Origin of the sequence: Halomonas sp. YLGW01 (assembly GCF_014840935.1) — a bacterium.
Classification (GTDB): Bacteria; Pseudomonadota; Gammaproteobacteria; order Pseudomonadales; family Halomonadaceae; genus Onishia.
The window spans coordinates 1,920,427-1,976,423 of sequence record NZ_CP062005.1; the positions used below are offsets into that span (position 1 = coordinate 1,920,427).

Consider the following 55,997-nt stretch of genomic DNA (forward strand, 5'->3'; position numbering starts at 1 on the left):
AATGCGGTGCCTGCAGCTTCGTCTGCCCGAGCCACATCCCGCTGGTGGATTACTACCGCGCCGCCAAGGGCGAGATCCGCGCCAGGGCCTTCGAGGCCCACAAGGCCGAACATGCGAGGCACCGCTTCGAGTTCCGCCAGGCCCGCCTGGAACGCGAGGCTGCCGAGAAGGAGGCGCGGCGCCAGGCACGGGCCCAGGCCAACAAACGCCCCAGACCCGCTGCCGCCGCCCCCACCAGGCGCCAGGAGCAGCCGGTGTCCTCCCAGGCCTCGCCGGCGACACCCGATGCCGACCTCAAGTCGCTGCGTATCGCCCAGGCCGCGGCCAAGGCCGCCGTGCGCAAGGCCGAGAAGGTGCTGGCCCGAGTCAGCCAGGCCGGCGGGGGCCAGGGGCAAGGTAATGGGCAGAGTGACGGCGAGCTTGCGGATCTCGAGGTCCAGCTCGCCACCGCCCGGGAGAACCTCGCCGCCGTCGAGGCGCGGCTGGCGGCCGCCAGGGGCGCCGCCCACGAAGCCCCGTCACCGGACACCGACCAGGAGCGCTCCTCATGAGCCTGATGCACCAGAGCCAGGTGAGCCGCCAGCCCGCCGAGACCGGCCGGGTCATGGGCTGGCTGCTGCTCGCCACCCTGCCCGGCATCGCCGCCCTGAGCTGGCACTTCGGCCTCGGGGTGCTCTCCAATGTGCTGCTCGCCGCCGGCCTCGGGGTCGGACTCGAGGCACTCGTGCTGCGCCTGCGCCGCCGCTCGCTCCGGCCGGTGCTGGCCGATAACAGCGCCCTGGTCACCGGCGTGCTGCTTGGCGCTTCGCTGCCGCCGGGCACCAGCCTATGGCTGATTATGGTCGGCATGGTGGCGGCCATCGTCGTCGCCAAACAGCTCTATGGCGGGCTCGGCCAGAATCCCTTCAACCCGGCCATGGTCGGCTATGCGCTGCTGCTGATCAGCTTCCCTGCGGCCATGACCCAGTGGAGCGCGCCCCATGGCCTGCTCGGCCCCGAGGGGCTCTCGCCTGGCGACCTGCTGACCCGCGTCATCGGCATTGACACCGGGCTCGACGGCAGCCTCACCCCTGATGCCTGGAGCGGCGCCACTCCACTGGATGCCTTCAAGCACAAGCCCGAGGCCCTGCTCGCCAGCGAGTTCTGGGCGACGACCCCGCTGCCCGAGGGCACCCAGGCGGCCTGGCGCGATGTCGCCCTGGCCTGGCTCGCCGGGGGCGCCCTGCTGCTCTACAAGCGCCTGATCGGCTGGCAGATCCCGCTGTCGATGCTCGCCGCCATGGGGGCGCTGGCCACCTTGCTGTATGCCGTGGATCCCAGCCATCATGGCTCGCCGGCCTTTCACTGGCTGAGCGGAGCGGCGGTATTCGGCGCCTTCTTCATTGCCACCGACCCGGTCAGCGCCGCGACCAGTCGTAAGGGCAAGCTTTACTACGGCGCCGGCATCGGCATGCTGGTGATGGTCATTCGTGAGGCCGGCGCCTACCCGGATGCGGTGGCCTTCGCCGTGCTGCTGATGAACTTCGCGGTGCCCTTCATCGATTACTACACCCAACCCCGCACTCAGGGGCACGCCCGCCCCAACCGCGGCATCAAGGTGGTACGCCTCGACGACGAGGAGGCTCCATGAGCGCCCCCTCTCCTCAGCATCGACCGCTCGGCACTCCCCTTCAGCGTGCCGTCCTGCGCGGCGCGGTGGGTCTCGGGCTCTTCGCCATGCTCACCGCCGGCATCGTCGCCGGCACCCGAGCGCTGACCGCCGAGCGCATCGAGGCCAATCGTCTGGCGAGCCAGCACCGCCAGCTGCTACAGGTGCTGCCCGACGCCCTCGCCGAACTCGAGGTCGAGCGCCTGATAGACACCGCCTTCACCCTGCCGGCGAGCCCCGCCCTCGGCCAGGCCGCGCCCTTCACTGCCTGGCGGGCCACGCGAGAGGGCGCCGCCGCCGTGGTGCTGCCGGTGATCGCTCCGGACGGTTACAGCGGAGGCATCGAGCTACTGGTCGGCATCACCGCAGCGGGCGAGATCAGCGGCGTACGGGTGACCCGTCACCAGGAGACCCCGGGGCTTGGCGACGCCATCGAGGCGCGCAAGAGCGACTGGATCCGGGACTTCGACGGCCGCAGCCTCGCCGACCCCGGCGTCGATGGCTGGGCGGTGACCAAGGATGGCGGTGACTTCGACGCCTTCACTGGGGCCACCATCACGCCGCGTGCCGTGGTCGGGGCCGTTCATCGGGCCCTCGACTATGCTCACGCGTATCCCGAACGCCTGTTCGGCGCTTCCCAGGGCACGCGCTCTCAGGATCCGGCAGGAGACACGCCATGAGCCAGTTCAATGAGCTCGCCCGCAACGGCTTGTGGGCCAACAACCCGGCCCTGGTACAGCTGCTGGGCCTGTGCCCCCTGCTCGCCGTCAGCGGCAGTGTGGTCAATGCCCTGGGCCTCGGGCTTGCCACCCTGCTGGTGCTGGTCGGCTCCAACGTCGCGGTGTCGCTGATCCGCCATCATGTGCCGGATACGGTGCGCCTGCCGGCCTTCGTGATGATCATCGCCGCCTTCGTCACCTGTGCCGACCTGCTGATGCAGGCCTACACCTATGAGCTGCATCAGATCCTTGGCATCTTCATCCCGCTGATCGTTACCAACTGCGCGATCCTCGGTCGCGCCGACGGTTTCGCAGCCAAGAACCCGGTGCTGCCCGCGGCCACCGATGGCCTGATGATGGGGCTCGGCTTCGCCGCCGTGCTGGTGGTGCTGGGGGCGGTGCGGGAACTCTTCGGTCAGGGCACCCTCTTCACCAACATGGACCTGCTGCTCGGGCCGATCGCCGCCGGCTGGGGCATCACTGTCTTTCCCGACTATGACTTCCTGTTCCTGGTGCTGCCGCCCGGCGCCTTCTTCGCCACCGGACTGCTGATCGCCCTGAAGAACCTGATCGATGATCGACAGGCCCGTCGCCGCGCGACACACAAGAAAGAGAGGCCAACCGAGAGCCGACGCGTCAGGGTCACAGGCACCATCCGCTGAGGGATCAAGACGCCGTCGGCCACGCGCCCATGGCGGCTCTCGAAACCACGGCAATGGCAACGGCCACCGAACCGCCAAGGCACGACAACGGACGAACCATGAACGCCCAGAAACGTTACGAGATCTTCACGCGCCTGCGCGAGCACATCCCTGAGCCCACCACCGAGCTCAACTGGGAGACCCCCTTCGAACTGCTCACCGCGGTGCTGCTGTCGGCCCAGGCTACCGACGTGGGGGTCAACAAGGCCACCGCCCGACTCTTTCCTGCCGCCAACACCCCCGAGGCGATCCTCGCGCTGGGCCTCGACGGCCTCAAGGAACACATCAAGACCATCGGCCTCTACAACACGAAGGCCGAGAACCTGATGAAGACCTGCCGGTTCTTGATCGAGCGCCATGGCAGCGAGGTGCCAACCACCCGCAAGGCCCTGGAAGCGCTGCCCGGGGTGGGCCGCAAGACCGCCAACGTGATCCTCAACACCGCCTTCGGCCAGCCGACCATCGCCGTCGATACCCACATCTTCAGGGTCTCGAACCGTACCGGCCTCGCCCCCGGCAAAGACGTGCTGGAGGTCGAGAAGAAGCTGATGCGCCATGTGCCCCGGGACTTCCGCCAGGATGCCCATCACTGGCTGATCCTGCACGGCCGCTACACCTGCGTGGCGCGCAAGCCGCGCTGCGGCAGCTGCGTGATTGAGGATTTATGCGAATTTGCCGATAAAGTGGATATCGGCTGAGCCGCTCCGGCCACTTGGCGGCGCGTCACCCCGAGCCTTTAGAACAATGAACAGAAATGACCACGAGGGACGCCCATGACCTGGCTCAAGTACCTGCTGTTACCCCCCTTCATCAATGTGCTGCTGGGCGTGCTGGGAGTCCTGCTATGGCGCCGAATGCCCTGGCTGGGGGCATCGATGCTGGTCCTCGGCGTGGGGGGCCTGCTGTGGCTCGCTACCCCCACCGCCAGCCACTGGTTGCGCGCCGGCCTGGAACCGTACCCAACGGTGCCGATGGCCGAGCTGGAGTCCACTCAGGCGATTGTGGTGCTGGGCGGTGGACGTGACTATCAGAGCCCCGAGTTCGGCTGGGGAGATGCCCCCAACAATGCCACCTGGCGCCGCCTTGGCTATGCCGCCCGACTGCACCGCCAAAGCGGCCTGCCCCTGCTGGTCAGTGGCGGCCGGGTGCATGATGAAGAGCGCGCCGAGGCCGCGCTGATGGCTCTGGCGCTAAAAGAAAGCTTCGGCCTGGAGGCCGCCTGGCAGGAGGCTGAGAGCCGCAACACGGCAGAGAACGCTCGCTTCAGCGCCGCGCTGCTTGAGCAGGAGGGCATCAGTCGGGTGGCCCTGGTATCCCAGGCCTGGCACCTGCCCCGGGCGGTACCGGAATTCGAGCGCGCCGGGCTCGCCGTCGTGCCCGCCCCCACCGAATTCTCAAGCCCGCCACCGGCCGGCTGGCGGGCCTGGCTGCCCCGGGCCTACCACCTGCGCCACAGCAGTCAGGCCCTGCACGAGTGGCTGGGGCGCAGCGTCTATGCGTTACGGGCGCAGCTGTTCAGGGACTGAGTTCAGGGGCGGAATTCAGGGTCTGAGGGGAGCGGCACCCGCGGAAGGACGCCGCCGCTGCAGTGGGCGGCTCTAATCGCCCCGACCAAACAGGGCACCGAGATCGATGGCGCTGGCCGGGGCGTTCAGGTCCAGCAGCGCCTCGAGGGAGCTCAGGTGCGTCTGGATGCGGGCACGGGCGGCATCGGGCTGCCCCGCGACGAGCTGCGCTAACAAGTCGTCGTGGTCGCCCGCCAGGTAGCAGGACTCGAGGGCCACCGGCTTGTAGAGGGCGATCACGATGGAGGTGCGTAGAATCAGATCACCGAGCATGGTGCCAAGAATGCGGTTGGGGGAATGCTCGGCCAGGCAGTGATGGAAGGCCAGCGACTCCTCGATGCGCCGCTCCTCGTCGCCCAGGGAAAAGGCGGCCTTCTCCGCCTTCGCCAGCGCCGAGAGCCGCTTCTGCACGGTAGGGGACAAGGACCCGGTGAGCAGTGCCACCACCTCGCCCTCGACCAGGCGGCGCGCCGCGAAGATCTCGCGCGTCTCGTCGACATCGGGAGAGGCCACCCGCGCCACCTGATTGGGCCGCTGCACCGCCACATGATTGGCGACCAGCCGAGTCAGTGCCTTGCGCACCACCGAGCGGCTGACCCCGAAGGCCTCGCCGAGCGCCACCTCGGGCAGCCGAGTGCCCGGAGGCAGGCGCTGCATCAGCACCGCACGCCGGACCTGCTCGACGATCTGCTCATCGCTGACGCGACTGCCCGTCGGGGTACTGCTGCCATGCTGCTCGTGCTGCCAACTGCCGCTCATGCTTGCCGTCCGCCTAGGTCACGCCCCGGGAAAGCGCGCCACCCTTGAAAGAGAGAAACAACGCGGCCCTCGCGACCGCATCACAGGGCCGCCATTGTATACCGGCCCTGTATGCCGGGTCAGCTCCGCAGCATGTAAGGCCACCTCAGCGACGGATACCGCAGCCCTTGAGGATCAGCTGACACAGGAAGTCGGTAATGTCCTGATGATCCTGCTCGTTGAGCGCCTCACGGCCGGTGATCCCCAGCACCTGGGGTTCGAAGTCGGCGTAGTGCTGGGTCGCCGACCAGATCAGGAAGATCAGCCAGACCGGGTCCACCGGATCCATCAGCCCCCGCTCGGCCCACTGCTCGAAGACCCGCGCCCGCGCCTGCACCCAGTCTCGCAGGTCGCCGCGCAGGTAATCCTGCAAGAAGGGCGCGCCACCGAGCACCTCGGCGGCGAACAGCCGTGAGCCACGGGGATGCGCCCGGGTCAGCGCCATCTTGCTGCGGATGAAGGCCTCCAACACCTCGGCGGGGTCATCATCGACGCGGATGTCGTCGAGCATCGCGTTCCAGCGCGCCATCATCCGCTCCAGCAGCGCCACATAGAGCCTGCGCTTGCTGCCCACGTAGTAGAGCACGTTGGACTTGGGCAGCCCCGCCGCCTCGGCGATCGCCTGCACGCTGGCACCCCGATAGCCGTGCCGGGCGAACACCTCCTCGGCGGCCTCGAGGATCGCCTGCTCGTTGCGCTGACGTGTCGCCGTGGCCTCGCCACTCCCCTCACCCGAGGGCCCAACCGAAGGCTCATGGGCATGCACACGAGTGTCGGGGCCGGCCTCGGCTCGTGAATGAGAAGTCGCACCTGTCGGCGGGTCGCCAACATCGGAAATCACCGTCATCGCAGGTCTCGGGCTAGGGTCAGGAAACGCCGTGCAGCGCGCGCGCCAGGCAGGCCTCGGGGATAGCTTGCCGCAGCCGTTCAAGGGCTGCAACGCCGCCCCATCCTCTTGCACTGCCGCATACTTTGCGCCACTCTTTTATCAACCTGACCAATCGGTCAAGAGCAGCAATGTGCCAACAATAACAAGCCGGGACCGCAATGATCGACTTCTACTTCAACGGCGAGCCCCAGTCCCTCGCTGGCCTCCCCCCGGATGCCAGCGTGCTGGAACTGCTGCGCGCACACCTCCATGCCACCGGTACCAAGGAGGGCTGTGCCTCCGGCGACTGCGGCGCCTGCACCGTGGCGATCGGCGAGATCGATGGGCAAGGCGGTCTTCGCTACCATAACGCCAATGCCTGCATCCTGCCGGCCCATCAGCTCAAGGGCTGTCACCTGGTCACCGTCGAGGGCCTTGCCCGGGGAGAGGCCTTGCACCCCGCCCAGGCCGCCATGGTCGACTGTCATGCCAGCCAGTGCGGCTTCTGCACGCCGGGCATCGTGATGTCGCTGTTTACACTTTATGAGACCACCCTCGATGAGGCCGAGCGTCAGCAAGCCTCGCTTGCCCCCTTCTCTCAAGCACGCCTTGAGGCCGCCCTGGGCGGCAACCTGTGCCGCTGCACCGGTTATCGGCCGATCCGCGACGCCGCCCAGACCATGCTGGCCTACCCGGCCCGGCCTCCCGAGACCACCCCCGCCTGGGCAATCGACGAGAGCCTGCCCGCCCGAGTGGCGGCCAGTGCCCAAGGTGGGACCGAGGCACCTGGCACACCCCTGCCCGCCCAAGCCGCTGAGGGGAGTTATCATCGCCCCGCGAGCCTCGCGGCCTTTCACGTGCTGCGCCGACTCCACCCCGAGGCGCGTCTGGTCGCCGGCGCCACCGACCTGTGGCTCGAACGCACCCAGCAGCTCAAGATACTTTCCGAACTGATCGACCTGCGCGATGTGGCGGAACTCCAGGTGCTCGAGGAACACGACGACGGACTGCGCATCGGCGCCGCCGTCCCCTATGCCCGCCTCAAGCCGTCTCTCGAGACTCACTTCCCGGCGTTCGCCCGGCTACTGCATCGCTTCGCCTCCTCGCAGATTCGTCATCGGGCGACCCTGGGCGGCAACGTCGCCAACGCCTCGCCGATCGGTGACGGCCCGCCGGTGCTACTGGCTCTGGACGCCACCCTGATCCTTGACGGCCCTGAGAGGGCCCGCGAACTGCCGGCTCAGGACTTCTTCCTCGATTACCGCCAGACGGCACTGAAGCCCCAAGAGGTGCTGCGCGAGATCGTGCTGCCCTGGTTGCCCGAGGGGCGCCAGCTCAAGGTCTGGAAGCTCTCCAAGCGCCGCGAGGACGATATCTCGGCGGTGCTCGGCGCCTTCGGCTGGCAGCTCGAGGGCGGCCGACTCCGCGACGTCCGGCTGGCCTTCGGCGGCATGGCGGCGATTCCCGCCCGCGCCCGGGGGGCCGAGGCCGCCCTCGAAGGTCAACCCCCTTCCGAGTCGATCTTCGCGGCCGCCAGGCGAGCGCTCGAGGATGACTTCCAGCCGCTGAGCGACATCCGCGGCTCAAGCGACTATCGCCGGCTCGCCGCCGCCAACCTGCTCGAGCGACTGCGGCTCACGGTCATGGCCGCTCTTTCGCCCACCGCGGAGGCCCCAGCCGCGGACATCCCAGACACCCCGGCTGCACAACAGGTGACTCTCGATGCGTACGCTGACTAGGCTATCTTCCGCTTCTTCTTCCCCGTCCGACACCGCGTGCGACGTGACGGCTGTCGATACCAAGAGCGTCAGTGCCAAGAGGGTCGACGCCAAGGCGGCCCAGCAACACGAGAGCGCCATCAAGCACGTCACCGGCCGGGCGGCCTATATAGACGACCTGCCGGCCCCGGCCAATGCACTGCATGTGGCCATCGGGATTTCCCCGGTGGCTCATGGACGCCTGAGACGACTGGATCTGGATCCGGTGCGGGCCATGCCAGGCGTGGTGGACGTGATCACGATCCATGAGGTACCCGGCCACACCGATATCGGCCCGGTCTTCCCGGGCGACCCGATCTTCGTCGATCACGAGATCAGCTACGCCGGCCAGTGCCTGTTCGCAGTGGCCGCCGAGAGCCACGACGCTGCGCGCCGCGCGGCCAGGGCCGCGATCATCGAAATCGACGAGCAACCGGCGAGCCTCGACCCGGTGGCCGCCGCCGCGCGGGATGATGTGGTGCGCCCCACCCACGTACAGCAATCCGGCGACTGGCAGCGGTCCCTCGCGAGTGCGCCTCATGTCATCGAGGGCGAACAGTTCGTCGGCGGCCAGGAACACTTCTACCTGGAAGGCCAGGCCTGCCTGGTCACCCCCAGCGAGGACGAGGGCGTGGTGGTGCATACCTCGAACCAGCACCCCAGCGAGACGCAGAAGCTGGTTGCCGAGGTGCTGGGCATCCCCTTCCATGCGGTGACCGTGGAGGTGCGCCGGATGGGCGGTGGCTTCGGCGGCAAGGAGACCCAGGCCTCCCCCTGGGCCTGCATCGCTGCCCTCTTCGCCCGGCGCACCCAGCGCCCGACCCGCCTGCGGCTTTCTCGAAGCGATGACATGCGCCTCACCGGCAAGCGCCACTCCTTCCACAGCCGCTATCGGTTGGCGGTGGACGACAACGGCGTGATCCAGGGCGGTGACATGACCCTGATCGGCGACTGCGGCTTCTCGCCGGATCTGTCCGAGGCGATCGTCGATCGGGCCATGTTCCACGCCGACAATGCCTACTCGCTGGGCGCGGCGCGGGTTACCGGCCACCGGGCGCGCACCCATACCGCCTCGAACACCGCCTTTCGCGGTTTCGGTGGCCCCCAGGGCATGATGCTCATCGAGCAGGCGATGGACGACATCGCCCACCGCCTGGGCGAAGACCCGCTGAGCATTCGCAAGCGCAACCTCTATCGCCCGGGACGCGCCACGACCCACTACGGCCAGGACATCGAACAGCTCGACCTGCTACACGAGCTGATCAGCCGGCTCGAAGCCAGCAGCGACTACTGGACACGCCGTGCCGAGATCGACGCCTTCAATGCCCAAAGCCCGGTCATCCGCCGCGGCCTGGCGCTGACGCCGGTGAAGTTCGGCATCTCCTTCACCGCCAAGCACCTCAACCAGGCCGGCGCCCTGTTGCACGTCTATACCGACGGCAGCGTGATGATCAATCATGGCGGCACCGAGATGGGCCAGGGCCTGCACACCAAGGTCTGCCAGGTAGTGGCTCGTGAGCTGGGACTCGAGCTTTCGTCCGTGCGCATCAGCGCTACCCGCACCGACAAGGTACCCAACACCTCGCCCACCGCGGCCTCCAGCGGCGCCGACCTCAACGGCCAGGCGGCCCGCGACGCGGCACTTAAGCTGCGTGAGCGACTCTTCGCCTTCGCCCTGGAGACCCTGTGGCCTGAAGCGGGGCTGAACAGCGACGACCTGCGCCTCGAAGGGGGCATGCTGGTGGCCGGCGACGGCGACAACTGCCGCATCTCCTGGGGCGAGCTGGTGCAAGCAGCCTATCTGGGCCGCGTCTCGCTCTCGGCCAAGGGCTTCTACTCGACACCGCTGATCCACTATGACCGCGCGGCCGCCAAGGGCCGGCCCTTCTACTACTTCGCCTATGGCGCGGCGGTGAGCGAGGTCGCCGTGGATACCCTCTCCGGCGAGTACCAGGTGACTCGCGTGGATATCCTGCATGACGTCGGCGACTCCCTGAACCCGGCCCTCGACATCGGTCAGATCGAGGGCGGCTTCATTCAGGGCATGGGGTGGCTGACCAGCGAGGAGCTCAAGTGGAATGACGCCGGCCGGCTGCTCAGCGACGGCCCCGCCACCTACAAGATCCCCGCCTTCGGCGACCTACCGGCGACCTTCAACGTCGCCCTGCTCGAGGGACACCCCAACTCTCAGGCGAGCATCTATCGCTCCAAGGCCGTGGGCGAGCCGCCCTTCATGCTGGCGATCTCGGTATGGTCGGCGCTGCGAGATGCCCTTGCGAGCCTGGCACCCACCGGCCATTGCCCGCGGCTGGATACCCCCGCCACCCCGGAGCGGGTGCTAATGGCCATTGATACCCTGCGCCAAAAGACCGGTGAACACACCTCTGGCACGCCTCGGGAGGACGAACCGCATGCTTCGGCCTGACGCGCCCCCCCAGGCCGGACCTGATCTGGCCGAGCATGACCTGGCCGGGCATGACCTGGCCTGGCACGCCGCCCTGCATCGACTGCAGGAAGCCGCCCGGCCCCATGTGCTGGCGAGCCTCGTCGGAGCGGCGGGCTCGACACCCCGGGAGCCCGGCACCAAGATGGTGATCACGGCAGAGGCCACCTTCGATACCCTGGGCGGCGGCAGCTTCGAGTATCAGGTGATCGCGGCCGCCCGGGAGGCGCTGGCACGAGGCGAGCGTGCGCCACGGCTGGAGGCCTTTCCCCTGGGGGGCCGCTCCGGCCAGTGCTGCGGCGGTTACCTGCACGTGCTGATCGAACCCTTCGCCGGAGCCGAGCGCCGCATCGCCCTGTTCGGCGCCGGCCATGTCGGCCAGGCGCTCGTGGGGCTGATGGCACCCCTGCCCTGGCGCCTCGACTGGTTGGACAGCCGCGCCGACGCCTTTCCGGCTTGGGCCACCGACGAGGCGGCGCCGCCCAGGCTGCGACTGCACCGGATGGATAATGAACCGGAGACGGCGACCGCCGCCGTGGCCGCCCTGCCTCCGGGAAGCGATGCGCTGGTGATGACCCACGACCACAGTGAAGATCTTTGGCTCATCGATGCCCTGCTCCGGCGTGATGATCTGGCCTCGATCGGCCTGATCGGCTCCTCAAGCAAGTGGGCGAGCTTTAAGCGCCGACTCGCCGAGGCCGGCCATGAGGCAGATACCCTCGCCCGGGTGCGTTGTCCGATCGGGATCACCGGCGCCACCGGCAAGCGCCCCTATGAGATCGCGCTGGCCGTGGTCGCCGAACTATTGACGCTGGCGCCCGATCAGCCCCCCAGGTCCGATCGGCGCGGCATCGCCCCCGAGACGCTACGCGAGGCCTTCGGCCCGGACCGTTAGCTCTCTTTGCCCCCTAGATTCATAGAATAACTGCAGCACAACACGTCCCTGATGACCGCTGGAGATGATTCCCCATGACCGACCCCCGCCCCGCCCTGCTGCGCGGCCCCCTGGTGCGCCTGCTCGACGACCCCGGTGAAGACGACCGCCCGGCGCCGGGCAGCCTGTCGTATCTCGAGGACGGCGCCCTGTGGCTCGAGGACGGCAAGGTCCATGCGGTAGGAGACTATGCAGAGCTCGCGCCTCGCCTGCCCGCCGGCATCGAGGTGGTGGACTACTCGGGCAAGCTGCTGATGCCGGGGTTTATCGACAGCCACGTGCACTTCGTGCAGCTCGACATCCTGGCCTCCTACGGCCGCCAGCTGCTCGACTGGCTCAACGACTACACCTTCCCAGAGGAGTGCCGCTTCGCCGAGCGCGCCCACGGCGAGGCCGTCGCCGAGGCCTTCCTCGACGAGCAGCTGCGGGTCGGCACCACCACTGCCCAGGTGTTCTGCAGCTCGCACCCCCAATCGGTGGATGCCTTCTTCAGCGCCGCCCGACGCCGAGGGCTGCGCATGCTGGCCGGCAAGGTGCTGATGGATCGCAACGCGCCCGACGCGCTCACTGACAGCGTGGCCAGCGGTGTGGCCGACAGCGAGCGGCTGATCGCCGATTGGCACGGCAATGACCGGCTCGGTTATTCGCTGACGCCGCGTTTCGCCCCGACATCCACGCGGGCGCAGCTCGAGGCCACCGGCGCCATCCTGCGCGCCGCGCCGGATCTTCACCTGCAGACACACCTGGCCGAGAACATCGGCGAGATCGCCTGGGTCGCCGAGCTCTTCCCCGAGGCCCGGGACTACCTCGACGTCTACGAGCGCTTTGGCCTGGCCGGTCCCCGCAGTACCTTCGCCCACGGTATTCACCTGGATCAGCCCATGCGCGAACGCCTGGCCGGGGCCGGCGCCAATATCGCCTTCTGCCCGACCTCGAACCTGTTTCTCGGCAGCGGCCTCTTCGATCGGCTGGCCTGCCGGGAAGCGGGACTCGCCACCAGCCTCGCCAGCGACGTGGGCGCCGGCACGGATCTTTCCGGCTTCGCCACCCTCAAGGCCGCCTATCAGGTCGGACAGCTGCTCGGCCAGCCACTGACTGCCTGGCAGGGCTTCTACCGCCTGACCCTTGGCAATGCCCGGGCCCTGCGACTCGATCAACACATCGGCGCCCTGCGCCCGGGCCAGGAGGCCGATATCGTGGTGCTCGACCCGGCGGCCACGCCACTCCTGGCCCGGCGCACGGCGCGCATCGGCAAGCCAGATAGCCTCGATCAGGCAAGGCTCGGCGAGCTGCTGTTCGCACTGATGATGCTCGGCGATGATCGCAGCGTCTTCGCCACCTGGGCCGGCGGAGAATGCGTGCACCGGCGCGAGAGCGACGGCACACGGTGATTCGCTTATAGCTCCTGCATCCACTGCCTGATCCGGTGACGTTGGCGGCGACTGGCGAGTCGCTGGGTGTCCAGACCATCTGGGATGAGTCGACAGTCGTCGCCCTCCGGATCCAGCCGGAAACGCCGTCGTGCCCCGATGGGATTGTCCTCGGAGCCATAGATAGCGACGACTCTGATCTCGAGGGCCCTATACGCCCTTCGTGACAAAGCCTCCTTGCCGTCGTCGTTGAGCCCGTGGTGATCGGTGAGGTGCTCAAGGATTTGCCTGAAGCTCCCCACGTGCAAGTAGGCCCCCGAGTCGAGAGGCCCCTGATGGCTACGGTATTGCTGCTCCTCGTCCCCGGATCGCTGATAGTCGACGATATCGAGCTGCTTCTCGCCCTCCTCGGTCTCGAGAACGGCAATGATATGCTGAACGAAGATCGCCTCAGCGCTCATGTTGCTGATAAGGCACAGGGAGGTCAGGTTCTTGCCGCTACCGCGGTTGATGATGATGCGAGGCCGACGCTGGCGGATATACCCGTTGTAGAGCAGTTGCGCATAGAAGAGCCATACCAGCAGTGTCAGGATGCCGGTGAGGGCGCTGATCGCCCCGGAATTCTGGTTGAGCCACTGCATGTGATACCGACCTCCCTGCCAGGCTTTCGCTTCGCTGTGTCCGTGAGCGCAAGGATAGCAACTCAGGCCGGCCCCATCTCCGGCTGCGTCCACGGCCAGTCGTCCTTCGCCAGTTTCGGTTGGAAGGCGACTGGCACAGGGCCTGATGCCGGCGGCGAGTGCGTGTTCGGCGCGAGAGCGACGGAATGCGCCGAGCGAAGAACGCTCGGCGCAGGGCCTATCCAGCCATCAGGAAGGGAGAAGGGACCGAGACAGGCGACTCAGTCGTCGGTTGGCGAGGCCAGGCGGCGCGGGGCTGCGGCGATACCGGCGGCGAGGGTGCGTGCGCCGCGATAGCTGAGGTAGAGAAAGCCCAGTGGCAAGAGCATGGTCTGCACGAGGAACAGCATGGTCAGCTCGACGAGGTTCTGGGTCATGGCATCGAAGCGATCCATGGCCGCCTGAACCCGGTCATTCACACCGCTCCCCAGACGCTCCTTGAGCCCCTGCCACCAGCCCTGTTCGGCGGAGCCCTGCCCGCCTACCTCACTCTCCAGGCCCCCGGGTGTTGCCTCATCGGCGATCCGCTCGAGCACCGCCTGATCTTGCTCAAGCGCTGAATAGAGTGCCTCCCGACTGTCGGCCAGGTACAGCGCTTCGACGCTGGCGCTGGCCAGGGTCACCGCAATGACTGCGAACCGCAGGAAGGCGGCGATGATCACCAGTCGGCCGGCGATGGCTCGCCAGCGCGACTTGCCGGCCTGCAGCACCGCCAGCAGCCCCAGGCAGGCCATCGACAGCACCACCTTGACCGGCACGCTGCCGGCCACACCCAGCAGTAGCTTCTGAAAGGCCAGCGACACGGTGGAGGCAAACATCACCCAGGAGAAGCGCTCGATCATGTCGTTGGCGGGGTCGAGCACCTCGCCGAACTGGACCTGCACCAGCAGGGCATCACCGGTCACCGACTGCAGCACCGAGATCACCGCATTCAATGCCTTGGCGAGGGCGAAGCTCTGAAAGGCGCTGGCCAGGGTGGCATCGAGGGTGCTCGCGGCCAGCGCCTCGGGCAGAGGCATCCAGGCCAGCAGCGCCAACAGGATGAGCCCGAGGCTCGCCAGGGTGCGCCTTGATGACAGCGTGGCCAGGCGTGACGTGGACGACATGGGACGCGCGCCTCAGCCGGACACCGCGGCCAGGCGCTTGAGCAAGGTCTCGCGACGCGCCTCGCTCATGAAGGCGGCCTCGAGGGCATTGCGTGCCAGGGCGACGAAGGTCTCCTCCGACCAGCCGAAGGCGCGCTGGCAGGCCAGGAAGTTTTCAAGCATGCCACCGCCGAAGTAGGCCGGGTCATCGGAGTTGAGGGTCAGGGTGAGACCGGCCTCGAGCAGCGCCGGCAAGGGGTGATCATCGAGCCGCTCGACCACCTTGAGGCGCACGTTGGAGAGCGGACAGACGGTCAGCGGCAGGCGACGCTCGATCAGCTCCGCGACCAGCGCCGGGTCCTCGAGGCAGCGCACGCCGTGGTCGATGCGGCAGACATCCAGCACGTCCATGGCCTCGCGGATATAGCTCGCCGGCCCCTCTTCGCCGGCATGGGCGACCCGCGGCAGCCCCAGCGCCTTGGCGCGATCGAAGACGGCGGCGAACTTCCCCGGCGGATGGCCAAGTTCGGCGCTGTCGAGCCCCACCGCATCGATCAGCTCCCAGTAGGGAGCGGCCTGCTCGAGCACCTGCATGGCCTCCTCGGCGGAGCGATCCCGCAGGAAACTCATGATCAGCGCCGTGGAGAGATCGAGCTCACGCTCGGCCAGGCGCATGGCCCGGGTCAGGCCCTCCATCTGGACATCCAGTCCGATGCCACGGCTCAGATGCGCCTGGGGGTCAAAGGACAGCTCGACGTGCACCACCCCTTCGCCGTGGGCGCGGCGGAAGTAGTCCATGGCCAGATCGAAGAAGTCCTCGGCGGTCCGCAGCACCGCCATGCCCTGATAATAGAGATTCAGGAACGACTGCAGGTCGTCGAAGTCGTAGGCGGCCCGCACCGCCTCTACCGAGGCATAGGGCAGGACCACGTCATTACGTTGGGCCAAGGCAAACATCAGCTCGGGCTCCAGGGAGCCTTCGATATGCAGGTGCAGCTCGGCCTTCGGCAGGCGGGTCAGGAAGTCGTGCATGGGGCTCTCCAATCAGTCTTGCGCCTATCGTGGGGCAAGTCGGTCATCCGCGCAAAGCCTTTGCCCGGATGACCGACAGTGGCCTCAGACGAGCCGACCCTCACGCAGCGTCAAGGTCCGGGTGACCCCCGGCGGATCGCTGCCATCGTGGCGCAGCTGATGCACCAGATAGAGCACCGTGCGCCCGGCAAGCCAGGTATCCAGGCGCTCGGCGATGCGCGACGCCATCGAACGATCAAGCCCGGCGAAGGGCTCATCGAGGATCACCAGCGGCGCCTCCAGCAGCAGCACGCGCGCGAGTACCAGGCGCCGCGCCTGGCCGCCGGACAGCTGCCGGCCGCCCTCGCCGACCCGCGTCGCAAGTCCCTGGGGCAGTTCGCGCGCCCAGGCGGCCAGCTCCACGAGCTGAAGCACTCTCCACAGCGCGGCCTCCTCGGCATCGGGCGCGGCCAGGCGCAGGTTGGCGGCGAGGCTGTCGTCGAAGAGCTCGCTGTGCTGGGTGAGATAGGTCGTGCGGGTGCGCAGGTCATCGAGGGCCAGGTCGCCGAGCAAGACGTCATCGCGCCGCACCTCGCCCCGATCGGGATCTAGCAGGCGCACCAGCAGCGCCGCCACGCTCGACTTGCCCGCACCGGAGGTCCCGAGCAGCGCCAGGCGCTCACCGGCCTCGAGGCGGAGATCGAGCCCGGCGAGCGCCGGGGTCAGCGCCCCCGGGTACTTAAGGGTGACGTTGTGAAGACGCAGCGTCGGCGCCCCCCCGGGGAGCGCCAGAGGCGCCTCGGGCTCGGTGAGCACGCTGCGCGATCGCCCCAGGGTATTGAGGCGTCGCGCCGCGGCGCGGGTCGCCCCCAGCGCCGTCAGCGCGGTCGGCAGCGCCCCCAGCGCCTCCCCCATGGCCAGCACGGCCAGCGGCATCATCACCATCAGGGGTCCGGACAGGGCCTCTGCCCGATACGCCTCGGCACCCAGCCACAGCACCAGCACGGCCGCCAGACCAACCCCGAGTCCGACCAGAGCGTTGCCCAAGGCGGCTATCCGCCCCAGGTGCCACTGATCGGCATAGAGCACCGACTGATCCTCCTCGATACGCGTACGGTGGCTGGCCAGGGTGTCGTAGCTCTTGAGCTCGGCGAGGCCCTGCAGGGTCTCGAGAATACGCCCCCGAAGTCGGTCGAGGGTCGCCACCCGCCGGGTGCTGGCGGCCATGCCCAGCCTGGCCTGACCGACGACCAGCCAGGCCCACAGCGCGAGCAGCATGGCACCGACCGAAAGGCCCGCCGACAACAGGAAGATGCCCAGCAGCCCGCTGACCAGGGCGATCGCCAGCAGCGCCACCAGCGGCGGGGCCAATAAGCGCAGATAGAGGCTGTCCAGGGTGTCGATATCGGCGGTCAGCCGGTTAAGCCATTCGCTGGCCCGTCGCTGGCCAAGGGCTCGGGCGTCGAGGCGGGCCAGTACCGCGAACATGCCGCTGCGCAGTTCGGCGAGCAGACGCAGCACGCTGTCATGGTTGTAGACCCGCTCCAGATAGCGGGCGACGGTGCGCAGGACCGCGAAGGAGCGGATGCCGCCGCCGGGGGCATAGACCTCGAGGCTCGCCGCCACGCCGGCGGCCAGCAGCGCCCCGGTCAGGGCGGTGGCGGTGATGAACCAGCCGGAGAGTGCCAGCAAACCAATCGCCGCCCCCACCGTCAGCGCCAGCAGCAGGGCGCCCAGCGCCATGCGCGCCCGCCGCCTCGCCAGCAGCTTGAGCCAGGGGCGCAGCTCGCTTATCAGATCGCTCATCAAAGACCTCATGCGCTTTCCTCCTCGACCCGCTGCCCGGCCTCGAGGCGCACCACCCGATCCGCAAGCACCATCAGGGCGGGGTGATGGGTGGCGATCACCAGGGTTCGCCCCTCCTCGGTGAGTCGGGCAAGCGATGCCGCCACCTCGGCCTCGCTGGCCTCATCCAGGCTCGCGGTCGGCTCGTCGAGCAGCACCAGCGACGCATCGCTGAGAAAGACTCTCGCCAGTGCCAGCCGCTGCGCCTGGCCGCCGGAGAGCCCGGCTCCGCGCTCCCCGATGGGGGTCTCGAGCCCCGCCGGCAGGCGCGAGAGCAACTCGGCCAACCCGGCCCGTTGAAGCGCTTGTCGCATGGCGTCATCACTCGCCTGCGTATCGGCGAGTCGCAGGTTGTCGGCGATCGTGCCCTGAATCACCAGTGGGCGCTGATCCATCCAGGCCGGCCGCGCCTCAGACATGACCTCCGCTCGCCCCGCACTCGGCGCCACGAAACCAGCAATCAGCTGCAACAGGGTCGACTTGCCGGCTCCCGAGGGACCGGTCAGGGCGATGACCTCGCCGCGGCGCACCTCGAGGGACACAGGACCCAGCACCCGACCACGCCCCGCATGCTCGACGCAGGCATCTATCAGACGCACCGGGACGTCAGCATGCGTCCTTCCTTCGGGGCGCATCTCGGCCGACGCTGGCGGCGTCTCGTTGAGAAGCACCACCAGCGCCTCGGCGGCGCCGAGGGCCGCGGCACGGTCATGATAATGCTGAGAGAGGCTGCGCAGCGGCTGGAAGAACTCCGGCGCCAGCAAGAGGATCGTCAGGCCACTGTAAAGCGTCAGCGACGCCGAAGGGCCATAGTCGATGTAGCCCAGCAGGCCGAAGCCCACATAGATCGCGATCACCGCGATGGCCACCGAGGCGAAGAACTCGAGCACCGCCGAGGACAGGAAGGCGAGGCGCAGGGTCTTCATGCTGCGGGCGCGATAGTCATCGGCGGCCCCGAACACCTCATCGGCGGCACTGGCCGTGCGCCCGAAGAGCTGCAGCGTGGTGATGCCCCGCACCCGATCGAGGAAGTGGCCCGAGAGCCTTGTCACGGCGGCGAACTGCGCCTGATTGAGGCGCTGGGCACCCATGCCCACCAGGGCCATGAACAGCGGAATCAGCGGCGCGGCCAGCAGCAGGAATACCGCCGCCAACCAATCGAGGCTCAACACGATGGCAAGGATGACCAGCGGCAGCGCCGTGGCCAGGCGCAATTGCGGCAGGAAGCGGGCGAAATAGCCGTCCAGCGCCTCGACCTGCTCGACCAGCTGGCTGCCAAGGCCCGCCGAGTGGCGCGACGCCAGCCGCACCGGGCCCAGCGCCGCCAACTGATCGAGCAGGGCTGCCCGTGCGCGAGCCCGAATGGCCAGGCTGGCCGCCTGGGCGGTGGTGTCCTGGACCCACTGCGCCAGGGCGCGAAGCCCCAGCACGGCAATCAGCGCGACAAAGAGCGCGCCGACCGGCGCCTCGGGGACGCCGGTCAGTAGTCGGTCGATGATCAGTGCCAGCAGCAGCATCTGTACGATGGTGCACAGCCCGCCCCCCAGGCCGGCCAGGGTAGCCAGGGTCAGCCGCCGGCGCTCGCCGGCGGCCAGATCCTTGAGCCAGCGCTTGGACGTGCGAGGTTCCTGATTGCTCGCATCACGGGACGCCATGGTGTCAGTGATAGCCTTCGCCGGTGCGCACCTTGCCGCGGAAGACCCAGTAGGACCAGGCGGTATAGGTCAGCACGATCGGGATCACGAACAGCATGCCGAGCAGCAGGAAGAGCTGGGATTCCGGTGCCGAGGCGGCGTCCCAGATGGTGTGATCCGGCGGCACGATCACCGGCCACTTGCTCACCACCAGCCCCAGATAGGTGAAGATGAACATGCCCAGTGTCGCCAGGAAGGGCATGCCTTCGCGCCGGCGGCTCACCCAGCGATGGATGCCATAGGCGCAGGCCAGCGCCAGCACCGGCAGCAGCCAGATCAGGGAAACCTCGCCGAACCAGCGCTCACGCACGCCACCGTCGACGAAGGGCGTCCAGACACTGATGATGGCGAACACCACCAGCACCGCGGCCAGAAGCTTCGGCGTGATGCGATAGGCCCACTCCTGCACGTGACCTTCCGACTTCAAGATCAACCAGGTGGCACCGAGCAGCGAATAGCCGGCCATCATACCGAGGCCCGTGAGCACGGTGAACGGGGTCAGCCAGTCCAGTGCGCCGCCGACATAGACGAAGCCTTCGGTCTCGAAACCCTGGATGTAGGTACCGACCACCGCCCCCTGGGCGAAGGTCGCGACGGCCGAGCCCCAGCAGAAGGCACGGTTCCACCAATGCCGGTTCCGTTTGGACTTGAAGCGAAACTCGAAGGCCACGCCGCGGAAGATCAGCCCCGCCAGCATCAGGAAGACGCCGATATAGAGCGCCGGCAGGAACACCGAGTAGACCAGCGGAAAGGCGCCGAGCAGGCCCGCGCCCCCCAGCACCAGCCAGGTCTCGTTGCCGTCCCAGATCGGCGCTACCGAGTTCATCATCACGTCCCGGGAATCCTCGTCCGGGGCGAAGGGGAAGAGGATGCCCAGACCGAGATCGAAGCCGTCCATCAGCACGTACATGATGATCCCGAAGCCGATGATCCCGGCCCAGATCAGTGACAGATCGAAGGTTTGCATGGCTCAGCTCCTGACTGGATGACCGGCGTCATCATCGAAGGGAATGTGGCTGGCAGACAACGGCCGCTTGGCGCGCTCGATATCATCGACCACCGTCTCCTGATCGTGGGGCAGCATGCCCTGGCGAATGACCCGCAGCAGGTAGTAGATGCCGGCCCAGAACACCACCGTGTAGACGGCCACGTAACCGATCAGCGTGAACAGCGCCATGCCGCCGGTCAGCGAGGGCGTCACCGCCTCGTCCTGGGTCATCAGGCCGTAGACCAGCCAGGGCGAGCGCCCCGCCTCGGTGACGATCCAGCCCGCCAACACGGCGATGAAGGGCGTGACCGACATGCCGACAAGCACCTTGAGATAGCGCTCATGGCCATAGACACGGCCGCCGCGACGCAGCCAGAGGCCGGTCACCGCCACGCCGATCATCGCAAGGCCCAGCGCCACCATCACGCGGAAGGACCAGAACACCAGGCCCACCACCGGCTGCTCGGCGACCGGTACGTCCTTGAGCCCCGGGACCACGCCATCGACATGGTGGGTCAGGATCAGGCTGGCGAGGCTGGGGATGCCGATCTCGACCAGGTTGTCCTGGGCATCCTTGTCGGGAATCGCGAAGAGCAGCAGCGGCACATGAGACTGGGTTTCCCAGTTGCCCTCCATGGCAGCCACCTTGGTGGGCTGGTGCTCCAGGGTGTTGAGGCCATGGAAGTCACCGACCACCGCCTGGGCCGGGGCCAGCACCAGCAGCAGCCACAGGCACATCGACAGCGCCTTCTTGTTGGCGGCCACGTCACGCCCCCGCAGCAGGAACCAGGCACTGACCCCGGCCACCACGAAGCCACCGGTCAGGAAGGACGCCATGCCCATGTGCACGAAGCGATAGCCGAAGGAGGGATTGAAGAGTGCCTCGGCCCAGGACGTCACATAAAAGGTCCCGTCGACCAGTTCCACCCCGGCGGGCGTCTGCATCCAGCTGTTGGCGGCGAGGATCCAGAACGACGAGATGAAGGTCCCTACGGCGACCATGATGGCCGCAAACAGGTGCACGCCCTGCGGGACCTTGCCGCGGCCGAACAGCAGCACGCCGAGGAAGCCGGCCTCGAGGAAGAAGGCGGTCACTACCTCATAGCTGAGCACGGGGCCCAGGAAGTTGGCCGAGGCCTGGGCGAAGTTGCTCCAGTTGGTGCCGAACTGGAAGGACATCACGATGCCGGACACCACCCCCATGCCGAACACCACCGCGAACACCTTGGTCCAGAACACCGCCAGGCGCTCCCAGGCAGGGTTGCCATTGGCGAAGAACAGACCGTTCAGTAGCGCGATGTAGGACGCCAACCCGATCGTGAAGACCGGAAAGATGGCATGAAAGCACACCACGAAGGCGAACTGGAGTCGCGACAGAACGAGTGGATCAAGCTCCATAAGAGCCTCCCTGAGCCTAGGATAATGGCGATACCGCTAGTGAAATTCACTGCCTTGCGATGAAGTTACGACTAACGCCACCCATGCTATGCCAAACCTGCATGTAAATCGTCGCTTCAGGTGTGTCGCGATGCCGCACTTTCACCCCTCGGGCATGTGGTTGATTGCCGCACATCACGCGCGGGCTCGGCTCGAGCTTCCCGGCTCGATGCCTCAACCGCCGCCCTGGATCACCACCCTGACCAGATAGGCCGTGTAACCGACAAAAAGAGCCAGCAACAGGCCACCCTCGAGGCGGTTGATGCGCCCGCCACGACCTTTGATCCCGAAGGCGAAGACGGTCATCGCCAGGGTCATCACCGCCATCACCGGCCAGTCCCGCATCATGACCTCGCCGCCCACCTGGATCGGCGTGATCACGCCGGCCAGCCCCACCACGCCCAGGGTATTGAAGAGGTTCGAACCGACCACGTTACCCAGCACCAGATCATGCTCGCGACGACGCAGGGCGCTTAATGAGGAGGCCAGCTCCGGCAGCGAGGTGCCGATCGCGACGACGGTCAGGCCGATGATCAGATCGCTGACGCCGAAGGCCTGGGCGATGGCCACCGCCCCCCAGACCAGCAGGCGAGAACTGGCGACCAGCAACACAAGCCCCACCAGCGTCCAGGTCACGCTGGCCTTCAGCGACATGGGATGACTCTCGAGGCTATGATCGGTCTCACTGGCCAGGGTGTCGGTGGCGGCCTCGGCCTGGCGCCCCTGCCAGATACTCGCGCCGATGAAGGCCGCCAGCGCCACGAGCAGGATGAGCGCCTCCGTCGTGTCGATCACCCCATCGCGCAGCTGCCAGGCAGACAGCAGCGTGGCCCCACACAGGATCGGCAACTCCCGGCGCAGGACCCCGGACTGCACGGCAAGCGGCGCGATCAGCGCCACCAGCCCGAGAATCAGCCCGATGTTGGTGATGTTCGACCCGTAGGCATTCCCCAGCGCCAGGCCCGGATTGTCCTGGGCTGCCGCCAGCGCCGAGACCATCAGCTCCGGCGCCGAGGTGCCGAAACCGATCACCAGCATGCCGATCAGCAGCGGCGACAGGCCCAGATAGCGCGAAGTCGACGCCGCCCCGTCGACGAAGCGCTCGGCGCTCCACACCAGCAACGCCAGTCCGGCGATGACGGCTACTATCGGCAATCCCATAGACTCCCTCTCCCTGTGTCTCGCTGTGTTGTCCTGGCAAGCCGCCCCGTTGGAGCGGCGCCGGCTGTCGCCATGCCCTGCCGGCGCACTGTAGCATCGAGTCCGGCCAGGATTGTATGTCTTCTGCCAGCCGTCATAATGGGGAAAAGAAGGAACTCGGCCTTGATCGATACGCATAGTCCAGCCCCCTCCCTCCCGGCACATGAGGGCCCTCCCGAGACGCAACCGTCCCGGCGACGCCTGCGCGCCTGCCACGAATGTGACTGGCTGGTCCAGCTACCGCCGCTGCATCGTGGCCAGAGCGCCGACTGCCCGCGTTGCGGCCACACCCTGTCGACCCGTCATCATCGTCCGGCCGAGCGCAGCCTGGCGCTCGCCATTGCCGCCCTGCTCAGCCTGGTCATGGCAATCAGCCTGCCCTTCGTGAGCTTTCAGGTCAGCGGCCTTGGCCATCGCATCAACCTGACCGAGACCGCCACCAGCCTGATCGGCCTGCACCAGCCGCTGGTGGCGGTGGGCGTGGTGCTGACCATCCTGGTGCTGCCGATGGTCTATCTGGCCAGCGTGATCTGGCTGCAGGTCGGCCTGCTACGCCGCTCGCTACTGCCCGCCAGCCGCGACATCGCCCGGACCCTCTCCCACCTGCATCCCTGGATGATGGCGGATGTGTTTATCGTCGGAGCCCTGATCAGCCTGATCAAGATCGCCGGCATGGCCGAGGTCTCGCTGGGGTTGGCCTTCTGGGCCTTCTGCTGTTTTGCCCTGCTGCTGTTGCTCACGACCCAGTCGCTCGATGCCGACTGGATGTGGTTCTCGCTGGCCGGTGAGCCCGCCGCTCCCGACGGCGCCGTGACGGGGGCCCGCGCCACGCCCCAGGGGCTGACCGGTTGCTCGACCTGTGGCCTGGTAAACCGCCTGGACGCGGACGGCAACGGCCGCTGTCGCCGGTGCGGCGAACGCCTGCACGCCCGCCTGCCCCACAGCCTACAGCGCACCTGGGCCCTGCTGGCGGCGGCCACGCTGCTTTACCTGCCCGCCAACCTCTACCCGATCATGATCACCACCTCCCTTGGTCACTCGGATCCCTCCACGATCATCGGCGGGGTCATCACCCTCTGGCAGCATGGCTCCTATCCGATCGCGGCCATCATCTTCATCGCCAGTATCCTGGTGCCGGTCAGCAAGCTCATGGCGCTGGCCTGGCTATGCCTGGCGGTTCCCCGCAGCGGCGAGCTGAATGCCGTCACCCGCATCCGGCTCTATCGGATCACCGAACTCATCGGCCGCTGGTCGATGGTCGATGTGTTCGTGGTGGCCATCCTGGTGGCCCTGATTCGTGCCGGCAATCTGATGTCCATCGCCCCGGGGCCGGCGGCGCTGGCCTTCGGCGCGGTGGTGGTGCTGACCATGCTGGCGGCCATGGCCTTCGATCCCAGGCTGATCTGGGACCCGCCCCTGCCCCGATCCCACCAGACCGGCGCTACGGCGCTTTCCACCTCCGCTGACAAGGACGTTGCCCATGACCACTGATGCGCCTGGCCAGGACACGCCCCCCTCTCGAGCTCGAGTCAGTCGTCACTCACGGCTGTCGCCGATCTGGATCGTGCCCCTGGTGGCACTGCTGATCGGCCTCTGGCTGCTCTATGACGACTACATCAGCCGCGGCCCCCAGGTCACCCTGATCATGAGCAATGCCGAGGGCATCGAGGCTGGCAGCACCCTGATAAAGACCCGCAACGTCGAGGTCGGCCGCGTCGAACAGGTCCGGCTGTCCGACGACCTGAGTCACATCCGCGTGATCGCCCGCATGAGCCCCGATGTGGAACCGATGCTGGTCGAGGACGCCCGCTTCTGGGTCGTCAAGCCGCGTATCGGGCGGGAAGGCATCAGCGGGCTCAACACCGTGCTGTCCGGTGCCTATATCCAGCTGCAACCCGGCAGCAGCAACGAGTCGAGCTATCGCTTCGAGGTGCTCGAGCAGCCCCCGGTGGCGCCTGCCGATGCCGAGGGTATCCGCCTCAACCTGGTGGGCCAGCTCGGCAACTCCCTACGGGTAGGCGATCCTGTGACCTATCACGGCTTCACCGTCGGCCGCGTCGAGGAAGCCCGCTTCGACCCCGAGACCCGGCGCATGCGCCATCGTGTCTTCGTCGAAACGCCCTACGACGTGCTGGTCACCGACAGCACCCGCTTCTGGCCGGCCAGCGGCGTGGACCTCAAGCTCGATTCCGAGGGCGTGAGCGTCAACGTCGAATCCCTGGAAGCGCTGCTTGGCGGTGGCGTGACCTTCGGGGTGCCCGAGGATGTGCCGCTGGGCCAGCCGGTCAGTGCCGACACTACCTTCACCCTCTACGAGGACGCGGAGAGTGCCCGTCAGGGCACCTTCAACCGCTACTTGGAATATGTGCTGCTGGTCGACGAGACGGTGCGCGGCCTGTCCCGCGGTGCCCCGGTGGAGTTTCGCGGCGTGCGGGTCGGCACGGTGGCCGCCGTCCCCTGGGAGCTCAACATCGATGAGCGCTCGCGTCGTGCCGGCTTCGCCATTCCGGTGCTGATCCGCATCGAGCCGCAGCGGCTCGGTGAGAACCTGGAGACGCTGGATCTGGAGAGCTGGCGGACGCGCTTCGAGGGCTGGTTCGAGAACGGGCTGCGCGCCTCCTTGAAGGCCGGCAACCTGCTGACCGGCGCGCTCTATGTCGACCTCAACTTCCAGCGCCCGGCCGCCACCGATTACCTGGCCGACAGCTACCAGAATCGCCCGGTATTTCCCACCACTCCGGCGGGGCTCGCCCAGATCGAGCAGAAGGTCTCCAGCCTGCTCGACAAGCTCAATGGCCTGGAGGTCGAACCCGTGCTCGAGGGCCTGAATCGCAACCTGGCGGCGTCCGAAGCCATGCTCCAGGAAGTGCGCGCCCTGACGTCCAGCGTCAAGGCGCTCACCGAGGATCCCGATACCCAGCGCCTGCCGGGCGCCCTCACCTCGACCCTCGACGATCTCCGAGTCACCCTGGAGGGCCTGTCCCCCGGCTCCACCGCCTACGACGAGCTGACCGCGACCCTCGAGCGCTTCGATGCCCTGATGCGGGACCTGGAGCCGGTGGCCAAGACCCTGAGCGAACAGCCCAATGCCCTGATCTTCGATCGCCCCCGCGGCCAGGACCCCCAACCGCGAGCCCCCCGATGAACGGCAAGGAGAGCCCGATGCCCTTACTTCGCACCCTGGCCCTGGTGGCCATCCTGGCCTGGCTTGGCGGCTGCGCCACCCAGGCCGCACCGACGCGGCACTACAGCCTGCCCCCCGACCAGACGGCTCCGCCCGAGGCGACGAAGCACCAGGGGGCGGACGAGCATCTGCTGGTGGTGCGCCCCCTCGCCCTGGCGAGCTTCCTGGAGCAGCCGGGCATCGTGCTGCAGCTCGACGACATCACCCTGAACCCGGCCCGGGATCATCTCTGGGCCGAGGACCTGGGCCCGATGCTCGAGCGGGGCCTGCGCCGGCGCCTGGGCCGACGCCTGGCGGACACTCGTGTGCTGGCCGAGGCCAACCCGGCGGTTCCGCCGAGGGCGATGACCCTGCGCCTGGAACTCGAGCGCTTCCAGGGACGCCACGATGGCCAGGCAATGGCCGCCGGCCAATGGCAGCTACGCGGGGCCGACGGGCAGCTGCTGACCCTGGAGACCTTCGAGGTCGAGACGGCGCTTACGAGCGACGGCTATCCGGCCCTGGTGCGGGCGCTCGGCGAGAGCTGGGATACCCTGGCCGACCGGCTGGCGAGCCGCATTCGCGCCCTGCGCTGAGCGGTTAGCAGGCTTAAAAGCTGCGTCCAGCAGATTTTTCTGTCATCATGCGGGTCCGCGGCACTTTATGGTCCCTCCTGCCGCGTCTGTCACCGATTTTTCCTCACGGCACCGCCCGGGACTCGCGCCACCTCTTTCGGCGAGCGGCGGTGTCGTGTTATCCGGAGTTTGCATGAGCTTTTCCGACCTTGGCCTGCGTAGCGAACTGCTGCGCGCGGTCGAAGAACAAGGCTACACCGTTCCCACCCCCATCCAGCGCCAGGCCATTCCGGCCGTGCTCAAGGGGGGGGATCTCCTCGCCAGTGCCCAGACCGGCACCGGCAAGACCGCCGGTTTCACCCTGCCGCTGCTGCAGCGCCTGGCCGACGGCCCCCGCCCCAAGGCTCGCCAGATTCGGGCCCTGGTGCTGACCCCGACCCGTGAGCTGGCCGCCCAGATCGGCGACAACGTCGAAGGCTACGGCCGCCACCTTAAGTTGACCTCCAAGGTGATCTTCGGCGGCGTTGGCCAGCAGCCTCAGGTGGATGCCATCCGCCCGGGTCTCGATATTCTCGTCGCCACCCCGGGGCGCCTGCTGGACCTGCATCAGCAGCGCCATGTCGATCTGTCTCAGGTCGAGACCCTGGTGCTGGATGAAGCCGACCGTATGCTCGACATGGGCTTCATCCACGACATCAAAAAGCTGCTGCGCCTGCTGCCGGCCAAGCGTCAGAACCTGCTGTTCTCGGCCACGTTCTCCAACGAGATCCAGACCCTGGCCAACCAGCTGCTCGACGAGCCGACGATGATCGAGGTGGCACGCCGCAACACCACCGCCGAGACCGTCGATCAGGCGATCTACAAGGTCGACCGGGAGAAGAAGCGTGAGCTGCTGGCCCACCTGATCAAGGAGAAGCAGTGGTATCAGGTGCTGGTGTTCACGCGCACCAAGCACGGTGCCAACCGCCTCGCCGAGCAGCTCTCCAAGCAGGACATCCCGTCCATGGCGATCCACGGCAACAAGAGCCAGTCCGCGCGCACCAAGGCGCTGGCGGCCTTCAAGTCGGGCGACCTGCAGGTGCTGGTGGCGACCGATATCGCCGCCCGTGGCCTCGACATCAGCGAACTGCCCCATGTGGTGAACTTCGAGCTGCCCAACGTTGCCGAGGATTACGTTCACCGCATCGGCCGCACCGGCCGTGCCGGCAGCGAAGGCCAGGCGGTGTCGCTGGTCTGCGTCGACGAGCATGGCCTGCTCAAGGGCATCGAGCGGCTGATCAAGCGCGACCTCGAGAAGCGCATCGAGCCCGGCTTCGAGCCCGACCCCAACGCCAAGCCTGAGCCGATCGAGAACGGCCGCGGCAAGGGCGGCGGTCGTGGCCGCGGGGGCAACGGCCGGAGCGGCAACGCTCGCAACGACGGTGGCCGCGGCGGCAATCGCGGCAACGATCAGCGCCGTCAGAGTGACGACAATCGGGCGCCGCGCCGCCGCGCCCGTCGTCCCAAGCAGGCCTGACTACAGGGCCGCCCGGGAGAGGCCTGACCCTTGCTGGACAGGGCCTCTCCGACACTTCCGATCTTGCTCGAAGGGGTGGCGCAGGAAGCGCCTTGGCCACCTAAATGAGAGAGACCTCATGCTCAACTGGATAATGGGCCGCAAACCCTCAACCGTGTGGGTCATCAAGCAGGTCGATGAACACCTCCTGCATGTCTGCGGGCGAGGCGAGGCGACGGGGCCGGGCAGCGTGCGCAAGCGGCGAAAGGCCCTGGCCGAGGGCCGTTACCAGGGCCCGATTCGACTGGCGCACTCAAGCGCCGAGCTGAGTGCCGATCTGTTCGCGGCCTTGATACTCCCCGATGACCTCGAGTGGCAGGGCCCGCAGTCCCTGCGCTGGCAGGGTCGCCTGTGGCGGATCGCCTGGGTGCCTCCGATTTGCTGGGCGTATCGCGACAAGCTCACACTGGCGGGGTCCCTCGGGCCCGATGGCAGCCTGGTCAGCACCGAGGATATCAGTACTATCCAGGCCAAGATCGACTCCCGGGCGACTCCCGCGTCGCCCCGACTCTGGTTGGGTCTCGAGGGGCTTGACAATGCTCAGGCTCCGCTCGAGCCCTCCACGCTCGATGCTCCACGCCGTTCTGCCGCTAACGCTAGAAACAGTTGACCGCCGCACCACCAAGACACCATTGCCATGACACACGCCACCACGCCCCGCAGGTCGTTGCTGGGATTTCTGCTGTTAATGATCCTGGTTGGGATCAACTTGCGCCCGGCCCTGTCGTCGTTGGCGCCGGTCCTCGCCCGCATCCAGCAGGACACGGGACTCTCCCCCACCAGCATCGGCGCCTTGACGACCTTGCCGGTCGTCTGCCTGGGGCTCTTCGCCCCGCTGGCGCCCTGGCTGGCCAAGCGGGTCGGCGCCGAACGCGCCCTGTCGCTGGCGCTGATGCTCCTGGCGCTGGCTCTGGCGCTAAGGGCCTTCGATGCCGTCTGGCTGCTGTTTCTCGGCACTCTGCTGGTCGGTGGTGCCATCGGGATCGCCGGCAGCCTGCTGCCGGCTCTGGTCAAGCGCGAGTTGCCCGAGGGGGCCGATCTGATGACCGGCGTCTACACCATGGCCCTGTGTCTGGGCGGAGCGCTGGGCGCCGGCCTCAGCATTCCGCTGGCCGACATGCTGGGCGGCTGGCGACTGGCGTTGGGCAGCTGGACCCTGGTGGCCATCGTTGCCCTGATCGGCTGGCGGTGGCGCATGCCGCACCCTTGGCCGGACCATTCGACGACTGCCGCCCCGCCGCCCAAGGCGCGACTGCTGACCAGCCCCCTGGCCTGGCAGGTCACGCTGCTGATGGGAGCGATGTCGTCGCTTGCCTACATCGTCTTCGGCTGGCTGCCGGTACTGTTGCAGCTCCGCGGCCTCGGCGAACAGGAGGCCGGCTGGCTGCTGGCCATGTCGGTGATGTTCCAGCTGGTATCGGCCCTGGCCGCGCCCTGGCTGGCACGACTCGGCCGCGACCAGCGCCCCGCCCTGCTCCTGATGCTCTCGGCCAATGGCGCCGGCATGATGCTGCTGCTCCTGGGCCCCCTCGAGTACCGCTGGCCAGGGGTGGTGCTTCTGGGGCTGGGTCAGGGCGGCTGCTTCAGCATGGCACTGACCCTGGTGGTGCTGCGCAGCGGCGACTCCCGACTTGCCGGCAAGCTGTCGGGCATGGCTCAAGGCATCGGCTACTGCCTGGCGGCCCTGGGTCCCCTGGGCGTCGGCATCCTGCTGGATCGCGGCGCCAGCCTGCCGCAGGTCTGCCTGCTGCTGGGCGCCATCCTCGCGCTCGCGGTGACCTTCACCCTGTTCGCCGGACGCAACCGTCGCCTGGAATTCGATGAAAGCGGCGTGCTGATGACACGGCGCCACCGCTGAACCGATCGCCGGGCGCCGATCGAACAACCATCAGGGTATTGATCACGAAAAAGCCGCCGAGCATGCTCGGCGGCTTTTTTCACGCTCCCTGACGGGGCTCAGTCCCGTGACGACGGACAGGGTGCCCCACAGGGCGCACAGGCGGTGCTGTCGCGCTGATTGAGGGTGGTCTCGACATTGCCCTTGCCCATGTTGAAGGCAAAGGTCGGGCTGTTCAGATGATCGACCAGCACCAGCCCGAGCACCGCGACCAGCACCAGTATCACGCGGTAACGCTTGTAGGCAGCTTGCATGACAGGCTCCTTGAGATCAGTTGGGCAGTCGGAACCAGGGCCGCAGGCGAATGCCGATCAGCGAGCCGAGGAAGGCGAAGGCAAACCAGAGCCAGGCATGCAGGCTCGCCGAGCCGATGCCCGAGAAGAGCGCGCCGATATTGCAACCGAAGCCCAACCGCGCCCCGTACCCGAGCAGCAGACCGCCGATCACCGCGGCCAGGAACGGGCGGCCCTCCGGCCGCTTGCGGCTGGCCTCATTGAAGCGATTGGCCAGCCCCGCCGCCAGCATGGCGCCGAGCAGCAGGCCGAAGTTCATCACCGAGGTGACATTGACCAGCACCGAGTCGGCCAGCGCCATGGCCGGGTAGTCCCAGGTCCAGAACTCGTACTGGGTCATGTCGACCCCGACCGCCTGCAGGGCCTTGGCCCCCCACAGGTTGAAGGCGAAGGTGATGCCCCAGGGCGAGCCGCCGATCACCAGGGTCAGGACGTTGCCCAGCGCCAGTGCCAGGATCGCCCAGGCGAAGGGCCAGCGGCCGCTGATCAGGGTGCGAAGCATGCCTTGCTCGCCCCTCAGGCGTAGCTCGCTGCGCTCGACGTGGCCATGGGTGCGCCGTTCGCGCCGATCGACCCATACCCAGAGCCCGGCCAGCGCGACCAGCTGGATGCCGATGGCGCCGGGAATGCCGAGGCCGTCGATCAGGCTGACCGGATCGAGCCCCGGCTGGTCGAGCCACCAGGGCAGGTGCAGGGATCCCAGCACGGCGCCGATGATGAAGAACAGAAGCGTCACGGCCATGCGCAGATTGCCTGCTCCGACCGTGAACAGTGTGCCGGACCCACAGCCACCGCCCAGCTGCATGCCGATGCCGAACAGGAAGGAACCGACGATAAGGGAGGTCCCCACCGGCGCCACCGCCCCGATCAGCTCGCCCTGATGGCTGCCGAGGATCGGCACCATCAGCACCGCCGTGAGGCCGAACAGCAGCAACTGGGCACGCATGCCGCCGCCGCGATGCTTGACCACCAGGTTGCGCCAGCCGGCTGTAAAGCCAAAGGCACCATGAAAGAGCGCCACCCCGAGCAGGGTGCCGATGGCGAACAACACCACCAGGAAGGGCGCGGTCTCGAGCCAGATCAGCCCGCCCAGCAGCAGCAGTCCCAGTAGCGCCACGCCGACCACGAAACGATCGATCCGCCAGCCCTCGCTGGCGGCCGAAGAAACACTTGTCTTATCCATGTTGCATCCCGTCAGTCACAAAAACGGGCGACGGCTACCGCCATCGCCCGTGTGCCAAGGTGCGTCGTCCTTCGTTATTCGAAGAACTCCATCAGCTTGCCGATGCCGCGCTTGGCGACCGCTACCGGACGGCTGTCGTCGCTGGTCCACTCGGACATGGAACCGTCATACAAGGCCACGTCGTCGAAGCCCGCGACCTCGCTGAGCACGAACCAGTCGGTGGCGGCCCAATGGCCGGTGTTGCAGAAGGCCACGGTCTGGACGTCACTGGCGAGCTCGGCGCCGTTGATGCGCGACTGGAGTCCCGCGGTGTCCAGGTAGAAGGCGCTATCGCGATCGGTCAGCAGCGAGGCATGGGGCAGATTCTTGGCACCGGGAATGGTCCCGGGGGCGCTGGCCGCCGGCGACTGATTCTCGCCACGGAAATAGTCTTCGGGCCGGGCATCGACCAGCTGTGCCTGGCCGTCGCGCGCCGCCTCGACCTCCTCGGTGGTGGCGATCAGATCCTCACGCAGACTGGCCTGAAAGTCAGCGATGTCGCCAGGCTCGGACGGGCCGCTGGCCACCTCCTGCCCCTGCTGCTGCCAGCCGGCGAAGCCGCCATCGAGGATGCCGACCGCATCGTGGCCGAGCACCTTGAAGGTCCAGTAGACACGGGCGGCGCTGCCGAAATCGGTGGCCCCGGTGCCGGCCGGCACGATCACTACGCTATCGTCGTTGTCGATGCCGAGCCCACCGATCAGCCGCTCCATGCGAGACACGGGCGGCAGCAGGCCGGTCACGCCATCGCGGCTTTCGCGCCAGCCATCACCGGTGTAACTGCTGTAGATGCTGCCCGGGATATGGGCCGATTCGAAACTCGCGCGATCGCCGCCGTTGTCGATGCTCGAACGCACGTCGAGCACCACCAGGTCATCGTCGCCCAGCCGATCGGCCAGCCAGTCAGCCTGCACCAGCGGGGTGATATCGGCGGCCATCGCCTGGGTGGTCGCCAGGGCCAGCGAGGCCCCCAAGAGCCATGACTTGATCATAAAATCCGACCTCAGTGATAAGGTATTGATGACGGTTATTATCCGGCTAAACAACGCGAGATCAATATGCGCCGCAAGAATGAATTCGCCCCTGAACAACGCGGCAGTGAATAAGGCGGGCGTACTCACTCGCCCATCGAGAACTCGCCGCCCAGCTCTACCGCCCGACGATAGGCCGGCCGGTCGCGCATCCGCGCCAGCAGATCAGTGAGCCGAGGGTAATCCGCGAGTCGCCCCTGACCGTCGAGGGCCAGTAGCGGAAAGCTCATCTGGATGTCGGCGCCACTGAAGGTCTCACCCGTCAGCCAGGCGTGCTCGCCACACTCGCCTTCCCAGAACGCAAGCAGGTCACGAATCTGCGGATCGAGAAACTTGGCCTTGACGCCGCCCGCCAGTAGCCGGGCAATGGGGCGGATCAAGGCCGGTACCGGCGGCTTGTCGAGCCGCGAGAAGACCAGCGACATCACCAGCGGCGGCATCGCCGAGCCCTCGGCATGGTGCAGCCAGAAGCGGTAACGCCGCCGCTCTGGGCTGCCCTCTGGCGGCAACAGCCGACCGTCATCGAAGCGCTCGAGCAGGTACTCGATAATCGCCCCGGACTCGGCCACCACTTCTCCTTCGCGCTGCGTATCGACGATCACCGGCGACTTGCCCAGCGGGTGGACCTGCTTCAGCGACTCAGGTGCCAGTAGCGTCTTCGGGTCACGCCGGTAGGTGATCACCTCGTAGTCGGCGGAAAGCTCCTCGAGCAGCCAGATCACGCGCTGGGAGCGCGAATTCTCCAGATGGTGCACCTCGATCATCGTCGTCTCCTGCATCTTGGCTGTGTGTAAGCGCTCAAGCGGCGAGCCTAGCAGCTCCTGCCAAGGTCGTCTTTCGATCCTTCCTGCCCGACCACTAGACTCAAAGGAAGGGCCCGGCGCATTGGTGCAAGCCCTCCAGAGCAACCGTCATGACAAGGAGACACGGCGATGGCCAAGGTGCTGGTAGTGGATGACGAGCCGAACATCGTCCTGTCGCTTGAGTTTTTGATGCAGCAGGCCGGCTTCGAGGTGATGACCGCCGCAGACGGCGAGAGCGCGCTGGTCCGGGTTGCCGAGGCGCCTCCCGACCTGGTGCTGCTCGACATCAGCCTGCCCGGCATCAGCGGCTTCGACGTGCTGGAGCGGCTGCGTGGCGACCCGGCCCTTACACGCCTGCCGATCATCATGCTCACCGCCCACGGGCGCGAGGTGGAGCGGGAGAAGGGCCTGGCGCTCGGCGCCGATGACTACATCACCAAGCCTTTCTCGACCCAGGCGCTGGTCGAGAAGGTCAAGGCGCTGCTCGACGAGGCCGCGCCATGAGCACACCCACGGGCTTGCCCAGGCGCCAGCGCCTGATCGGTGTCTGGCTGCTACTCAGCGGCCTGTGCCTCTTCGGCGGCGCCTTCCTGGCGCTGTGGCTGGATAGCCGGCTGGCCCCGGTCGGCGCCGAACGCATCGCCCTGTGGGGCGGCTGCCTGACCGGCGGCGGCGTGCTGTCCCTGTTGGGTCTGCTGCTGGAACGGCGGCTGTTCGCGCCCCTTCGCCACCTGCAGGTGCAGGTGGCGCGCATGGTGGCCAGTCCGGACGCCCGCGACGACTACCGCCCAGAGGGCTGGCTGACCGGCCTGGCCCCCGATCTCATGAGGCTTCGCGAGCACTGGCGCCAGGACCGCTCGCAACTGGCCGGCGCCCATGCCGAGGGAGCCCGGGGGGCGGCCCGCATTCGCCAGGAACTCGAGGCCCTGCTGCAGGTGCTGGAGACTCCGCTGCTGCTCTGCGACCGTCACCGCCGCCTGCTGCTGTTCAATCAGGCCGCCGAATCCCTGTTCGCCGACCATCCCGGGCTAGGTCTCGGCAAGCGCCTGGAAGGCCTGTTTGACCTCGCCAGCCTCTCGGAGGCACTCGACCGCCTGCCCGCCGACGGTACGCCCCGGGAACTGCTGGTCCCGCTGGAGGATCGCTGGCTTCACGGCTGCCTGCGCCGGGTGCCCAACAGCGATCGCGAGACCCTGATCACCCTGACCGACAGTACCGCCGCCTGGCACTGCGAGATGGGCACCCGTGCACGGCTCGCCGAATGCCTCACGGCCGTCCGTCGCCACGGCGCCGGGCTGTCAAGCGCCGCCGAGGCCCTGACCCACCTGAGCTCCCCCACCCACTCCGCCACTCAGGCGACCACACCCACCAGGCCTCCCGGAGAGACGGCGCCCGAAACGCCCTTATCCCATCGGCTCGCCGGCATCATCGACGAGGAGGGCCAGGGGCTCGGTCAGGCGATCGACCGGCTCGGTGAAGCCCTCGAGGCCCTCCAGCGCCAGGGCGAACGGCTGGCGCCACTGTGGTCGAACGATCTCTGGCAGGCCCTCAATGACCACCTGGCAAGTTCGCCGCTGGTGCTGACACCGATCGGCATGCCGGCCTGGGTCAAGGCCGATGCCCCGGCGCTACTGGTGATGCTCGAGGCCCTGGCGACCCGCCTCGGCGACCTGGCCGAGGTGCGCCATCTGGACGCCGAGGTGTGCCTGGGCAACCGCCGCGTCTACCTGGACCTTATCTGGCGGGGAGCACCACTGACCCAGCACCAGCTAGCCGGCTGGAAGACCCTGCGCCTCGACGCCCTGCCCCTATCGCCGAGCATCGAGGACCTGCTGCGCCAGCATGCCAGCGACATGTGGAGTCTTCAGGATGCCGATGGACACCATGCCCGGCTGCGCCTGCCGCTGCCGTCGGTGGAACGGGTCGGCGCCCCGCTCACCCGCCCGCCGCCGCGCCCGGAGTTCCACGACTTCGGCATCGCCGACCTGCCGCCCCCCGACGCCGAACTGGCCGCCTGCCCGCTGGCAAAGCTCGAGGTCGTGGCCTTCGATACCGAGACCACCGGGCTGGCCCTGCGCCAGGACGATCGGGTGATCAGCATCGGGGCCTGCCGCATCGTCAACGGGCGTCTCCTCGCCGACGACACCTTCGACGTGCGCGTCGACCCGGGCCGGTCGATCCCGCCGGCCAGCACCGCCATCCATGGGCTCACCGATGCCGATGTGCTGGGCGCTCCGCCCCTGAGCCAAGCCCTACCGCGCTTTCGCGACTACCTGGGCGATGCGGTGATCCTTGCCCACAACGCCGCCTTCGACCTCCTGGCGCTGCAGCCACCGGGGGCCGGAGTGACGCTGAACATGCCGGTACTCGACACCCTGCTGCTGTCGCGCGCCCTGGACCCGGCCATCGACGGCCATGACCTGGACAGCCTGGCCAGCCGCTATGCCTTGAACTTCGCCGAGGGCACTCGGCACACGGCGCTGGGCGACGCCCGAGTCACCGCCGAGCTGTGGTTGGCCATGCGCACGCGGCTCGAGGCGCGTGGCATCGAGACGCTTGCCGATGCCCTGGCATTGCAGTCGAGCGCCTTCGACCGCGAGGACGCCAGCGCATGATGCCGCCGCGCCGCGCCGAGCGACTGGTAGCGCTGGTGATACTCGCCAGCGTGCTGTTCACGCCACCGCTGATCCTGCTCGCTGACCGACCAGCCGGAGGCCTGTCCTGGCTCGCCGCCTATCTGTTCGGCGTCTGGGGGCTGGTGATCGGCCTGGCCGCCTGGTTACTGGAGCGAGGGCCCGATGAATGATCAGAACGATCAGAGGCTGCCGACATGGGCGCTGAACTGAGCGTGATCGTGGCGGCGTTTGGCTATCTGGCACTGCTGTTCGTGATCGCTGCCTGGGGCGACCGTCGCGCCAGGCAGGGTCGCTCGGTGATCGCCTCGCCGCTGGTCTACACCCTGTCGATCGCCGTCTACTGCACCGCCTGGACCTTCTACGGCAGCGTCGGTCGTGCCGCCAATGCCGGTCCCAGCTTCCTGCTGATCTACCTGGGGCCGACACTCGCGATGCTGTCTGGCCCGCTGATCATCCGCAAGATGGTGCGCATCGCCCGGGCGCAGCGCATCACCTCGATCGCCGATTTCATCAGCGCCCGCTATGGCAAGAGCGGACGGCTCGGCGCTCTGGTGGCGCTGATTGCCCTGATCGGCATCACCCCCTACATCGCCCTTCAGCTCAAGGCCATCACCCTGAGCCATGCGGTGCTGATGAACTACCCGTCCGCTCCGTCATACACCACCTCGGCGTCGAGCTTCCTGAGTGACAAGTCCTTCTGGGTGGCCCTGGTGCTGGCGGTGTTCATCATGCTCTTCGGCACCCGCCACCTGGATGCCAGCGAACGTCATGAAGGCATGGTCGCGGCCATTGCCGTGGAATCCGTGGTCAAGCTGATGGCCTTCCTGGCGGTGGGCATCTTTACCCTCTTCGTACTCTTCGAGGGCCCTGGCGACCTGTTCGCCCGGGCCGCCGCCCGGCCAGAGATCCAGGGTGTCCTGAGCCTGTCGGCGGTCCCCGGTGGAGCGCTGGGCTGGATCGGCACGCTGCTGTTGGCCTTTCTGGCCTTCCTCACCCTACCCCGCCAGTTTCAGGTACTCGTGGTGGAAAACGTCGACGAGCGCCATCTGATACGGGCCAGCTGGCTGTTTCCCCTCTATCTGCTGGTCATCAACCTAATGGTGATTCCGATCGCCCTGGCCGGCCTATTGCTGACAGGCACCGGCAGCGACCCGGACAGCTTCGTGCTGACCCTGCCGCTTTCCGCCGGCCGCGAGGGCCTGTCGCTTCTCGTGTTCATCGGTGGGCTATCGGCGGCCACCGGCATGGTGATCGTCGAGACCATTGCGCTCTCGACCATGGTCAGCAATCAGCTGGTGATGCCACTGCTGCTGAGGGCCACCCCCATTTCCCGGGGCCTGCGCGGAGATCTCTCGGGCTGGTTACTGGGCATCCGCCGCGTTGCCATCGCCCTGATCCTGCTGCTGGGCTATCTCTATCATGCCTTGATCGGCGACTCCTACAGCCTGGTGACCATTGGCCTGGTGTCCTTCGCCGCCGTCAGTCAGTTTGCGCCTGCCCTGCTGCTGGGGCTCTACTGGCGTGGCGCCTGCGGCCGCGGTGCCGGGCTCGGCATGCTGGCCGGCATCACGGTATGGAGCTACACCCTGCTGCTACCGGGCTTCGCACAATCGGGCTGGCTGCCCCTTGGGTTTCTCGAGGAAGGCCTTTTTCACCAGGCCTGGCTACGCCCCTATGCGCTGTTCGGCCTCGACGGCCTGGACATCTACACGCATTCGCTGCTGTGGAGCCTCATGGCCAACGTCGGCGTGCTGATCGGCGTCTCGTTGTTTAGCCGTCAGAGCCGACTCGAGCAGACGCAGGCAGCCCTCTTCACCGAGGCCCTGACCGCAGGCGTCGATACTCCACCGCTGTGGCAGGGCCAGACCACGCGCGGCGCCCTGCATGACCTGCTCAAGCGCTACCTGGGCGGTGCCGCCACCGCTCGCGTGATGGCGCCAGACACCGGCCGAGGCGAGACTCGCATGGAGGCTACGGGCGACACCCATGAGGGCACGCCCGAGACAGCCATGGACGCCTCCGCCTCACCGCAGCTGATCGCCCGAGCCGAGCAGGCACTGGCGGGAGCGCTCGGCAGCGCCTCGGCCAGACTCCTGATCAATTCGGTGGTGCGTGGCGAGGCGCTGGATATGGAAGCCGTGCTGAGCATCCTCGACACCACCTCCCAAACGCTTGAATACAACCGTCGTCTGGAACAGAAGTCCCAGGAACTGGCGCGCATTGGCGAGGCGCTGCGCGGGGCCAACGAACGCTTGCGCGAACTCGACCGCCTCAAGGACGAGTTCGTGGCCATGGTCAGTCACGAACTGCGCACGCCACTGACCTCTATTCGCGCCTTCGCCGAGATCCTGCGCGACGGCCACGACCTGCCCGAGGAAAAGCGCGCTCAGTTCCTCGAGGTGGTCGTACTCGAAAGCCAACGCCTGTCGCGGCTGATCGAGGAGATCCTCGACCTGGCCAAGCTCGAATCCGGGCGCCTGACCCTGCACCCCAAGCCCCTGGACCTGGTGACTCTGACCCGCCAGAGCCTGATCGCCGTGCAACACCCGATCGAGGAGCGCGGCGTGAGCCTGGAGGCACTCATCGACGTCGACGAGGCTCAGGTGATCGGCGACCCGGATCGCCTCGAGCAGGTGATCATCAACCTGATCGACAATGCCGCCAAGTTCGCCGCCGACGAGTCGCCCCAGGTGCTGCTGCGACTCGGGCGTGAACGGGGGCATGTCCGGCTCAGCGTGGAAGACAACGGCCCCGGTATCGTGCCCGAGGAGCGCGAGCGGGTGTTCGAGAAGTTCCACCAACTCGAGCGCCAGGGCGCCGCCAGTGGCGGGGCGCGGGGCCGCCCCCGGGGCAGTGGCCTGGGGCTGCCGATCAGCCGCGGCATCGTCACCCAGCTCGGCGGACGGCTGTGGGTCGAGGACGCCAGCACGCTGGGCGGCGCCAGCCTGATCATGGAGCTGCCCGACGCGCCCCGGGAAGCAAGCACCCCGTCGACCACCGCGGCTGCCACCCCCCGGCGCCCTCACCAACGCGCCCCCTAGCGCAATGACGCCCCGGCCATGGCCTGCGCAAGCCCCACCAAGCGACGGATGGCCTTCAGATCCAGGCGCAGCAGCGCTTGCTCGGCGTCATCGAGCTCCGCGATCACGACCCAGCCATCGGCCAGCCCTCCGGCGCCAAGTCGGCGACACTGGGATGCCAGCAGCGACGCCTGCAACCGGTTCATGGCATCGCAAAGGGCCAGCGCCTGGCGGGCTTCCAGCGCACCGGCATAGACCAACTCGGATAGCCGCCACCGGGTATCGACCCCGCGACAGCCATGCAGCACGCTCATCAAGCGCACCGCACTCTGCAGCGGCATCAGCCCCTGGCGCTTGAGGTTCAGGGCACCCTGTTGCGGCGCCTCCTGATCATCACCCCGCAATCGCCCGAATCGATCCAGCGCCACCGGCGTCTCCGCGAGCAGGCTCGCCATCTCGTCGAGAAAGCCCCCGGCTCGAGCGAGTCGAGAAAGGGCCCGGTCGCGAAGGGCCTCGGCGAGGCCGGCATCGCCGTAGACCGGGGCGAAGTCGAGCAGGATATTGGTCTGCTGGACGCGCTTGACCCGGCGCTCGGCGCTCCAGATGGCGAGCTGGGCATCCCACTCGGAGAGCCGCTTACGCCACATCGGCCAGCGGGCCATGACATGGCCCTGGCACAGCGGCAACCCGGCGGCGGCCAGGCGCTCGGTGAAGCGCTCGCCGAGGGCCTGGAAGTAGCCGTCGATCTCGCTGTGGCGGCTATCCGGGTAGTCGGCGATGATCATCGCATTGTCCTGATCCGGCGCCAGCAGGCTCTCGTGGCGCGCGATGGAGCCCAGCACCAGGATGCAGAACGGACGGGGCGGCAGCCCCCAGCCAGTGGCCTGCATCTCGTCCAGCGAGGTCGCGATGGCTTGCCGGTAGAGCCAGCGGTCGTGATCGCTGATCAGCTGGCTGATACGCCAGGCCGGCAGGTCGAGTCGCTCGAGCGCCCTCACCAGGACGAGCTGCCAGGCCTTGGCCACTGCCAGGCCTGGCGTAGGCCCCAGCCGTGCTAGGGCATCGCCCAGCGGCGCCAGCAATGGCGAGAGCCCGGCGGGATCGGGCAGGGTCTCGCCGGCGAACAACTCGCGCCAGGGCGAGCTCCGATACAAGAGGCGCATGGGGACTCCTTTCGCTCCACCCCATGAGTGTAGTGCCTTCCCACAAACGACGACGCCGCTGCCCGGAGGCAGCGGCGTCGTCGAGGATCACCGTAAACGCGGTCGCGGCGGCGCCAGGTCAGCGCGGCGTGAACATGTCGTCACCGACATCGTCGATGAAACGCTCGGCCTTGCGCACCATCAGCTCGTCGCAGGCCTCGCGCCCAGACACCACGTCCGACCGCTCGAAGCGGTGTTCGAGGGTCTCGCCATCGGCCACCGGCTTGCGGATGAAGCCACTGACGCGATACTGACCGCCGGCATCCTGAGGATCGGACACGATCAGGAAGCCCCGGTACTCGACCGGCTCGGCCTCGCGAGACTTGGCGGATTCTCCCGCCCCAAAGAGCCCGGGGAAGAGTTTCTTCAGCATGCTGCCTCCTTTGCGCTACGCCGCACTAGGACCCGGCATGGGCCCCGGTATTGAGCCTCAGCTCTGGTCGCGACCCTTGCCGGCAGCAATGCGCAGGCGCAGGGCGTTGAGCTTGATGAAGCCTTCGGCATCTTTCTGGTCGTAGGCGCCGGCGTCGTCCTCGAAGGTAGCGATGGACTCGTCGAACAGCGACTGCTCGGACTTGCGACCGACCACGGTGGCACTGCCCTTGTAGAGCTTCAGGCGTACCACGCCTGAGACATCTTTCTGGGTTTCGTCGATGGCGGCCTGTAGCATCTTGCGCTCCGGGCTCCACCAGTAGCCGTTGTAGATGACCTCGGCGTACTTGGGCATCAGCTCGTCCTTGAGGTGGGCCGCTTCGCGGTCCAGGGTCAGGGACTCGATGGCGCGATGGGCGCGCAGCATGATGGTGCCCCCCGGCGTCTCGTAGCAGCCGCGAGACTTCATGCCGACGTAGCGGTTCTCGACGATGTCGAGACGACCGATGCCGTTGTCACCGCCCAGCTGGTTGAGCTTGGAAAGCACCTCGTGGGGCTTGAGGCTCTCGCCGTCGATGGCGACGATATCGCCCTTCTCGAAGGTCAGCTCGATGTAGGTCGGGGTATCCGGCGCGGCCTCCGGCGAGACGCTCCAGCGCCACATGTCTTCCTCGGCCTCGACCCACGGATCCTCGAGGTTGCCGCCCTCGTAGGAGATGTGCAGCAGGTTGGCGTCCATGGAGTACGGGGACTTCTTCTTGCTGGTGGAGAAGTCGACCGGAATCTCGTGCTGCTCGCAGTAGGCCATCAGCTTCTCGCGAGAGTTGAGATCCCACTCGCGCCACGGCGCGATGACCTTGACGCCCGGCTTCAGCGCGTAGGCGCCCAGCTCGAAGCGCACCTGGTCGTTGCCCTTGCCGGTCGCGCCATGGGAGATGGCATCGGCGCCGGTCTCGTTGGCGATCTCGATCAGGCGCTTGGCGATCAGCGGGCGAGCGATGGAGGTGCCCAGCAGATATTCGCCCTCGTAGATGGTGTTGGCGCGGAACATCGGGTAGACGTAGTCGCGCACGTACTCCTCGCGCAGGTCCTCGATGTAGATTTCCTTGACGCCGAGGGCCTCGGCCTTGGCGCGCGCCGGCTCGACTTCCTCGCCCTGGCCGATGTCGGCGGTGAAGGTCACCACCTCGCAGTCATAAGTCTCCTGCAACCATTTGACGATAACGGATGTGTCCAGGCCGCCGGAATAGGCGAGAACGACCTTATTGACATCGGACATTCTGGGCTCCTTCGCTTGCTGAGTGCAGGGGCACGGCGCAATGACGCCCTACCCATTAACATCGTGAGATAGCCGACAAGTATAGCGCCGATGAGCGTCGGAGAATACCGCCGGGGCGCGGCGCAGGGCCGTTAAAGATGGTAGACTCTCGCGCATTCGTCAGCCGATGCCGACGCAGATTTTCATTTATTGGTTAGGGAGTAGTGCATGAGCGAGGCGAGCGCCCAAGGCCTGATGGCTCAGCGATTTCGCAGCTTTCTGCCGGTCGTGGTGGACATGGAAACCGGCGGCTTCGATGCCAAGGGCGATGCGATCCTCGAGATCGCCGCCGTGACGCTGAGCATGGATCCGGACGGCAACCTGATCCCGGACGCGACCTATGCCTTTCACGTCACTCCCTTCGAGGGAGCCAACGTCGAACAGTCGGCACTGGACTTCACCGGGATCAATCTCGATGACCCGCTACGCAAGCGGGTGGCGCTGAGCGAATCGGAGGCCATGAACGAGATCTTTCGCCCCGTGCGCAAGGCGATCAAGGCGCACAACTGCACCCGCGCGATCCTGGTCGGTCATAACGCGGCCTTCGATCACGGTTTCCTGAATGCCGCGGTCGACCGCTGCAGCATCAAGCGCAATCCCTTCCACCCCTTCTCGAGCTTCGATACCGCCAGCCTGTCGGGCCTGGCCTACGGCCAGACGGTGCTGGCCCGGGCCTGTCGCGCCGCCGGTATTGAGTTCGACAACACCGAGGCCCACTCGGCCCGCTACGACACCGAACGTACCGCCGAGTTGTTCTGCTCGATCGTCAACCGATTCAAGGATCTCGGCGGCTGGAATCTGGCTCAGCGCGAGCAGGGCATGGAAGAACTCTGACCCCATCGCTCCCGCTCGCCTAGTGAGGCCCCAGCGCATAATTAGCGAAGTCCCAGTAATAAAGAAGCCCCGCCAGCCAGGCTGACGGGGCTCTTTTTTGCCAACCGGCACCTCAAGGGCGCGACGGTCGACTCGGCGGACGACGCTTATTCGCTGTCGCTGGCCTCATTGGCCTTGGCGCGCTCGGCGGCCGCCTTGACCAGCGTCTCGAGTTCGCCATTCTGGTGCATCTCGACGACGATGTCGCAACCCCCGACCAGTTCGCCTTCGACCCACAGCTGCGGGAAGGTCGGCCAGTTGGCGACCTTGGGCAGCTCGGCGCGGATGTCCGGGTTGTCGAGGACGTTGACGAAGGCGAAGCGCTCGCCGCAGGACATCAGGGCCTGGACGGTCTGGGCAGAGAAACCGCACTGCGGCAGCTGGGGGGTGCCCTTCATGTAGATCAGGATCGGGTTTTCGCTGATCTGCTGCTGGATGTTCTCGACGGTCGTGCTCATGAAGAATTCCTTCCGATGAATGCTTGGTGTCACACTCATTCTACTGATGCCGGCAAGACGAATATAGCCCCGCCAGACGCTGTCTCACCCCGGCGCGTTGCGCGATGCCAGGCGGCTGGCTAGGATGGGGGTTTTTTCGCGCGGAGTAACATCATGGCGACACGCCATTTCCTGACCCTGCTGGACCTCTCTCCCGAGGAACTGACTCATCTGGTGCGTCGTGCCATCACCATCAAGAACGGCCTCAAGACTCACGGCCCGACCTACACGCCGTTCGCCAATCGCACCCTGGCGATGATCTTCGAGAAATCCTCGACCCGCACGCGAGTCTCCTTCGAGACGGCTATGGCGCAGTTCGGCGGTCATGCCCTCTTCCTGTCCCCGCGCGATACCCAGCTGGGCCGGGGCGAGCCGATCGGCGATACCGCCCGGGTACTGTCGGAGATGGTCGATGCGGTGATGATCCGCACCTTCGCCCATTCGGGGCTCGAGGAGTTTGCCGCCGCCAGCAGCGTGCCGGTGATCAACGCCCTGAGCGACGACTACCACCCCTGCCAGCTGCTGGCCGACGTGATGACCTGGAGCGAGCTGCGTGGCCAGGTGCGCGGCAAGACCGCGGTGTGGATCGGCGACGGCAACAACATGTGCCACTCGTGGATCAATGCCGCACGTCAGTTCGACTTCCAGCTGCGCATCTGCTGCCCCGAAGGCTATGACCCGGATCCGGCGATCCTGGCCGCCGCCGGCGAACGGGTAAGCATCCTGCGTGATCCCCAGGCCGCAGTAGCCGATGCCGACCTAGTGACCACCGATGTCTGGGCCTCGATGGGCCAGGAAGAAGAACAGGCCAAGCGCGAAGCCGACTTCGCCGGCTTCCAGGTAACCGAGGCGATGCTCGACCTGGCCGCCCGCGACGTGCTGTTCCTGCACTGCCTGCCGGCCCATCGCGGCGAGGAGATCAGCACGACCCTGCTCGAGGATCCGCGCGCGGTAGTCTGGCAAGAAGCCGGCAACCGCCTGCATGCCCAGAAGGCCCTGCTGGAGTTCCTGCTGCTGGGCCGCGTCGAAAGCTGATGCCGCTGCCGGTATCGCCCTTGCAGCGATACCGGCCACTCTTGTACCCCCGACAGCCGCCGACCACTTGGCACGCCTCTCATTGACGCACGCCCTCATATGGCCCCAAAACACGGGCACAAAAAAACGCCGTGAACAAGTGCTCACGGCGTTTTTGCAATTCGATTGGTGGAGCCTAGCGGGATCGAACCGCTGACCTCAACACTGCCAGTGTTGCGCTCTCCCAGCTGAGCTAAGGCCCCACACTTACTGCAAGCAATTAGCATAGCTCTTCACATGAAGGCGACTGACGCGTTAGCGTACTCCTTGCAGCAATGTCATCGCGGGCTTGCCCCCGAAGACGAGAGGTATATTATACAAGGAGTTATCCACCGTCAACCCCTTTCCCCGAAGCACCCGATCCGGCCCATTCACAAGCGCCCCAAGCTGCGCGAAGAATACGATAAGATGCTCCCCGGAGCATCGCCGCATCCATTAAATTAAAGTAATCTAATATTCGTATGGTGGCGTCGTCTGCTCATCGCCGACATAGTAGCCACTCACCGCAGAAGGATTTCGGGAGGCATATTGATCAAGGTTCTCGTCGCCGACGACCACCATCTGGTTCGCACAAGCATTGCTCACCTGCTCGACGCTGAGGATGGCATCAAGGTAGTCGGCGAAGCCGTCGATGGCGAAGACGCCGTGTCCCTGGCCCGCCAGTTGCGCCCTGACGTGGTGCTGATGGATATACGCATGCCAGGCATCGGCGGCCTGGAAGCGACCCGCAAGATTGCCAAGAGCATGGACGACTGCCGCGTCCTGGTCCTGACGGCCTTCCTCGAGGAGACATTTGCCCAGCGTCTGCTCGACGTGGGCGCCAGCGGCTTCATTGGCAAGGGCGCGGAACCGCCGGAAATGCTCCAGGCCATCCGCTCGGTCTTCGACGGCAACCGCTATGTCAGCCCGGCGATCGCCCAGCGGCTGGTGCTCTCCAAGCTCGACTCGCCGACCAACCCCTTCGACAACCTGTCTCAACGTGAGCTGCAGGTGGCCGTGATGATCGTCAACTGCCAGAAGGTCAGCGAGATCTCGGACAGCCTCTTCCTGAGCCCCAAGACCGTGAACACTTACCGTTACCGCATCTTCGAAAAGCTTGGCGTGCACTCCGATGTCGAGTTGACTCACCTAGGGTTACGGCACGGCCTGGTGGATAGCTACCAGAACGACGGCTGATCACCGTCCCTTCGTCCGGGTCTGGTATGCTCACGACTTCACTCGTGAAGCACAAAGCCCATGACTTTTGACGCCAAGCAGTTCCTGAAGACCATCAGCCAGTCCCCCGGCGTCTATCGCATGTTCGACGCCAAGGGCGACACCCTCTATATCGGCAAGGCCAAACGGCTAAACGCCCGCTTGGCCAGCTACTTTCGCGGCACGCTCAACACCAAGACTCAGGCGCTGGTCGCCCGCATCGCCGACATTCAGGTCACCGTCACCCACAGCGAGACCGAAGCCCTGCTGCTCGAGCAGACGCTGATCAAGGAGCTGCGACCGCCTTATAATATCCTGCTGCGGGACGACAAGTCCTACCCCTTCGTGTTCGTCAGTGATCGCCATCCCTATCCGGCGCTAGAATACAAGCGCGCCCGCAGCCGCCGCGATGATGGCCGCTACCTGGGCCCCTACCCGAGCAGCGGTGCGGTCCGCGAGACGCTGTCGCTGATGCAGAAGATCTTTCGCATCCGCAACTGCGAAGACAGCGTCTTCTCCCACCGCACGCGGCCCTGCCTGCAGTACCAGATCCAGCGTTGCAGCGCGCCCTGCGTCGACTACATCAGCGAGGCTGATTATCGGCGCGATCTCGAACATGCGGTGATGTGCCTGCAGGGCAAGAGCGAGCAGGTCAGCGAACAGCTGACCGAGCAGATGGAGGCCGCCAGCCACGCGCTCGCTTTCGAGGAGGCCGCCCGGCTACGCGACCAGATCCAGCAGCTGCGCCGCCTGCAACGCCAGCAGTATGTCGACACCGACGGTGGCGACGCCGACATCTTCGCCCTGGCCCAGCGTCCCGGCGCTCTGTGCGTCTCGGTGCTGACCGTTCGCGAGGGCCGCATGCTGGGCGCCCGGCACCACACGCCAGACAACGGACTCGACCTGGGCCCCGAGGCGTTGCTGACCGACTTCATCAGCCAGTACTACCTGGGTCAGGTACATGACCCGGTCGCCGAGATCATCACGTCCCATCCGCTGGCGGATACGGAACTGCTGCAGGGCGTACTGGCCGAACAGGCCGGACGCCAGGTTCGCCTGACTCACCGCGTGCGCGGACATCGCGCTCAGTGGCAACAGCTGGCCCAGACCAACGCCGAGCAGCATCTGGCCACCCAGCTCGCCAATCAGACCCAGCTGACCAAGCGTTTCGAAGCGCTGCGCGATGCCCTCGGGCTCGCCGAGATCCCCCAGCGCCTGGAGTGTTTCGACATCAGCCACAGCCAGGGCGAGGCCACGGTGGCCTCCTGTGTGGTCTTCGATCATAACGGCCCGGTGAAATCCGACTATCGTCGCTTCAATATCGAGGGCGTGGCCGCCGGTGACGACTACGCTGCGATGCAGCAGGCGCTGACCCGACGCTTCAAGCGGCTCGCCGACGGCGAGGGCAAGCGACCGGACCTGCTGTTCGTCGATGGCGGCAAGGGACAGTTGAACATGGCCCGCGACGTCTTCAGTGAACTGGGGGTGACTGGAGTGGGCCTAATCGGCGTAGCCAAGGGCACGACCCGCAAGCCCGGCCTCGAGACCCTGTTCGTCGAGACCATCGATCACAGTCTGAGCCTGGAAGGCAGCTCCCCTGCCTTGCACCTGGTCCAGCACATCCGCGATGAATCTCACCGCTTCGCCATCGCCGGCCACCGTGCGCGTCGCGACAAGGTGAGACGCACCTCGACCCTGCAGGAGATTCCCGGCGTCGGCCCCAAGCGGCGCCGGGAATTGCTGCGCTTCTTCGGAGGCCTTCAGGGCGTCACCCAGGCCAGCCGCGAGGAATTGGCTCGCGTTCCCGGAATCAGCGCCAGCATGGCCAGAACGATTCATCAGGCCCTCCATGGATGATCGTGCGGCGGGCATATAGAATGGAGGCCCTCTGACTTCAGGCAAGGACAAGCGGCGCTTCGATGAACATCCCCAATATTCTCACCCTCGCCAGAATCGCCTTCATACCGCTACTGGTGGTCATCTTCTACCTGCCTTATGGCTGGAGCATGCTGCTGGCGGCAGCGCTGTTTGGCCTGGCGGCCATCACCGACTGGCTGGATGGCTACCTGGCCAGACGCTGGAACCAGAGTACGCCCTTCGGCGCCTTTCTAGATCCGGTGGCCGACAAGCTGATGGTCGCGGTCGCCCTGGCCTTGCTGATCGAACGCTATGAAGCGGCTTGGCTGACCCTGCCGGCGCTGGTGATCATCGGTCGTGAAATCGTCATCTCCGCACTGCGCGAATGGATGGCCGAGATGGGCAAGCGAGGCACCGTGGCGGTATCGTCGATCGGCAAGGTGAAGACCACCCTGCAGATGGTCGCCCTGCTGCTACTGCTCGGTTTCACCCCGGGCAGCCTGATCGCTCAACTAGGCGTCGTGACCCTGTACCTGGCGGCCGCCCTGACGCTGTGGTCGATGCAGCAATACCTGCGCGCGGCCTGGCCGCATCTTTCACGCTCGATGTGATCCCTGCTCGAAGACGAAATGCACATAAGCAGTTGACACTTACGCGTTTATGCGTATAATTCGTCCTCGAGTCAGGCGGGAATAGCTCAGTGGTAGAGCATCGCCTTGCCAAGGCGAGGGTCGCGAGTTCGAATCTCGTTTCCCGCTCCATCATCGCGATGGTTGACTGACTCAGTGAGGCTGGATGGCAGAGTGGTTATGCAGCGGACTGCAACTCCGTGTACGCCGGTTCGATTCCGACTCCAGCCTCCATTTCTATTGCTTGCCCGCTCGAACCTCCCGCCCGGATGGCGAAATTGGTAGACGCAAGAGACTTAAAATCTCTCGGTGGTAACACCGTGCCGGTTCGAGCCCGGCTCCGGGCACCAAGCCAATCAGTGACTTCCCTTTATATCCAATTGATATCCGCCACGTGATCTCATTCCGATCGCGGTTTTTCTGTGTCTATCCCGCCTGTCTATCCCACCAATCACGCCAGCCGCGAATCGACCCGATCCACACAGCACGACGTCACGACACAGGGACCTGGATCACCGATGTGCACAGGAGCGCAACGCGTGAGGGCTGAGGTGGGATAAGGGGAGGAAAGAGGCATGCTGCCGCCACTCACGACACTTCGCCGGCGGCGATGATCTCGTCTAGATCTAGCTCTTGAGAAACTGCTGACTGGTAGCGCGTTCGCACTGTAGGCAAACCAGTTGATATCGGTTATCGGGCAGGTCCTGCATGCGGAACTCACGCCAATCTTCCCTGCCGAGGGAGCGCACCTCTGTCACCCCGCAGGGACACATCATTACCCAGCCGCCGGCTGGCGTAGGCATCATCGTGATCTCTTCCATGGCAGAACCCCCCTTTGCGAGCAGGGTAAAACTCTTAGCAATGGAAAGCTGTAAGCGATCACCGCCACCGCCCGTGCGCCCTAGCCGCGAACCCAAAGCGGGAAACAGCCGACTGCAGTCGTTCCCTCCTCGATCCGCCGCCCCGCCGTCGACCCACGGCTGCCATGGCCACTCGATACTGCCTGCCATCGCGATAGGGCGCGTGATACCCTAGGGCGCTGAAAACAGGCGCCCATGCCGTCGCTGCCGTCAAGCGGCCCGACCGCCTCGCGCCACTCTCGCCTCGCATACGCACCGGCCACGCCAGCAAGTAGACCGACATGCCCCTTCCCCGCCTTCGCGACCCCTATATCAACTACCGTTATCGCCACTTGCTGCACGTAATGCGGGTCACCCTGGCGCTGGCGATCACCTTCGCCCTCATTCATGCCTTCAGCGTCCCTCATGCCAGCTGGGCGCTGGTCAGCACCGTCATGGTGATGGGCAACCTGCCACACATCGGCGGCGTGCTGGACAAGGGCCGCCAGCGCCTGATCGGCACCCTGCTCGGCGCCGGATGGGGCATCCTCATCACTCTGGTGCCCGATCCGCCGCCTTTGGTGGTGCCGGTCTGGTCCTTGGCCGGCATCGCCGCCGCCACCTATGTCACCTTCAAGGGCCGCTATGGTTACAGTGGACTGATGTTCGCCATCAGCCTGTTGCTGGTGGTCGGTGACGGCCAGCAGGAACTGGGCACGGCGTTATGGCGTTCCTTCAACGTGCTGGTCGGCACGGTCATCGGCATTCTGGTCACCGCCTTCGCCATGCCACAGAAGGCCACCGACGTGGAGCGCTTCCTGCTGGCCGAGACCCTCGACAAGCTGGCCCGCCTATATCATGCCCATACCCGTTCCACGACCTCGTCGGATCTCGACACTCAACCGCTGCTGAAATCCGCGAGCAGCCTGCTGATCAAGCAGCGCGGCCTGGTGGACGCCATTCACCGCGAGCGCCGCCTGCAACGGGACGAGCTCGACACCATCATCTCCCTTGAGCGGCGCATGCTGTCGACCATCGAACTGCTGCTCGAGACCCACTGGACGACCCGGGACGGCCACGACCGCATCGCCGCCATGGCGGGCCTGCGCGATCAGCAACATGGCCTGGCCCGAGACCTGGGGACCCTGGCCTTCCAGGTACGCACCGGCCAGCCCATCGACATCGCACTGACCCCTTTTGACCTGGCCCGCTACTCAACCGATGCCCGGCAGGCCACCGCCGCTGATGGCCGCGCCCTGTTCAGCCCGGCCGGCTATCTATGGCTCAATCGCGAACTGGCCCGCCTCACCCAGGAACTCGTCGACACCCTCAGCGAGCTGCGGCGCCTACCCAGCCAGCGCCTGCGCAAGCGTGCCGAGTACCATGTGTTGACGACGCACACGCCCTTTCCCGACGATCGCAACCCCCAAGGACCCGGCTCATGATGCGCGACTCGCACTCGCAGGATGTTCTGATTCTCGGCGGCGGCGCGGCCGGCCTGGCCCTGGCACTGGAGCTTGCCGACAGACGCCCAGTCACCCTGCTGCGCCCGGCAAGCGATGACCACGGCGCCAGCCGCTGGGCGCAGGGCGGCATCGCCGCCGTCCTCTCCCCCCAGGACAACGTCGCCGACCACGTGCAGGACACCCTGATCGCAGGCGATGGGCTCTGCGACGAGACCGCGGTGCGCTTCACCGTCGAACAGGGCCGCAGCGCCATCGAATGGCTGCTGTCGCTGGGCGTGCCCTTCACGCCGGACGCCCGAGAGGATGCCGTCTACCCCTATCACCTGACACGAGAAGGCGGACATGGCGCTCGGCGCATCATCCACGCCGCCGATGCCACCGGTCAGGCGCTGATCGACACCCTGCTCGCGCATGCGCGTCGCCACCCCGCCATCACGCTGCGTGACGACCTGAGCGCCATCGGGCTGCTGCGCGACGCCAGCGGTGCCTGCGCCGGCGCCCGCTGCCTCGATGGGCAGGGCATCCCATGTGACATCACCGCCGCCGAGACGGTACTCGCGACCGGCGGCGCCAGCGGCCTCTGGCGCCACACCACCAGTCCACTTCCGGCCTGCGGCGAGGGCATGCTGATGGCTGCCGAGCTCGGGGCGGAGCTGATGAACCTCGAGTTCCAGCAATTCCACCCCACCTGCCTCTACGACCCGACCGGCACGCCCTTCCTGATCAGCGAGGCGGTGCGGGGGGAAGGTGGCATTCTCACCACTCTCGACGGCACCCGCTTCATGCCCGATATCGACCCGCGAGCCGAGCTGGCCCCGCGGGATATCGTGGCGCGTGCCATCGATGCCGAGATGCAGGCGAGCGGTGCCAGCCATGTGCTGCTGGACATCAGCCATCTGCCGGCGGACACCGTGCAGGCGCATTTCCCGACCATCCATGCCCACTGCCTGCGCCGGGGCATCGATATCACCCGAGAGCCGATCCCGGTCGTCCCGGCCGCTCACTACAGCTGCGGCGGCGTGGCCACCGACTTCAATGGTCGCACCAGCGTGGCGGGCCTGTTCGCCATCGGCGAGGTGGCCTGCACCGGCCTGCATGGCGCCAACCGCATGGCCAGCAATTCACTGCTCGAATGCCTGGTGTTCGCGCGGGCCGCCGCCGAGGCGCTAAGGCAGCCATCCCCGCCCCGGCACCCGCTACCCTCCCCTCTTCCCGAGGCGCGCCCGTCGATTGCCTCGGCAAGCGTGGAGGCGATGATGCGACGGCTGCGTGACGTCATGACGCGCCGGGTCGGGATCGTGCGCGACGATGCGGACCTCATGCGGGCCGCACAGGATATCGCCACGCTCATCGAGGAAAGCCAGACACTCCGGCAAGCTCACGCACCCGATCGAGGCCTCGCCAACCTCTGGCATGCGGTGCGGCTGGCCGGCATGACCGTCAAGGCCGCCCAGGCCCGCCAGGAATCCCGCGGCCTGCATTTCAATCGCGACCACCTGTATCACGGCCCTGACCCGGCGCAGCCATCAAGGGTAAATCTACCACCCCACTGGCTCGACCAGGCATAAACAAGAAGGACTGCACCGTCGCAGCCGGGCTCATGCCAGGCGCTCGCAACAGGCTCAACAAGGTCGCGGATCGCCCCGACCGTGGCGCCTGTCGGCTGGCATGCCCCGCGGCCAATGGCCATCAGGCATCCGCCAGCCCTGCCAACAGCAATCGGCGCAATACGCGACCGTGCGTTCGGGTCAGGCTGTCCGGCCACAGCCAGTGCGACTCACCGTCCAGAGTGAGCCCCACCAGCCAGGGCCCGAGATAGCGACAGCTCAACGTCCGCCTTGCCCATTCCGGCTTGTCGGCCGTTCGTGCCTGCCACTCACCGCCGGCCTCGCCCTGATCCACGAAGCGCAGCTGCCAGACGCCACGTCGCTGGCGCCACTGGTGCCAGCACGCCACCCCCAGACACAAGAACGCCGTGGCCAATAGCCACGGCGATGCGTAGAGAAGGGTGATCAGCAGGGCGCCAAGGGCCAAGCCGATGTGCAGCCCGGCACTCAGCCTAGAGGGTACGATACTGATCGTTACCGGTGGTTTCGGCATAATCCACGATCATCTGCACCAGGCGACGACGCTGAGGCTCCTGCGGCCACTCGCGGCGCATCAGCCAGGCAAACAGGTCCTGATCCTCCTCGGCAATCAACTCGCGATAGGTCTGCTTGTCGGTCTCATCCAGCGCATCGAAGCGATGCTCCAGGAAGGGAATCAACAGCAGGTCGAGCTCCCACATGCCACGTCGGGAATGCCAGTAGAGCCGCTTGCGATCGATCTCATCGACGGTTTGCTGTTCGTTCAAGGTGGCCTCGAAACTCTGTTGGAATGTGGCTTCATTATACGCCCGGTGCCGCTGGGCGCCATGGGGGCCTGCTTCTCGCCCGGCCACTCGACCGAAGACTCATGCTAGTTCGTTGTTTTATCACGATTTGCACAGTATGCTGAAATCAAACAACAGCGCCGAGTTGCTGCCCGACTGCTGGCAGCCCTGCACGGAGTAAGTCGATGACCAAATCCGAGTTGATCGAACAGATTGCCATGCGACAGCCCGAGCTGTCGGTCAAGGATGTGGAAGCGGCCGTCCGCATCATCCTCGACGACGTCACCGACGCCCTGGCAGACGGCGGCCGCGTGGAAATCCGCGGCTTCGGCAGCTTCTCGTTGCACTATCGCGAACCCCGCATCGGACGCAACCCCAAGACAGGCGATCCGGTCGAGCTGGAGGGCAAGTTCGTGCCCCACTTCAAGCCCGGCAAGGAACTTCGCGAACAGGTCAATGCCAGCCGAGCGCTGGGCTACTAAGCGCTGTGCTACTAAGATAGCAGCCTGCTTCCCCGCCCTTTCTCGGCTTCACACAAAGGACTTTCCCCATGCGTTGGCTCAAAGGCGTTTTCCTGGCAATCATCCTGCTGCTGGTACTGCTGGTCGGCATCCTGTTTGCCGTCAACAATCAGCAGGCCGTGCCACTCAACCTGATCTGGACCGAGCTTCCACCCGCCTCGCTCTCCCTGTGGCTGCTGGGATCGCTGGCCGTTGGCGTCCTGCTGGGCATGTTGGCCATGACCGGCGTCTATCTGCGGCTGCGCACGCTGCTGACCCGCGCCCAGCGCCATAATCAGCAACAGCGCAAGGAACTCGACCGGCTGCGTATCCAGGAGCTCAAGGAAGTCGCCTAAATGCAAGACCTCCTGCTGCTGGCCCTGTTGTTGGCAGCAGTCGCCCTTGGCTGGTGGCTGGGCCGACGGGAACGTCAGGACACGACCGAACAACCGGGACAGCACACGCTGTCCCGGGATTATTTCGTGGGCCTCAATTACCTGCTCAACGAACAACCCGATCGCGCCATCGAGACCTTCGTGGCGGCATTGGAGGTCAACAGCGACACCATCGAGACCCACATTGCCCTGGGCAACCTCTTCCGCTCACGAGGCGAGGCGGATCGCGCCGTCAAGGTTCACCAGAATCTGCTGGCTCGCCCGTCCCTCACCCTCGCCCAGAGCAGCCTGGTACAGATCGAACTCTCACGCGACTTCCTCACCCTGGGCCTGCTCGACCGCGCCGAGAAGCTGCTGGAGAACCTGATCCACGACGGGGGCGACGACAGCCAGCGCCAGCAGGCCAAGCTGCTGCTGGTCGACCTACTCGAACGCGAGAAGGAATGGCAGGCCGCCCTCGATGTCGCCCAGCCTGGCTTGATTCGACAGCATGAAGATATCCGGCGAGCCGCCGCACACTGGCTGTGCGAACTGGCGGAACGGGACCTCGACTCCGCGAGCCCGTCACTGGCCCGCAAGAAACTGCGTCAGGCCCTCAGCGTGGATAGTCGCTGCGTCAGGGCCAACCTGTTGCTGGCCCGGATGGAACACGACACGGGGCACTACAAGACCGAGCTAAAGCTTTTGAAGCGGATTCCGGCCCAGGACCCCGGCTGTGCCGGCCTGATCCTGGACCCGCTGCGAAACGCCTATCAGCTGCTGGATGATGAGGCGGGGCTCGAGAAGGCGCTCAAGCAGATGAACGAGCAGGTGCCGATGACCGCCACGGTCGTCATGCTCGCCGGCACCGTGCAACGTCGGGCTGGTCACCGCGAAGCAGCCGCCTTGATTCAGGAACAGATGGAACGTGCTCCCAGCCTGCGAGGGCTAGATTACCTGCTTAGCCTCTATCAGCAGGAAGCCAGCGCCGAGGAGCAGCAATTCCTGGCTCCGCTGAGTCGTCATACCCGCGCCCTGCTCGACGCTCGTCCACGCTTTCGTTGTGGGCGCTGCGGCTTTTCCGGTACCGAACTGCACTGGCAGTGCCCCAGCTGCCGTCAGTGGGGCTCGACCCGGCCAGTCATGGGCCGCAAGAGCGACTGAGCGTCAGGCCCCCAGCTCGTGCTCGATGGCCGACAGGGCCGCCATGGGATCCGCCGCCTGTGTCACCGGGCGCCCGACGACCAGATGCGTGCTGCCGGCAATCATCGCATCGCTCGGAGTCAGCACCCGACGCTGGTCATCGGCTGACGCCGACGCCGGACGAATGCCCGGCGTCACCTTCAGGAAGTCCTCACCGCAAAGATCTCGCAGCGCCTGGGCTTCCTGTGCCGAGCACACCACTCCGTCCATGCCACTGTCCTTGGCGAGACACGCCAGCCTGGCCACCTGCTCGGCTGGCGATACCGTCACGCCCACCTCCGCCAGGTCGTCGCCGCTCATGCTGGTGAGCACGGTCACGGCGATCAGCCGGGTCGACAGGGCGTGATGCTCCAGGCGCTCCCTGGCCGCCTCCATCATGCGCCGCCCCCCGCTGGCATGGACATTGACCATCCAGACGCCCTGCTCCGCGGCGGCCTGCACGGCACCCGCGACGGTGTTGGGAATATCGTGGAACTTGAGATCCAGGAACACCTCGAAGCCACGGCCGTGCAGGGCCTCGAGCACATCCGGCCCGCTGCGGGTATACAGCTCCTTGCCGACCTTGACGCGACAACGCGCAGGATCAAGCTGATCGGCCATACACAAGGCGGCATCGAGGGAGGGGTAATCGAGGGCAATGATCAACGGGGACGCAGATGACATCGGGCAGCGCACTCCAGGCGGCAGGAATTCGCGCGCATTATATCAGGCAGACAGGCTCTTCAGGACCCTACCCGCCGCCAATGCCCCTGCGTGGAAGCAGAGCAAGGTGGTCGAGAAAAGCGGCCGAGGAAGGCGATCGAGAATATCAGCGACCTCTCACTTACAGGGTCGGCAATCACTGACAGCCCCATCCGGTCTCCGCCACTAGGATGAAGGACGACACATGGAGTGTCGATCATCATCCTAAGCGGAGGATTCGCTCATGCCACGTTTTAGCCAGATCATTGTTCTGTCCTGCCTGCTCAGCGCCGCCGTGCCGGCACTGGCGCAGGACGAATCGAGCTCGACGCAGGCACCTGTCAATGTCAACACCGCCAGCGCCGAACAGCTCGAGAGCCTGCCGGGCATCGGCAGTGCACGAGCCGCGGATATCGTCGCCGACCGTCAGACCAATGGCGACTACGACAGTGCCGACGAACTGATGCGCGTCAGCGGCATCGGCGAAGCTACCGTCGACGGGATGCGCGACCAGATCAGCTTTTAAGCGCTGTTGACGCACCTAAGTTAATGCTCATAAAGAACAACGCCGGGCAAGAGCCCGGCGTTGTTCCTGCGGTGCAGTCGGTT

The 55,997-nt window shown here is 66.5% G+C and carries 52 protein-coding genes and 4 tRNA genes (1 of these 56 running past the window's edge); 34 read left to right on the forward strand and 22 right to left on the reverse strand.

Features of this window, described 5'->3' with window-relative positions; genetic code table 11:
• From rsxC to IEJ03_RS08910, 6 genes are all read left to right on the forward strand, one after another.
• Nucleotides 1–551, forward strand: partial view of an electron transport complex subunit RsxC gene (rsxC, locus tag IEJ03_RS08885; protein WP_192034525.1) — the end only. The gene continues 1,243 nt to the left of window position 1, outside the view; 551 of the gene's 1,794 nt are visible here — the last part of the coding sequence; its start codon lies beyond the left edge, outside the window; its stop codon occupies nt 549–551.
• The gene (locus IEJ03_RS08890) at nt 548–1,630 is read left to right on the forward strand and encodes an RnfABCDGE type electron transport complex subunit D (protein ID WP_192034526.1); all 1,083 of its coding nucleotides are present in this window, start codon (nt 548–550) and stop codon (nt 1,628–1,630) included. Before rsxC ends, IEJ03_RS08890 begins: the two co-directional genes overlap by 4 nt.
• Nucleotides 1,627–2,328, forward strand: coding sequence for an electron transport complex subunit RsxG (gene rsxG, locus IEJ03_RS08895; RefSeq protein WP_192034527.1), 702 nt, complete (start codon nt 1,627–1,629; stop codon nt 2,326–2,328). Before IEJ03_RS08890 ends, rsxG begins: the two co-directional genes overlap by 4 nt.
• Nucleotides 2,325–3,029 carry an electron transport complex subunit E gene (locus IEJ03_RS08900; RefSeq protein ID WP_192034528.1) on the forward strand — a complete coding sequence of 235 codons (705 nt, stop codon included), beginning with the start codon at nt 2,325–2,327 and terminating at the stop codon, nt 3,027–3,029. Before rsxG ends, IEJ03_RS08900 begins: the two co-directional genes overlap by 4 nt.
• Nucleotides 3,030–3,127: 98 nt before the next feature.
• Complete coding sequence (gene nth / locus IEJ03_RS08905; protein WP_192034529.1) at nt 3,128–3,766, forward strand: endonuclease III; 639 nt, start codon at nt 3,128–3,130, stop codon at nt 3,764–3,766.
• Nucleotides 3,767–3,841: 75 nt separating this feature from the next.
• The gene (locus tag IEJ03_RS08910) at nt 3,842–4,594 is read left to right on the forward strand and encodes a YdcF family protein (RefSeq protein ID WP_192034530.1); all 753 of its coding nucleotides are present in this window, start codon (nt 3,842–3,844) and stop codon (nt 4,592–4,594) included.
• 72 nt (nt 4,595–4,666) lie between these two features.
• Here IEJ03_RS08910 and IEJ03_RS08915 read toward each other — a convergent pair whose 3' ends face one another.
• Entirely contained in the window at nt 4,667–5,392 is a 726-nt protein-coding gene (locus tag IEJ03_RS08915; protein ID WP_192034531.1) for a GntR family transcriptional regulator, read from the reverse strand.
• Between the two features lie 145 nt (nt 5,393–5,537).
• Complete coding sequence (locus IEJ03_RS08920) at nt 5,538–6,278, reverse strand: TetR/AcrR family transcriptional regulator (protein WP_192034532.1); 741 nt, start codon at nt 6,276–6,278, stop codon at nt 5,538–5,540.
• 200 nt (nt 6,279–6,478) lie between these two features.
• Here IEJ03_RS08920 and xdhA point away from each other — a divergent pair, with 200 nt between their 5' ends.
• The 4 genes from xdhA (at nt 6,479) to guaD (ending at nt 12,824) form a co-directional block, all read left to right on the forward strand.
• On the forward strand, nt 6,479–8,038 hold the full coding sequence (gene xdhA / locus IEJ03_RS08925) for a xanthine dehydrogenase small subunit (protein ID WP_192034533.1): 1,560 nt from the start codon (nt 6,479–6,481) through the stop codon (nt 8,036–8,038).
• The gene (gene xdhB / locus IEJ03_RS08930; RefSeq protein ID WP_192034534.1) at nt 8,022–10,481 is read left to right on the forward strand and encodes a xanthine dehydrogenase molybdopterin binding subunit; all 2,460 of its coding nucleotides are present in this window, start codon (nt 8,022–8,024) and stop codon (nt 10,479–10,481) included. Before xdhA ends, xdhB begins: the two co-directional genes overlap by 17 nt.
• Nucleotides 10,468–11,394, forward strand: a complete 927-nt coding sequence (gene xdhC, locus IEJ03_RS08935) for a xanthine dehydrogenase accessory protein XdhC (protein WP_192034535.1) — start codon at nt 10,468–10,470, stop codon at nt 11,392–11,394. The genes xdhB and xdhC overlap by 14 nt, the downstream gene beginning before the upstream one ends.
• A 74-nt stretch (nt 11,395–11,468) precedes the next feature.
• Nucleotides 11,469–12,824: a guanine deaminase gene (gene guaD, locus IEJ03_RS08940; protein WP_192034536.1), complete on the forward strand. Its 1,356-nt coding sequence runs from the start codon at nt 11,469–11,471 to the stop codon at nt 12,822–12,824.
• Between the two features lie 5 nt (nt 12,825–12,829).
• Here the strand turns inward: guaD and IEJ03_RS08945 are convergent, their stop codons facing one another.
• From IEJ03_RS08945 to IEJ03_RS08980, 8 genes are all read right to left on the reverse strand, one after another.
• Nucleotides 12,830–13,444, reverse strand: coding sequence for a hypothetical protein (locus IEJ03_RS08945; RefSeq protein WP_192034537.1), 615 nt, complete (start codon nt 13,442–13,444; stop codon nt 12,830–12,832).
• Between the two features lie 260 nt (nt 13,445–13,704).
• The gene (locus IEJ03_RS08950; protein ID WP_192034538.1) at nt 13,705–14,589 is read right to left on the reverse strand and encodes a hypothetical protein; all 885 of its coding nucleotides are present in this window, start codon (nt 14,587–14,589) and stop codon (nt 13,705–13,707) included.
• 12 nt (nt 14,590–14,601) lie between these two features.
• Entirely contained in the window at nt 14,602–15,600 is a 999-nt protein-coding gene (locus IEJ03_RS08955; RefSeq protein ID WP_192034539.1) for an adenosine deaminase, read from the reverse strand.
• Nucleotides 15,601–15,684: 84 nt separating this feature from the next.
• Nucleotides 15,685–17,385 (reverse strand): thiol reductant ABC exporter subunit CydC, encoded by a 1,701-nt coding sequence (cydC, locus tag IEJ03_RS08960; protein WP_242457917.1) that lies wholly within the window; start codon nt 17,383–17,385, stop codon nt 15,685–15,687.
• An 8-nt stretch (nt 17,386–17,393) separates the two neighbouring features.
• Complete coding sequence (gene cydD, locus IEJ03_RS08965) at nt 17,394–19,079, reverse strand: thiol reductant ABC exporter subunit CydD (RefSeq protein WP_192034541.1); 1,686 nt, start codon at nt 19,077–19,079, stop codon at nt 17,394–17,396.
• 4 nt (nt 19,080–19,083) lie between these two features.
• Nucleotides 19,084–20,085 carry a cytochrome d ubiquinol oxidase subunit II gene (gene cydB, locus IEJ03_RS08970; protein ID WP_192034542.1) on the reverse strand — a complete coding sequence of 334 codons (1,002 nt, stop codon included), beginning with the start codon at nt 20,083–20,085 and terminating at the stop codon, nt 19,084–19,086.
• A 3-nt stretch (nt 20,086–20,088) separates the two neighbouring features.
• Nucleotides 20,089–21,504: a cytochrome ubiquinol oxidase subunit I gene (locus IEJ03_RS08975; RefSeq protein WP_192034543.1), complete on the reverse strand. Its 1,416-nt coding sequence runs from the start codon at nt 21,502–21,504 to the stop codon at nt 20,089–20,091.
• Nucleotides 21,505–21,717: 213 nt separating this feature from the next.
• Nucleotides 21,718–22,704, reverse strand: a complete 987-nt coding sequence (locus IEJ03_RS08980) for a calcium/sodium antiporter (RefSeq protein WP_192034544.1) — start codon at nt 22,702–22,704, stop codon at nt 21,718–21,720.
• A gap of 162 nt (nt 22,705–22,866) precedes the next feature.
• Between IEJ03_RS08980 and IEJ03_RS08985 the strand changes: the two genes are divergently transcribed.
• From IEJ03_RS08985 to IEJ03_RS09010, 6 genes are all read left to right on the forward strand, one after another.
• Nucleotides 22,867–24,234, forward strand: a complete 1,368-nt coding sequence (locus IEJ03_RS08985) for a paraquat-inducible protein A (RefSeq protein ID WP_242457918.1) — start codon at nt 22,867–22,869, stop codon at nt 24,232–24,234.
• The gene (gene pqiB / locus IEJ03_RS08990) at nt 24,224–25,888 is read left to right on the forward strand and encodes an intermembrane transport protein PqiB (RefSeq protein ID WP_192034546.1); all 1,665 of its coding nucleotides are present in this window, start codon (nt 24,224–24,226) and stop codon (nt 25,886–25,888) included. Before IEJ03_RS08985 ends, pqiB begins: the two co-directional genes overlap by 11 nt.
• A gap of 17 nt (nt 25,889–25,905) precedes the next feature.
• Nucleotides 25,906–26,502 (forward strand): ABC-type transport auxiliary lipoprotein family protein, encoded by a 597-nt coding sequence (locus tag IEJ03_RS08995; RefSeq protein WP_192034547.1) that lies wholly within the window; start codon nt 25,906–25,908, stop codon nt 26,500–26,502.
• A 172-nt stretch (nt 26,503–26,674) separates the two neighbouring features.
• Nucleotides 26,675–27,997: a DEAD/DEAH box helicase gene (locus IEJ03_RS09000; RefSeq protein ID WP_192034548.1), complete on the forward strand. Its 1,323-nt coding sequence runs from the start codon at nt 26,675–26,677 to the stop codon at nt 27,995–27,997.
• Nucleotides 27,998–28,115: 118 nt separating this feature from the next.
• Nucleotides 28,116–28,646, forward strand: coding sequence for a hypothetical protein (locus tag IEJ03_RS09005; protein WP_192034549.1), 531 nt, complete (start codon nt 28,116–28,118; stop codon nt 28,644–28,646).
• A gap of 27 nt (nt 28,647–28,673) precedes the next feature.
• Entirely contained in the window at nt 28,674–29,894 is a 1,221-nt protein-coding gene (locus IEJ03_RS09010; RefSeq protein ID WP_347400977.1) for an MFS transporter, read from the forward strand.
• Nucleotides 29,895–29,992: 98 nt separating this feature from the next.
• Here the strand turns inward: IEJ03_RS09010 and IEJ03_RS09015 are convergent, their stop codons facing one another.
• From IEJ03_RS09015 to IEJ03_RS09030, 4 genes are all read right to left on the reverse strand, one after another.
• Nucleotides 29,993–30,187, reverse strand: a complete 195-nt coding sequence (locus IEJ03_RS09015) for a hypothetical protein (RefSeq protein ID WP_192034551.1) — start codon at nt 30,185–30,187, stop codon at nt 29,993–29,995.
• A gap of 16 nt (nt 30,188–30,203) precedes the next feature.
• Nucleotides 30,204–31,409 (reverse strand): YeeE/YedE family protein, encoded by a 1,206-nt coding sequence (locus IEJ03_RS09020; protein ID WP_192034552.1) that lies wholly within the window; start codon nt 31,407–31,409, stop codon nt 30,204–30,206.
• Nucleotides 31,410–31,483: 74 nt separating this feature from the next.
• On the reverse strand, nt 31,484–32,440 hold the full coding sequence (locus tag IEJ03_RS09025) for a sulfurtransferase (RefSeq protein ID WP_192034553.1): 957 nt from the start codon (nt 32,438–32,440) through the stop codon (nt 31,484–31,486).
• Nucleotides 32,441–32,565: 125 nt separating this feature from the next.
• Complete coding sequence (locus tag IEJ03_RS09030) at nt 32,566–33,243, reverse strand: glutathione S-transferase (RefSeq protein ID WP_192034554.1); 678 nt, start codon at nt 33,241–33,243, stop codon at nt 32,566–32,568.
• Between the two features lie 168 nt (nt 33,244–33,411).
• On the opposite strand from IEJ03_RS09030, the gene IEJ03_RS09035 reads away from it, so the two are divergent.
• From IEJ03_RS09035 to IEJ03_RS09050, 4 genes are read left to right on the forward strand one after another with little or no spacing between them, the layout of a single operon-like run.
• On the forward strand, nt 33,412–33,786 hold the full coding sequence (locus tag IEJ03_RS09035; RefSeq protein WP_192034555.1) for a response regulator: 375 nt from the start codon (nt 33,412–33,414) through the stop codon (nt 33,784–33,786).
• On the forward strand, nt 33,783–35,897 hold the full coding sequence (locus IEJ03_RS09040; RefSeq protein ID WP_192034556.1) for a 3'-5' exonuclease: 2,115 nt from the start codon (nt 33,783–33,785) through the stop codon (nt 35,895–35,897). The genes IEJ03_RS09035 and IEJ03_RS09040 overlap by 4 nt, the downstream gene beginning before the upstream one ends.
• Nucleotides 35,894–36,088 (forward strand): hypothetical protein, encoded by a 195-nt coding sequence (locus tag IEJ03_RS09045; RefSeq protein WP_192034557.1) that lies wholly within the window; start codon nt 35,894–35,896, stop codon nt 36,086–36,088. The genes IEJ03_RS09040 and IEJ03_RS09045 overlap by 4 nt, the downstream gene beginning before the upstream one ends.
• A 24-nt stretch (nt 36,089–36,112) precedes the next feature.
• Nucleotides 36,113–38,959 carry a sensor histidine kinase gene (locus IEJ03_RS09050; protein ID WP_192034558.1) on the forward strand — a complete coding sequence of 949 codons (2,847 nt, stop codon included), beginning with the start codon at nt 36,113–36,115 and terminating at the stop codon, nt 38,957–38,959.
• Here the strand turns inward: IEJ03_RS09050 and IEJ03_RS09055 are convergent.
• The 3 genes from IEJ03_RS09055 to IEJ03_RS09065 all read right to left on the reverse strand — a co-directional run bounded on the left by IEJ03_RS09055 (nt 38,956) and on the right by IEJ03_RS09065 (nt 41,791).
• Complete coding sequence (locus IEJ03_RS09055; RefSeq protein WP_192034559.1) at nt 38,956–40,101, reverse strand: DUF294 nucleotidyltransferase-like domain-containing protein; 1,146 nt, start codon at nt 40,099–40,101, stop codon at nt 38,956–38,958. The genes IEJ03_RS09050 and IEJ03_RS09055 overlap by 4 nt on opposite strands.
• A 118-nt stretch (nt 40,102–40,219) precedes the next feature.
• Nucleotides 40,220–40,513, reverse strand: coding sequence for an HlyU family transcriptional regulator (locus IEJ03_RS09060; RefSeq protein ID WP_192034560.1), 294 nt, complete (start codon nt 40,511–40,513; stop codon nt 40,220–40,222).
• Between the two features lie 57 nt (nt 40,514–40,570).
• Entirely contained in the window at nt 40,571–41,791 is a 1,221-nt protein-coding gene (locus IEJ03_RS09065) for an argininosuccinate synthase (protein WP_192034561.1), read from the reverse strand.
• A 207-nt stretch (nt 41,792–41,998) separates the two neighbouring features.
• On the opposite strand from IEJ03_RS09065, the gene rnt reads away from it, so the two are divergent.
• On the forward strand, nt 41,999–42,664 hold the full coding sequence (gene rnt, locus IEJ03_RS09070) for a ribonuclease T (RefSeq protein ID WP_192034562.1): 666 nt from the start codon (nt 41,999–42,001) through the stop codon (nt 42,662–42,664).
• Between the two features lie 146 nt (nt 42,665–42,810).
• On the opposite strand, the gene grxD is transcribed toward rnt, so the two are convergent.
• Nucleotides 42,811–43,161, reverse strand: coding sequence for a Grx4 family monothiol glutaredoxin (grxD, locus tag IEJ03_RS09075; RefSeq protein WP_192034563.1), 351 nt, complete (start codon nt 43,159–43,161; stop codon nt 42,811–42,813).
• Between the two features lie 153 nt (nt 43,162–43,314).
• Here grxD and argF point away from each other — a divergent pair, with 153 nt between their 5' ends.
• On the forward strand, nt 43,315–44,235 hold the full coding sequence (argF, locus tag IEJ03_RS09080; RefSeq protein ID WP_192034564.1) for an ornithine carbamoyltransferase: 921 nt from the start codon (nt 43,315–43,317) through the stop codon (nt 44,233–44,235).
• Nucleotides 44,236–44,401: 166 nt separating this feature from the next.
• On the opposite strand, the gene IEJ03_RS09085 is transcribed toward argF, so the two are convergent.
• Nucleotides 44,402–44,477: transfer RNA gene (locus IEJ03_RS09085), tRNA-Ala, on the reverse strand.
• A gap of 325 nt (nt 44,478–44,802) precedes the next feature.
• Between IEJ03_RS09085 and uvrY the strand changes: the two genes are divergently transcribed.
• The 8 genes from uvrY (at nt 44,803) to nadB (ending at nt 51,827) form a co-directional block, all read left to right on the forward strand.
• The gene (gene uvrY / locus IEJ03_RS09090) at nt 44,803–45,450 is read left to right on the forward strand and encodes a UvrY/SirA/GacA family response regulator transcription factor (protein WP_192034565.1); all 648 of its coding nucleotides are present in this window, start codon (nt 44,803–44,805) and stop codon (nt 45,448–45,450) included.
• A gap of 60 nt (nt 45,451–45,510) precedes the next feature.
• Nucleotides 45,511–47,325, forward strand: coding sequence for an excinuclease ABC subunit UvrC (gene uvrC, locus IEJ03_RS09095; RefSeq protein WP_192034566.1), 1,815 nt, complete (start codon nt 45,511–45,513; stop codon nt 47,323–47,325).
• A 62-nt stretch (nt 47,326–47,387) separates the two neighbouring features.
• Entirely contained in the window at nt 47,388–47,936 is a 549-nt protein-coding gene (gene pgsA / locus IEJ03_RS09100; RefSeq protein WP_192034567.1) for a CDP-diacylglycerol--glycerol-3-phosphate 3-phosphatidyltransferase, read from the forward strand.
• Between the two features lie 75 nt (nt 47,937–48,011).
• A tRNA-Gly gene (locus IEJ03_RS09105) sits at nt 48,012–48,086 on the forward strand.
• A gap of 28 nt (nt 48,087–48,114) precedes the next feature.
• Nucleotides 48,115–48,188: transfer RNA gene (locus IEJ03_RS09110), tRNA-Cys, on the forward strand.
• A 29-nt stretch (nt 48,189–48,217) separates the two neighbouring features.
• Nucleotides 48,218–48,304 (forward strand) — tRNA-Leu (locus IEJ03_RS09115).
• 791 nt (nt 48,305–49,095) lie between these two features.
• Complete coding sequence (locus tag IEJ03_RS09120) at nt 49,096–50,238, forward strand: FUSC family protein (RefSeq protein WP_192034568.1); 1,143 nt, start codon at nt 49,096–49,098, stop codon at nt 50,236–50,238.
• On the forward strand, nt 50,238–51,827 hold the full coding sequence (gene nadB / locus IEJ03_RS09125; RefSeq protein ID WP_192037258.1) for an L-aspartate oxidase: 1,590 nt from the start codon (nt 50,238–50,240) through the stop codon (nt 51,825–51,827). Before IEJ03_RS09120 ends, nadB begins: the two co-directional genes overlap by 1 nt.
• Nucleotides 51,828–51,948: 121 nt before the next feature.
• Here the strand turns inward: nadB and IEJ03_RS09130 are convergent, their stop codons facing one another.
• Together IEJ03_RS09130 and IEJ03_RS09135 are read right to left on the reverse strand one after the other, a co-directional pair.
• On the reverse strand, nt 51,949–52,359 hold the full coding sequence (locus IEJ03_RS09130) for a protein YgfX (RefSeq protein ID WP_192034569.1): 411 nt from the start codon (nt 52,357–52,359) through the stop codon (nt 51,949–51,951).
• Nucleotides 52,319–52,546 (reverse strand): succinate dehydrogenase assembly factor 2, encoded by a 228-nt coding sequence (locus IEJ03_RS09135; RefSeq protein ID WP_242458112.1) that lies wholly within the window; start codon nt 52,544–52,546, stop codon nt 52,319–52,321. The genes IEJ03_RS09130 and IEJ03_RS09135 overlap by 41 nt, the downstream gene beginning before the upstream one ends.
• A gap of 269 nt (nt 52,547–52,815) precedes the next feature.
• On the opposite strand from IEJ03_RS09135, the gene IEJ03_RS09140 reads away from it, so the two are divergent.
• The 3 genes from IEJ03_RS09140 to lapB all read left to right on the forward strand — a co-directional run bounded on the left by IEJ03_RS09140 (nt 52,816) and on the right by lapB (nt 54,668).
• Nucleotides 52,816–53,112 (forward strand): integration host factor subunit beta, encoded by a 297-nt coding sequence (locus IEJ03_RS09140; protein WP_192034571.1) that lies wholly within the window; start codon nt 52,816–52,818, stop codon nt 53,110–53,112.
• A gap of 68 nt (nt 53,113–53,180) precedes the next feature.
• Complete coding sequence (locus IEJ03_RS09145) at nt 53,181–53,486, forward strand: LapA family protein (protein ID WP_192034572.1); 306 nt, start codon at nt 53,181–53,183, stop codon at nt 53,484–53,486.
• The gene (lapB, locus tag IEJ03_RS09150; RefSeq protein ID WP_192034573.1) at nt 53,487–54,668 is read left to right on the forward strand and encodes a lipopolysaccharide assembly protein LapB; all 1,182 of its coding nucleotides are present in this window, start codon (nt 53,487–53,489) and stop codon (nt 54,666–54,668) included.
• 3 nt (nt 54,669–54,671) lie between these two features.
• On the opposite strand, the gene pyrF is transcribed toward lapB, so the two are convergent.
• Nucleotides 54,672–55,370, reverse strand: a complete 699-nt coding sequence (gene pyrF, locus IEJ03_RS09155) for an orotidine-5'-phosphate decarboxylase (RefSeq protein WP_192034574.1) — start codon at nt 55,368–55,370, stop codon at nt 54,672–54,674.
• A gap of 262 nt (nt 55,371–55,632) precedes the next feature.
• Between pyrF and IEJ03_RS09160 the strand changes: the two genes are divergently transcribed.
• Nucleotides 55,633–55,914, forward strand: a complete 282-nt coding sequence (locus tag IEJ03_RS09160) for a ComEA family DNA-binding protein (protein WP_192034575.1) — start codon at nt 55,633–55,635, stop codon at nt 55,912–55,914.
• The last annotated feature ends 83 nt before the right edge of the window (nt 55,915–55,997 follow it).

Bases quoted from the DNA above. Each gene is read 5' to 3' on its own strand.
- IEJ03_RS09135 (WP_242458112.1), bottom strand. From the start codon at position 52,546: ATGTGGGAGCTCGACCTGCTGTTGATTCCCTTCCTGGAGCATCGCTTC.
- cydB (WP_192034542.1), bottom strand. From the start codon at position 20,085: ATGCAAACCTTCGATCTGTCACTGATCTGGGCCGGGATCATCGGCTTC.
- IEJ03_RS08955 (WP_192034539.1), bottom strand. From the start codon at position 15,600: ATGCACGACTTCCTGACCCGCCTGCCGAAGGCCGAGCTGCACCTGCAT.
- nadB (WP_192037258.1), top strand. From the start codon at position 50,238: ATGCGCGACTCGCACTCGCAGGATGTTCTGATTCTCGGCGGCGGCGCG.
- cydD (WP_192034541.1), bottom strand. From the start codon at position 19,079: ATGGCGTCCCGTGATGCGAGCAATCAGGAACCTCGCACGTCCAAGCGC.
- xdhB (WP_192034534.1), top strand. From the start codon at position 8,022: ATGCGTACGCTGACTAGGCTATCTTCCGCTTCTTCTTCCCCGTCCGAC.
- IEJ03_RS09020 (WP_192034552.1), bottom strand. From the start codon at position 31,409: ATGGATAAGACAAGTGTTTCTTCGGCCGCCAGCGAGGGCTGGCGGATC.
- IEJ03_RS09120 (WP_192034568.1), top strand. From the start codon at position 49,096: ATGCCCCTTCCCCGCCTTCGCGACCCCTATATCAACTACCGTTATCGC.
- IEJ03_RS09060 (WP_192034560.1), bottom strand. From the start codon at position 40,513: ATGCTGAAGAAACTCTTCCCCGGGCTCTTTGGGGCGGGAGAATCCGCC.
- xdhA (WP_192034533.1), top strand. From the start codon at position 6,479: ATGATCGACTTCTACTTCAACGGCGAGCCCCAGTCCCTCGCTGGCCTC.
- rsxG (WP_192034527.1), top strand. From the start codon at position 1,627: ATGAGCGCCCCCTCTCCTCAGCATCGACCGCTCGGCACTCCCCTTCAG.
- IEJ03_RS08980 (WP_192034544.1), bottom strand. From the start codon at position 22,704: ATGGGATTGCCGATAGTAGCCGTCATCGCCGGACTGGCGTTGCTGGTG.
- IEJ03_RS08890 (WP_192034526.1), top strand. From the start codon at position 548: ATGAGCCTGATGCACCAGAGCCAGGTGAGCCGCCAGCCCGCCGAGACC.
- IEJ03_RS09130 (WP_192034569.1), bottom strand. From the start codon at position 52,359: ATGCCGAAACCACCGGTAACGATCAGTATCGTACCCTCTAGGCTGAGT.
- IEJ03_RS09015 (WP_192034551.1), bottom strand. From the start codon at position 30,187: ATGCAAGCTGCCTACAAGCGTTACCGCGTGATACTGGTGCTGGTCGCG.
- cydC (WP_242457917.1), bottom strand. From the start codon at position 17,385: ATGAGCGATCTGATAAGCGAGCTGCGCCCCTGGCTCAAGCTGCTGGCG.
- IEJ03_RS09160 (WP_192034575.1), top strand. From the start codon at position 55,633: ATGCCACGTTTTAGCCAGATCATTGTTCTGTCCTGCCTGCTCAGCGCC.
- IEJ03_RS09050 (WP_192034558.1), top strand. From the start codon at position 36,113: ATGGGCGCTGAACTGAGCGTGATCGTGGCGGCGTTTGGCTATCTGGCA.
- xdhC (WP_192034535.1), top strand. From the start codon at position 10,468: ATGCTTCGGCCTGACGCGCCCCCCCAGGCCGGACCTGATCTGGCCGAG.
- lapB (WP_192034573.1), top strand. From the start codon at position 53,487: ATGCAAGACCTCCTGCTGCTGGCCCTGTTGTTGGCAGCAGTCGCCCTT.
- IEJ03_RS08945 (WP_192034537.1), bottom strand. From the start codon at position 13,444: ATGCAGTGGCTCAACCAGAATTCCGGGGCGATCAGCGCCCTCACCGGC.
- IEJ03_RS09030 (WP_192034554.1), bottom strand. From the start codon at position 33,243: ATGATCGAGGTGCACCATCTGGAGAATTCGCGCTCCCAGCGCGTGATC.
- IEJ03_RS09055 (WP_192034559.1), bottom strand. From the start codon at position 40,101: ATGCGCCTCTTGTATCGGAGCTCGCCCTGGCGCGAGTTGTTCGCCGGC.
- grxD (WP_192034563.1), bottom strand. From the start codon at position 43,161: ATGAGCACGACCGTCGAGAACATCCAGCAGCAGATCAGCGAAAACCCG.
- IEJ03_RS08900 (WP_192034528.1), top strand. From the start codon at position 2,325: ATGAGCCAGTTCAATGAGCTCGCCCGCAACGGCTTGTGGGCCAACAAC.
- IEJ03_RS09010 (WP_347400977.1), top strand. From the start codon at position 28,674: ATGACACACGCCACCACGCCCCGCAGGTCGTTGCTGGGATTTCTGCTG.
- IEJ03_RS09045 (WP_192034557.1), top strand. From the start codon at position 35,894: ATGATGCCGCCGCGCCGCGCCGAGCGACTGGTAGCGCTGGTGATACTC.
- pyrF (WP_192034574.1), bottom strand. From the start codon at position 55,370: ATGTCATCTGCGTCCCCGTTGATCATTGCCCTCGATTACCCCTCCCTC.
- guaD (WP_192034536.1), top strand. From the start codon at position 11,469: ATGACCGACCCCCGCCCCGCCCTGCTGCGCGGCCCCCTGGTGCGCCTG.
- IEJ03_RS09025 (WP_192034553.1), bottom strand. From the start codon at position 32,440: ATGATCAAGTCATGGCTCTTGGGGGCCTCGCTGGCCCTGGCGACCACC.
- IEJ03_RS08910 (WP_192034530.1), top strand. From the start codon at position 3,842: ATGACCTGGCTCAAGTACCTGCTGTTACCCCCCTTCATCAATGTGCTG.
- IEJ03_RS08975 (WP_192034543.1), bottom strand. From the start codon at position 21,504: ATGGAGCTTGATCCACTCGTTCTGTCGCGACTCCAGTTCGCCTTCGTG.
- nth (WP_192034529.1), top strand. From the start codon at position 3,128: ATGAACGCCCAGAAACGTTACGAGATCTTCACGCGCCTGCGCGAGCAC.
- IEJ03_RS09145 (WP_192034572.1), top strand. From the start codon at position 53,181: ATGCGTTGGCTCAAAGGCGTTTTCCTGGCAATCATCCTGCTGCTGGTA.
- pqiB (WP_192034546.1), top strand. From the start codon at position 24,224: ATGACCACTGATGCGCCTGGCCAGGACACGCCCCCCTCTCGAGCTCGA.
- IEJ03_RS09005 (WP_192034549.1), top strand. From the start codon at position 28,116: ATGCTCAACTGGATAATGGGCCGCAAACCCTCAACCGTGTGGGTCATC.
- pgsA (WP_192034567.1), top strand. From the start codon at position 47,388: ATGAACATCCCCAATATTCTCACCCTCGCCAGAATCGCCTTCATACCG.
- rnt (WP_192034562.1), top strand. From the start codon at position 41,999: ATGAGCGAGGCGAGCGCCCAAGGCCTGATGGCTCAGCGATTTCGCAGC.
- IEJ03_RS08915 (WP_192034531.1), bottom strand. From the start codon at position 5,392: ATGAGCGGCAGTTGGCAGCACGAGCAGCATGGCAGCAGTACCCCGACG.
- IEJ03_RS08920 (WP_192034532.1), bottom strand. From the start codon at position 6,278: ATGACGGTGATTTCCGATGTTGGCGACCCGCCGACAGGTGCGACTTCT.
- uvrC (WP_192034566.1), top strand. From the start codon at position 45,511: ATGACTTTTGACGCCAAGCAGTTCCTGAAGACCATCAGCCAGTCCCCC.
- IEJ03_RS09040 (WP_192034556.1), top strand. From the start codon at position 33,783: ATGAGCACACCCACGGGCTTGCCCAGGCGCCAGCGCCTGATCGGTGTC.
- IEJ03_RS09140 (WP_192034571.1), top strand. From the start codon at position 52,816: ATGACCAAATCCGAGTTGATCGAACAGATTGCCATGCGACAGCCCGAG.
- IEJ03_RS08995 (WP_192034547.1), top strand. From the start codon at position 25,906: ATGCCCTTACTTCGCACCCTGGCCCTGGTGGCCATCCTGGCCTGGCTT.
- IEJ03_RS09000 (WP_192034548.1), top strand. From the start codon at position 26,675: ATGAGCTTTTCCGACCTTGGCCTGCGTAGCGAACTGCTGCGCGCGGTC.
- IEJ03_RS09065 (WP_192034561.1), bottom strand. From the start codon at position 41,791: ATGTCCGATGTCAATAAGGTCGTTCTCGCCTATTCCGGCGGCCTGGAC.
- argF (WP_192034564.1), top strand. From the start codon at position 43,315: ATGGCGACACGCCATTTCCTGACCCTGCTGGACCTCTCTCCCGAGGAA.
- IEJ03_RS08950 (WP_192034538.1), bottom strand. From the start codon at position 14,589: ATGTCGTCCACGTCACGCCTGGCCACGCTGTCATCAAGGCGCACCCTG.
- IEJ03_RS09035 (WP_192034555.1), top strand. From the start codon at position 33,412: ATGGCCAAGGTGCTGGTAGTGGATGACGAGCCGAACATCGTCCTGTCG.